At 65.4% G+C, this 53,522-nt stretch carries 59 protein-coding genes and 3 pseudogenes (1 of these 62 running past the window's edge); 35 read left to right on the top strand and 27 right to left on the bottom strand.

Features of this window, described 5'->3' with window-relative positions:
• Positions 1 to 307: 307 nt before the first annotated feature.
• Together BLT64_RS09745 and BLT64_RS09740 are read right to left on the bottom strand one after the other, a co-directional pair.
• Positions 308 to 685: a helix-turn-helix domain-containing protein gene (locus tag BLT64_RS09745; protein WP_011746612.1), complete on the bottom strand. Its 378-nt coding sequence runs from the start codon at positions 683 to 685 to the stop codon at positions 308 to 310.
• Positions 685 to 981, bottom strand: coding sequence for a type II toxin-antitoxin system HigB family toxin (locus BLT64_RS09740; RefSeq protein WP_011746611.1), 297 nt, complete (start codon positions 979 to 981; stop codon positions 685 to 687). The genes BLT64_RS09745 and BLT64_RS09740 overlap by 1 nt, the downstream gene beginning before the upstream one ends.
• A gap of 193 nt (positions 982 to 1,174) precedes the next feature.
• On the opposite strand from BLT64_RS09740, the gene BLT64_RS27125 reads away from it, so the two are divergent.
• The 10 genes from BLT64_RS27125 to BLT64_RS26315 all read left to right on the top strand — a co-directional run bounded on the left by BLT64_RS27125 (position 1,175) and on the right by BLT64_RS26315 (position 6,517).
• On the top strand, positions 1,175 to 2,842 hold the full coding sequence (locus tag BLT64_RS27125) for a DNA cytosine methyltransferase (protein WP_011746610.1): 1,668 nt from the start codon (positions 1,175 to 1,177) through the stop codon (positions 2,840 to 2,842).
• Between the two features lie 574 nt (positions 2,843 to 3,416).
• Complete coding sequence (locus tag BLT64_RS09715) at positions 3,417 to 4,211, top strand: DNA adenine methylase (protein WP_011746608.1); 795 nt, start codon at positions 3,417 to 3,419, stop codon at positions 4,209 to 4,211.
• Positions 4,178 to 4,612 carry a hypothetical protein gene (locus BLT64_RS26325; RefSeq protein ID WP_139171635.1) on the top strand — a complete coding sequence of 145 codons (435 nt, stop codon included), beginning with the start codon at positions 4,178 to 4,180 and terminating at the stop codon, positions 4,610 to 4,612. Before BLT64_RS09715 ends, BLT64_RS26325 begins: the two co-directional genes overlap by 34 nt.
• A gap of 273 nt (positions 4,613 to 4,885) precedes the next feature.
• Positions 4,886 to 5,143: a hypothetical protein gene (locus BLT64_RS26320; RefSeq protein WP_128492971.1), complete on the top strand. Its 258-nt coding sequence runs from the start codon at positions 4,886 to 4,888 to the stop codon at positions 5,141 to 5,143.
• Between the two features lie 10 nt (positions 5,144 to 5,153).
• Positions 5,154 to 5,282, top strand: a complete 129-nt coding sequence (locus BLT64_RS27610; RefSeq protein ID WP_260155345.1) for a hypothetical protein — start codon at positions 5,154 to 5,156, stop codon at positions 5,280 to 5,282.
• On the top strand, positions 5,275 to 5,625 hold the full coding sequence (locus BLT64_RS09705; RefSeq protein ID WP_011746605.1) for a hypothetical protein: 351 nt from the start codon (positions 5,275 to 5,277) through the stop codon (positions 5,623 to 5,625). Before BLT64_RS27610 ends, BLT64_RS09705 begins: the two co-directional genes overlap by 8 nt.
• The gene (locus BLT64_RS09700) at positions 5,622 to 5,972 is read left to right on the top strand and encodes a DUF4326 domain-containing protein (RefSeq protein WP_011746604.1); all 351 of its coding nucleotides are present in this window, start codon (positions 5,622 to 5,624) and stop codon (positions 5,970 to 5,972) included. Before BLT64_RS09705 ends, BLT64_RS09700 begins: the two co-directional genes overlap by 4 nt.
• Positions 5,965 to 6,171: a hypothetical protein gene (locus BLT64_RS09695; RefSeq protein WP_041529705.1), complete on the top strand. Its 207-nt coding sequence runs from the start codon at positions 5,965 to 5,967 to the stop codon at positions 6,169 to 6,171. The genes BLT64_RS09700 and BLT64_RS09695 overlap by 8 nt, the downstream gene beginning before the upstream one ends.
• 8 nt (positions 6,172 to 6,179) lie before the next feature.
• Complete coding sequence (locus BLT64_RS09690) at positions 6,180 to 6,383, top strand: hypothetical protein (RefSeq protein ID WP_128492970.1); 204 nt, start codon at positions 6,180 to 6,182, stop codon at positions 6,381 to 6,383.
• Positions 6,383 to 6,517: a DUF4031 domain-containing protein gene (locus BLT64_RS26315; protein WP_128492969.1), complete on the top strand. Its 135-nt coding sequence runs from the start codon at positions 6,383 to 6,385 to the stop codon at positions 6,515 to 6,517. The genes BLT64_RS09690 and BLT64_RS26315 overlap by 1 nt, the downstream gene beginning before the upstream one ends.
• Before the next feature lie 19 nt (positions 6,518 to 6,536).
• Here the strand turns inward: BLT64_RS26315 and BLT64_RS09685 are convergent, their stop codons facing one another.
• Both BLT64_RS09685 and BLT64_RS27325 read right to left on the bottom strand, forming a co-directional pair.
• Positions 6,537 to 7,094, bottom strand: a complete 558-nt coding sequence (locus tag BLT64_RS09685) for a hypothetical protein (RefSeq protein ID WP_011746602.1) — start codon at positions 7,092 to 7,094, stop codon at positions 6,537 to 6,539.
• Between the two features lie 1,085 nt (positions 7,095 to 8,179).
• Positions 8,180 to 8,492: pseudogene (locus BLT64_RS27325) on the bottom strand (transposase family protein); the annotation flags it as partial.
• 77 nt (positions 8,493 to 8,569) lie between these two features.
• Between BLT64_RS27325 and BLT64_RS09675 the strand changes: the two are divergent.
• Positions 8,570 to 8,803: pseudogene (locus tag BLT64_RS09675) on the top strand (IS3 family transposase); the annotation flags it as partial.
• Between the two features lie 23 nt (positions 8,804 to 8,826).
• On the opposite strand, the gene BLT64_RS09670 reads toward BLT64_RS09675, so the two are convergent.
• The 11 genes from BLT64_RS09670 to BLT64_RS09620 all read right to left on the bottom strand — a co-directional run bounded on the left by BLT64_RS09670 (position 8,827) and on the right by BLT64_RS09620 (position 21,214).
• Positions 8,827 to 9,669, bottom strand: a complete 843-nt coding sequence (locus BLT64_RS09670; protein WP_011746598.1) for a ribokinase — start codon at positions 9,667 to 9,669, stop codon at positions 8,827 to 8,829.
• A gap of 16 nt (positions 9,670 to 9,685) precedes the next feature.
• The gene (locus tag BLT64_RS09665; protein WP_011746597.1) at positions 9,686 to 10,549 is read right to left on the bottom strand and encodes a MurR/RpiR family transcriptional regulator; all 864 of its coding nucleotides are present in this window, start codon (positions 10,547 to 10,549) and stop codon (positions 9,686 to 9,688) included.
• Positions 10,546 to 11,508, bottom strand: a complete 963-nt coding sequence (locus BLT64_RS09660; RefSeq protein ID WP_011746596.1) for an ABC transporter permease — start codon at positions 11,506 to 11,508, stop codon at positions 10,546 to 10,548. Before BLT64_RS09660 ends, BLT64_RS09665 begins: the two co-directional genes overlap by 4 nt.
• Positions 11,505 to 12,989, bottom strand: coding sequence for a sugar ABC transporter ATP-binding protein (locus BLT64_RS09655; protein ID WP_269745276.1), 1,485 nt, complete (start codon positions 12,987 to 12,989; stop codon positions 11,505 to 11,507). The genes BLT64_RS09660 and BLT64_RS09655 overlap by 4 nt, the downstream gene beginning before the upstream one ends.
• Positions 12,990 to 13,161: 172 nt before the next feature.
• Positions 13,162 to 14,208 (bottom strand): sugar ABC transporter substrate-binding protein, encoded by a 1,047-nt coding sequence (locus BLT64_RS09650; RefSeq protein ID WP_011746594.1) that lies wholly within the window; start codon positions 14,206 to 14,208, stop codon positions 13,162 to 13,164.
• Between the two features lie 43 nt (positions 14,209 to 14,251).
• The gene (locus BLT64_RS09645) at positions 14,252 to 15,118 is read right to left on the bottom strand and encodes a sugar phosphate isomerase/epimerase family protein (RefSeq protein WP_232290514.1); all 867 of its coding nucleotides are present in this window, start codon (positions 15,116 to 15,118) and stop codon (positions 14,252 to 14,254) included.
• A gap of 238 nt (positions 15,119 to 15,356) precedes the next feature.
• On the bottom strand, positions 15,357 to 16,214 hold the full coding sequence (locus BLT64_RS09640; protein WP_011746592.1) for a fumarylacetoacetate hydrolase family protein: 858 nt from the start codon (positions 16,212 to 16,214) through the stop codon (positions 15,357 to 15,359).
• 58 nt (positions 16,215 to 16,272) lie between these two features.
• The gene (locus BLT64_RS09635; protein WP_011746591.1) at positions 16,273 to 17,424 is read right to left on the bottom strand and encodes a mandelate racemase/muconate lactonizing enzyme family protein; all 1,152 of its coding nucleotides are present in this window, start codon (positions 17,422 to 17,424) and stop codon (positions 16,273 to 16,275) included.
• A 37-nt stretch (positions 17,425 to 17,461) separates the two neighbouring features.
• Positions 17,462 to 18,940 carry an NAD-dependent succinate-semialdehyde dehydrogenase gene (locus BLT64_RS09630; RefSeq protein WP_011746590.1) on the bottom strand — a complete coding sequence of 493 codons (1,479 nt, stop codon included), beginning with the start codon at positions 18,938 to 18,940 and terminating at the stop codon, positions 17,462 to 17,464.
• On the bottom strand, positions 18,937 to 20,193 hold the full coding sequence (locus BLT64_RS09625; RefSeq protein ID WP_011746589.1) for an iron-containing alcohol dehydrogenase: 1,257 nt from the start codon (positions 20,191 to 20,193) through the stop codon (positions 18,937 to 18,939). Before BLT64_RS09625 ends, BLT64_RS09630 begins: the two co-directional genes overlap by 4 nt.
• Positions 20,194 to 20,218: 25 nt before the next feature.
• Positions 20,219 to 21,214, bottom strand: a complete 996-nt coding sequence (locus BLT64_RS09620; RefSeq protein ID WP_041529699.1) for an Ldh family oxidoreductase — start codon at positions 21,212 to 21,214, stop codon at positions 20,219 to 20,221.
• Between the two features lie 92 nt (positions 21,215 to 21,306).
• Here BLT64_RS09620 and BLT64_RS09615 point away from each other — a divergent pair, with 92 nt between their 5' ends.
• From BLT64_RS09615 to BLT64_RS09590, 6 genes are all read left to right on the top strand, one after another.
• On the top strand, positions 21,307 to 21,993 hold the full coding sequence (locus BLT64_RS09615) for a GntR family transcriptional regulator (RefSeq protein WP_011746587.1): 687 nt from the start codon (positions 21,307 to 21,309) through the stop codon (positions 21,991 to 21,993).
• 80 nt (positions 21,994 to 22,073) lie between these two features.
• On the top strand, positions 22,074 to 23,663 hold the full coding sequence (locus BLT64_RS09610; protein WP_011746586.1) for an ABC transporter substrate-binding protein: 1,590 nt from the start codon (positions 22,074 to 22,076) through the stop codon (positions 23,661 to 23,663).
• Between the two features lie 17 nt (positions 23,664 to 23,680).
• The gene (locus BLT64_RS09605; RefSeq protein ID WP_011746585.1) at positions 23,681 to 24,616 is read left to right on the top strand and encodes an ABC transporter permease; all 936 of its coding nucleotides are present in this window, start codon (positions 23,681 to 23,683) and stop codon (positions 24,614 to 24,616) included.
• Positions 24,616 to 25,488 carry an ABC transporter permease gene (locus BLT64_RS09600; protein WP_011746584.1) on the top strand — a complete coding sequence of 291 codons (873 nt, stop codon included), beginning with the start codon at positions 24,616 to 24,618 and terminating at the stop codon, positions 25,486 to 25,488. Before BLT64_RS09605 ends, BLT64_RS09600 begins: the two co-directional genes overlap by 1 nt.
• On the top strand, positions 25,488 to 26,486 hold the full coding sequence (locus tag BLT64_RS09595; RefSeq protein ID WP_011746583.1) for an ABC transporter ATP-binding protein: 999 nt from the start codon (positions 25,488 to 25,490) through the stop codon (positions 26,484 to 26,486). Before BLT64_RS09600 ends, BLT64_RS09595 begins: the two co-directional genes overlap by 1 nt.
• A complete protein-coding gene (locus BLT64_RS09590) occupies positions 26,483 to 27,496 on the top strand; it encodes an ABC transporter ATP-binding protein (protein ID WP_011746582.1) in 1,014 nt (337 codons plus the stop codon). Before BLT64_RS09595 ends, BLT64_RS09590 begins: the two co-directional genes overlap by 4 nt.
• On the opposite strand, the gene BLT64_RS09585 is transcribed toward BLT64_RS09590, so the two are convergent.
• Positions 27,493 to 27,837, bottom strand: coding sequence for an alpha/beta hydrolase (locus tag BLT64_RS09585; protein WP_011746581.1), 345 nt, complete (start codon positions 27,835 to 27,837; stop codon positions 27,493 to 27,495). The genes BLT64_RS09590 and BLT64_RS09585 overlap by 4 nt on opposite strands.
• Positions 27,838 to 27,983: 146 nt before the next feature.
• A complete protein-coding gene (locus BLT64_RS09580; protein WP_041529698.1) occupies positions 27,984 to 29,912 on the bottom strand; it encodes an FUSC family protein in 1,929 nt (642 codons plus the stop codon).
• Between the two features lie 110 nt (positions 29,913 to 30,022).
• Here BLT64_RS09580 and BLT64_RS09575 point away from each other — a divergent pair, with 110 nt between their 5' ends.
• Entirely contained in the window at positions 30,023 to 30,664 is a 642-nt protein-coding gene (locus BLT64_RS09575; RefSeq protein WP_164901600.1) for a TetR/AcrR family transcriptional regulator, read from the top strand.
• 10 nt (positions 30,665 to 30,674) lie between these two features.
• Here BLT64_RS09575 and BLT64_RS09570 read toward each other — a convergent pair whose 3' ends face one another.
• Positions 30,675 to 31,577 (bottom strand): LysR family transcriptional regulator, encoded by a 903-nt coding sequence (locus BLT64_RS09570; protein WP_011746578.1) that lies wholly within the window; start codon positions 31,575 to 31,577, stop codon positions 30,675 to 30,677.
• Positions 31,578 to 31,726: 149 nt separating this feature from the next.
• Here BLT64_RS09570 and BLT64_RS09565 point away from each other — a divergent pair, with 149 nt between their 5' ends.
• The 7 genes from BLT64_RS09565 to BLT64_RS09540 all read left to right on the top strand — a co-directional run bounded on the left by BLT64_RS09565 (position 31,727) and on the right by BLT64_RS09540 (position 38,014).
• The gene (locus BLT64_RS09565) at positions 31,727 to 32,746 is read left to right on the top strand and encodes a TIGR03571 family LLM class oxidoreductase (protein WP_049792344.1); all 1,020 of its coding nucleotides are present in this window, start codon (positions 31,727 to 31,729) and stop codon (positions 32,744 to 32,746) included.
• Complete coding sequence (locus tag BLT64_RS09560; RefSeq protein ID WP_011746576.1) at positions 32,743 to 33,540, top strand: sugar phosphate isomerase/epimerase family protein; 798 nt, start codon at positions 32,743 to 32,745, stop codon at positions 33,538 to 33,540. Before BLT64_RS09565 ends, BLT64_RS09560 begins: the two co-directional genes overlap by 4 nt.
• 14 nt (positions 33,541 to 33,554) lie before the next feature.
• Entirely contained in the window at positions 33,555 to 34,094 is a 540-nt protein-coding gene (locus tag BLT64_RS09555) for a sugar phosphate isomerase/epimerase family protein (RefSeq protein WP_011746575.1), read from the top strand.
• Complete coding sequence (locus tag BLT64_RS27120) at positions 34,094 to 34,363, top strand: hypothetical protein (RefSeq protein WP_011746574.1); 270 nt, start codon at positions 34,094 to 34,096, stop codon at positions 34,361 to 34,363. The genes BLT64_RS09555 and BLT64_RS27120 overlap by 1 nt, the downstream gene beginning before the upstream one ends.
• A 67-nt stretch (positions 34,364 to 34,430) precedes the next feature.
• Positions 34,431 to 35,351: an MsnO8 family LLM class oxidoreductase gene (locus BLT64_RS09550; RefSeq protein WP_011746573.1), complete on the top strand. Its 921-nt coding sequence runs from the start codon at positions 34,431 to 34,433 to the stop codon at positions 35,349 to 35,351.
• 217 nt (positions 35,352 to 35,568) lie between these two features.
• Complete coding sequence (locus BLT64_RS09545) at positions 35,569 to 36,111, top strand: flavin reductase family protein (protein WP_011746572.1); 543 nt, start codon at positions 35,569 to 35,571, stop codon at positions 36,109 to 36,111.
• Positions 36,112 to 36,160: 49 nt separating this feature from the next.
• Positions 36,161 to 38,014 (top strand): sigma-54-dependent Fis family transcriptional regulator, encoded by a 1,854-nt coding sequence (locus BLT64_RS09540; protein ID WP_011746571.1) that lies wholly within the window; start codon positions 36,161 to 36,163, stop codon positions 38,012 to 38,014.
• Positions 38,015 to 38,075: 61 nt separating this feature from the next.
• Here BLT64_RS09540 and BLT64_RS09535 read toward each other — a convergent pair whose 3' ends face one another.
• From BLT64_RS09535 to BLT64_RS27320, 5 genes are all read right to left on the bottom strand, one after another.
• Entirely contained in the window at positions 38,076 to 39,506 is a 1,431-nt protein-coding gene (locus BLT64_RS09535; protein ID WP_011746570.1) for an NAD-dependent succinate-semialdehyde dehydrogenase, read from the bottom strand.
• 119 nt (positions 39,507 to 39,625) lie between these two features.
• Entirely contained in the window at positions 39,626 to 40,846 is a 1,221-nt protein-coding gene (locus BLT64_RS09530) for a CaiB/BaiF CoA transferase family protein (protein WP_011746569.1), read from the bottom strand.
• Positions 40,836 to 41,699, bottom strand: coding sequence for an HTD2 family dehydratase (locus BLT64_RS09525; RefSeq protein WP_011746568.1), 864 nt, complete (start codon positions 41,697 to 41,699; stop codon positions 40,836 to 40,838). Before BLT64_RS09525 ends, BLT64_RS09530 begins: the two co-directional genes overlap by 11 nt.
• A gap of 58 nt (positions 41,700 to 41,757) precedes the next feature.
• On the bottom strand, positions 41,758 to 42,840 hold the full coding sequence (locus tag BLT64_RS09520) for an LLM class flavin-dependent oxidoreductase (RefSeq protein ID WP_011746567.1): 1,083 nt from the start codon (positions 42,838 to 42,840) through the stop codon (positions 41,758 to 41,760).
• A gap of 414 nt (positions 42,841 to 43,254) precedes the next feature.
• Positions 43,255 to 43,635 (bottom strand): flavin reductase family protein, encoded by a 381-nt coding sequence (locus BLT64_RS27320; RefSeq protein ID WP_011746566.1) that lies wholly within the window; start codon positions 43,633 to 43,635, stop codon positions 43,255 to 43,257.
• On the opposite strand from BLT64_RS27320, the pseudogene BLT64_RS27315 reads away from it, so the two are divergent.
• Positions 43,585 to 43,749, top strand: a pseudogene (locus BLT64_RS27315) (integrase core domain-containing protein); the annotation flags it as partial. The gene BLT64_RS27320 and the pseudogene BLT64_RS27315 sit on opposite strands and share 51 nt — an antisense overlap.
• A gap of 116 nt (positions 43,750 to 43,865) precedes the next feature.
• On the opposite strand, the gene BLT64_RS27310 reads toward BLT64_RS27315, so the two are convergent.
• Positions 43,866 to 44,168 (bottom strand): LysR family transcriptional regulator, encoded by a 303-nt coding sequence (locus BLT64_RS27310; RefSeq protein ID WP_049792280.1) that lies wholly within the window; start codon positions 44,166 to 44,168, stop codon positions 43,866 to 43,868.
• 194 nt (positions 44,169 to 44,362) lie between these two features.
• Between BLT64_RS27310 and BLT64_RS09500 the strand changes: the two genes are divergently transcribed.
• The 4 genes from BLT64_RS09500 to arsB are packed head-to-tail and all read left to right on the top strand — an operon-like array spanning position 44,363 to position 46,797.
• A complete protein-coding gene (locus BLT64_RS09500) occupies positions 44,363 to 44,725 on the top strand; it encodes an ArsR/SmtB family transcription factor (RefSeq protein ID WP_011746564.1) in 363 nt (120 codons plus the stop codon).
• Complete coding sequence (locus tag BLT64_RS09495; RefSeq protein ID WP_011746563.1) at positions 44,718 to 45,254, top strand: arsenate reductase ArsC; 537 nt, start codon at positions 44,718 to 44,720, stop codon at positions 45,252 to 45,254. The genes BLT64_RS09500 and BLT64_RS09495 overlap by 8 nt, the downstream gene beginning before the upstream one ends.
• A gap of 9 nt (positions 45,255 to 45,263) precedes the next feature.
• Complete coding sequence (gene arsC / locus BLT64_RS09490) at positions 45,264 to 45,692, top strand: arsenate reductase (glutaredoxin) (protein ID WP_011746562.1); 429 nt, start codon at positions 45,264 to 45,266, stop codon at positions 45,690 to 45,692.
• A 28-nt stretch (positions 45,693 to 45,720) separates the two neighbouring features.
• Positions 45,721 to 46,797, top strand: a complete 1,077-nt coding sequence (gene arsB, locus BLT64_RS09485; RefSeq protein ID WP_011746561.1) for an ACR3 family arsenite efflux transporter — start codon at positions 45,721 to 45,723, stop codon at positions 46,795 to 46,797.
• An 80-nt stretch (positions 46,798 to 46,877) separates the two neighbouring features.
• Here the strand turns inward: arsB and BLT64_RS09480 are convergent, their stop codons facing one another.
• On the bottom strand, positions 46,878 to 47,474 hold the full coding sequence (locus BLT64_RS09480; protein ID WP_011746560.1) for a methyltransferase family protein: 597 nt from the start codon (positions 47,472 to 47,474) through the stop codon (positions 46,878 to 46,880).
• A complete protein-coding gene (locus tag BLT64_RS09475) occupies positions 47,474 to 49,705 on the bottom strand; it encodes a heavy metal translocating P-type ATPase (protein ID WP_041529695.1) in 2,232 nt (743 codons plus the stop codon). Before BLT64_RS09475 ends, BLT64_RS09480 begins: the two co-directional genes overlap by 1 nt.
• Before the next feature lie 95 nt (positions 49,706 to 49,800).
• Here BLT64_RS09475 and BLT64_RS09470 point away from each other — a divergent pair, with 95 nt between their 5' ends.
• Both BLT64_RS09470 and BLT64_RS09465 read left to right on the top strand, forming a co-directional pair.
• On the top strand, positions 49,801 to 50,223 hold the full coding sequence (locus tag BLT64_RS09470) for a MerR family transcriptional regulator (RefSeq protein WP_011746558.1): 423 nt from the start codon (positions 49,801 to 49,803) through the stop codon (positions 50,221 to 50,223).
• A gap of 164 nt (positions 50,224 to 50,387) precedes the next feature.
• Positions 50,388 to 50,996 carry a hypothetical protein gene (locus BLT64_RS09465; RefSeq protein WP_011746557.1) on the top strand — a complete coding sequence of 203 codons (609 nt, stop codon included), beginning with the start codon at positions 50,388 to 50,390 and terminating at the stop codon, positions 50,994 to 50,996.
• 42 nt (positions 50,997 to 51,038) lie between these two features.
• On the opposite strand, the gene BLT64_RS09460 is transcribed toward BLT64_RS09465, so the two are convergent.
• The gene (locus tag BLT64_RS09460; RefSeq protein ID WP_198140505.1) at positions 51,039 to 51,944 is read right to left on the bottom strand and encodes a LysR family transcriptional regulator; all 906 of its coding nucleotides are present in this window, start codon (positions 51,942 to 51,944) and stop codon (positions 51,039 to 51,041) included.
• Positions 51,945 to 52,049: 105 nt separating this feature from the next.
• Here BLT64_RS09460 and BLT64_RS09455 point away from each other — a divergent pair, with 105 nt between their 5' ends.
• The 3 genes from BLT64_RS09455 to BLT64_RS09445 all read left to right on the top strand — a co-directional run.
• Positions 52,050 to 52,229, top strand: coding sequence for a tautomerase family protein (locus tag BLT64_RS09455; RefSeq protein WP_011746555.1), 180 nt, complete (start codon positions 52,050 to 52,052; stop codon positions 52,227 to 52,229).
• Positions 52,230 to 52,276: 47 nt separating this feature from the next.
• Positions 52,277 to 53,272, top strand: a complete 996-nt coding sequence (locus tag BLT64_RS09450) for an alpha/beta fold hydrolase (RefSeq protein WP_011746554.1) — start codon at positions 52,277 to 52,279, stop codon at positions 53,270 to 53,272.
• 183 nt (positions 53,273 to 53,455) lie between these two features.
• On the top strand, positions 53,456 to 53,522 hold the 5' portion of the coding sequence (locus BLT64_RS09445) for an SDR family NAD(P)-dependent oxidoreductase (protein ID WP_011746553.1). Its footprint extends 725 nt past the window's final position; only the first 67 of its 792 coding nucleotides appear in the window; its start codon is at positions 53,456 to 53,458; its stop codon lies beyond the right edge, outside the window.

Below are 53,522 nucleotides of genomic sequence, written 5' to 3'. Positions count from 1 at the left end.
GCATGCTGCCGCGCTGGTGGTGGACGGTGGCCCGCAAAGCCGCGCAACTGGTCGGGCGCTGATCGCGCGAATCGACGCCGGGTGCGGAACGTGACCGCTCCGGCGCTTCTGACCGAGCCAGTGGCGCGGTTGTCCGAGGATGGCAGCACGGTCCTGCTGTCGCGCGGCGGCTGGGCCGGCTCCTTCCCACTCTCCCGCTTGCCTTCGCAGATCGCGTTCTATCGTCGCCTGCGAGACCGGAAAGGCGGCAAGTATGCCGCCTTCTACCAGCCCACGCTTGCCGCGCTCGAGGCGCTGGCCGAGGACATCACGCGGCATTCAGGTGATAGGGCCGGACAAGGCAATCGGCCGGAAGGCCCCATTCGGTGCTGATCTTGTGGATCATGGCCACGGTGAGCGCGCGCTTGCGGTTCACGACCTCGGAGGCGCGCGGCGTCGATCCGAGCAGCCGGCCGAGATCGGCCTGGGTGCGCCCGGTCGCTTCCATGTGCGCCTTCAGCAGGTCGACGGGATCGGCTTCAGGAATGGGATGGTGCCGGTCCTCATAGGCTTCGATCAGGTCGGCCAGAACGTCGAAGCGGTCGGCTTCTGGGGTTCCGGGTTCGGGCTGGTTGTCGAAATACGGGGCGATCTCGGCCAGCGCCCATTGATAGTCTGCTTCGGTGCGGATCGGTCGAACGTCCATCAGATCGTCTCCGGGTTGATCTTGTCATATTCCTTGTGGGTGCCGACGAACTTGATCAGCCCTCGGCGGTAGGGATAGGCGAAATGCACGATCAGGCGGTATTTGTTGCCGCCGATATCGAAGATCACACGGTTGTCCCCCACGAAATCGACGGTCGTTCCGAACATGGCCTTCACATCGGCCGGCCCGGAAAAGTTTGCCCTCGAAACGGCGGCATACCAGTTCACCAAGGGCGTTTCGGCGCGGGGCTCCCGCTCCCAGAAGGCGCGAAGCGTTGCCTTGGCGATGATCTGCATGGTCACTCCATTATTCCCGTATTGGGAATATCGCACAAGGCCCGGCCCAAGGCAAGCTGATATTCCCATTTTGGGAATGATCTTGGCGCGAGGCGGTTCCGGCGCGCGGCGGTGATAGGTGGTCGAAAGGGCCGGCTTTCACCGCCTATGGGCGCCTAAAGGCCAGCGCATCCAGTCGTGCATACGGCTGGATATGGTGAACCTCAGCTTTCTCTCGGTCTGCAGCGGTATCGAAGCGGCTTCCCTCGCATGGGAGCCGCTCGGATGGAAAGCCATCGGCTATTCGGAGATCGAGCCCTTTCCCTGCCACGTCCTGCACCACCGCTTCGGTGCCGGCCGTCCCATCTTCATGCCCGCGCCGGACGAGGCGGGGCTTTCGGCAAAGGACCGCAAGGCCCGCGCCGCCGCAATCCGTGCCGTCGCCAAACTCCCCGAGGTCGGCCGCGTTCCGAACTTCGGGGACATGACGCAATTCGACAGGTGGCCGGATGCAGCTTTCGATGTTCTTGTCGGCGGAACCCCCTGCCAGGACTATTCCGTCGCGGGACTTCGCCTCGGCATGGCTGGGAGCCGAGGGCAACTCACCCTCACATATGTTGAAATTGCTGCACGATATCGCCCCCGCTGGTTCGTATGGGAGAATGTCCCCGGCGTTCTCAGCAGCAACGGCGGACGGGACTTTGCGCGATTTCTGGGTGAAATCAGCGGCCAGCAGATCGACGTCCCCGATGGGGGCTGGAAGAACGCCGGAATCGTCTCCGGCATCCCCGAAGCCTATGGCCTCGCCTACCGGGTGCTTGACGCTCAGTTCGTGCGAACACGCGGACACCCTCGGGCGGTGCCCCAGCGACGGCGACGTGTGTTCGTTGTCGGATATCTTGGAGACTGGCGACGTGCCGCAGCAGTATTATTTGACCGCGAAAGCCTGCTCGGGAATCCTCCGCCGCGCCGGCAATTGGGGCAAGGACTTGCCTCTAGCCTTACGGCAAGCACTGGAGGCTGTAGCGGCAAGGACGGAATCGACGGCCGGCTGATCGCTATGGCCCACGGCCAAGGCGGTGCCGAGATCGGCATCGATCATGGACCAACCCTGACATGCAACCACGAAGCCCCCATCGTCGCTCACTCCCTGCGCGCCGAGGGCTTCGACGCGTCCGAGGACGGCACCGGGCGCGGGACGCCTATCGTGCCGGTCCCGCAGCCCTTGTCCTTCCAGCCGGGTAACCTCGCCCGTGGCGCGGGGGCCGATCCAAGCGCGGAGGTTTTCCCCACTTTGAAGGCGGATCATGGTCGCGGGCTCTCGGATCAGTTCCCCCATGTTGCCCACCCCATTGCCTTTGATTGCCTCGCTGGCGGCGAGACGGGCCTGTCCATCGGAGACGTGCCTGGCGCGCTCCATGGCGGCGGCAAGAGCGGGGGCCGGGCCGCGATATGCTTCTCGGCCAAGGATTACGGCGCGGACGCGCAGGACGATGTGACGCCCACGCTCCGCGCCATGGGCCATGCCGATTCCCATGCGAATGCGGGCGGGCAGTTGGCGGTCGCCATTCAGGAGCGCGCCGTCTGCGAGAACCCGAACGCGGGGCCTGACGGCAAGGGCTTCCGAGAGGACGGTGCCTCCTACACGCTGGAGGCCCGCACCACGCCGCAGGCCGTCGCCCTGCCATGGGCCGTGCGGCGACTTGTCCCGGAAGAGTGCGAGCGCCTGCAGGGCATGCCCGACGAACACACCATGATCCCGTGGCGGGGCCGGAACGGCGCACCTGACGGGCCGCGCTATCGATCCCTTGGGAATTCGTTCGCAGTAAACGCTGTTGAATGGATTGGCGAACGGATCAGTATGGTGGAGATGCTGAAATGACGGCAATTGGAATTTGCTTGGTTTGTGGCTGTGACAGGCCGATTCATGCAAGATGCTTGTGCAACGCTCACTACAAGAGATTCCGCAGGCACGGCGACCCTCTCGGCGGAAATACATCGGTCGGCGATCCTATCAAATTCCTCAAGTTCGCTATTCTTTACTGCGGCAATAACTGCCTGCTTTGGCCATTTTCTAAAAATCCATTTGGCTACGGACAAATAGCAATCGAAAGATTCCCCAAGCTTGTGCATCGCATCGTCTGCGAAGAGGTTCATGGGCCCCCTGTTCGGCCTGATGATCACGCCGCGCATTCGTGCGGGAACGGCCATCTCGGCTGCGTCAATCCGATACATATTCGATGGGCGACCGCAAAGGAAAACGAGGCTGACAAAATAATCCACGGGAGCCGCTCGCGCGGCGAGAGGCATGGCGCTCACAAACTATCGGAAGCACATGTGCGCCAGATTCGTCGTTGGCGAGGAACGATGTCTTGCCGCGATATTGGCAAATTGCTGGGAGTGTCGCCGTCAACTGTGAACCGTATCCATAATGGCGGACGATGGGGATGGTTAGAATGACCGTGCATCGCCCCATCCTGCGCTGGCACGGCGGCAAATGGCGGCTCGCGCCATGGATCATCGAGCAGATGCCGCATCACCGAATCTATGTCGAACCGTTTGGAGGCGCGGCCTCCGTGCTTCTGCGTAAGCCTCGGTCTTATGCCGAAGTCTACAATGACTTGGATGATGAAGTCGTAAACCTGTTTCAGGTGCTGCGGTCGGATCGGTCGCACGACCTGATTGACCTGCTGCGACTGACGCCTTTCGCGGAGAGCGAGTTCCGCACTGCGTATGAACCTGCATATGATCCGGTCGAGCGCGCCCGACGCATCATTATCCGCTCTTTCATGGGATTCGGATCGAACGGTCACCAGCGCAGGACGGGCTTCCGGTCGAACAGCAACCGCTCGGGCACGACACCGGCGCGCGACTGGCGGAATTACCCCGACGCGCTGGCAATGATCGTTGATCGCCTGTCGGGCGTAGTGATCCAGAACCGCGATGCTCGTGAGGTCATGGCAGCACACGATTCCCCAGAGACCCTGCATTATGTCGATCCGCCCTATGTCATGGGAACGCGGGACTATGGTTCGGACTATGCGCATGAGATGTCGGACGCGGACCACATCGACCTGCTGGCGGCGCTGGGCGCGCTGCGCGGCCGGGTGATCCTCTCTGGTTACGCCAACTCCCTTTACGATGAAGCCTTGGCCGGCTGGCAGCGCTTGGAACGCCGCGCGCATGCCGATGGGGCTCGGGAAAGGACCGAGGTGCTGTGGATGAATTTCGAGCCAGATCGGCTGCTTTGACGGCCGAGGCGCTCAGCCCCGAACAGGCCGCAATTCTGCACCTTCTGGAACGGATCGAGCGGCTCGAGGCCAGGACGCCGCGTGAGGGAACGCCGCCCCGGGCGGCAGTAGTGAGAGAGGATAGGATGAACGGTTGCATTGTGCAGGTATGGTTTGAGCCGGAAACCGACACTCCGGGTCGGTGCGCGCCTTTCGTGATCATCGAGACCGAACTCCCCGACTTCGCCAGTTTCTGCGAACTCGTGGATGCGGATCGCCTGATCGGCGGCGGCATCCTGTGGACCCGCAATGGCTCGCCCGGAGAAAAGGTCATCTACCGGCGTCAACCTTGCGCCTTCCGGGGGTCGGCCGTGCTGCGCTGCCAGCTTCCCACCTGGCGTTTCATCGAGGGGGATTCGTAGATGAGTGCGACAGGTAACTTGGAGCCGCACGGCGGGCGTCCCATGTCACCCCCTGCCCGCCGCGAACGGCTGCGCTGCTGGCAGAAGATCGGCTGCGCTGGGCTGAATTTCAGGAAGGGGATTCCGAATGTGGGGAATAGCGTTTTCGCTCAGCCCTCGGGCTTGGCGGCTCGGGCGGCGCGATGCGGTGGCTGAGGATGGCCGTGTGGTCGGAGTCTGGTGGTGCTTCGGGCCGGTAGCGATCTGCCACGATTATGAGTGAGGGACGATCTGATGTCAGGATATGAGATGATCGTCTGCCGGGACGAGCGTCAGGCGGGACGTGTTCGGGAGCAGGTCCGGGGAAACCCGAATATTCGGGTGGTCAGCGCCCTGCACATGCGCGATGACCGCGGCTGCGCACCGCGGAGGATCACCGTCTGCGATGGCGTCGACCTCTGGCGAGACTGCGGCGGCGATGGTCCGCTGGGTGAACTGCTGCGGCGTCGGCAACTGACCTGGGGCGATCGTGCCGTGTTCATCGTGCTGTGAGGAGGCGGGGATGCGCTGGATTCGGTTCGCGGACGGCATGTGGGTATTCGGCGTCGGCTGGTGGGATGGTGTCATTGAAGTGTTCCTCGGGCCGGGCCTGCTCCGCGTCGGTCGGGATCTAGGAGGCGAGGATGGGTGAGTTGCTGCCGGTTGAATGCGGCGCTTGCGGCTGGACGGGACGGCGAAAGCCAGGCCGCGCAGTCTGGTGTCCGAAGTGCGGATCGTTGGCCGGGTTTCAGGTGGACCTGCAGGACCGGGACAGTGACGGCCTTCTGGTCAAAGCAGGAGATACCATCTCTTTCAGCTTCGGCATCCCGCCGCGCCGCGTCGAAGGCATTTTGTTCGAGCGAGACGGGCAGTTGATCATGCCCTGCGAGGGTGTAACTCCGAAAGAGGCCACGCTGGACATGCTGCGTCGCCATGTCGGCGGATTCTGGAAAGTTGACCGGCTGGCGCGCGACCAATATGCGGATGATGCATGATGCCCCAACGCATCCAGTTGAAGCGCACGAAAGGTTGGCGGCTGCCGGCCGACGCGGTGAAAGTCGACCGCTCGACCCGCTGGGGCAACCCGTGGCGGGTTGGTGAGCCGGACATTACTGATGCAGCCGAGGCGGTGCGCCGCTTCGCGCATGCCGTCGAGGGTTTCATGTCGAATGGCTCTTACTGCCGGCCGGTCGCGCACCCGGACAGCCACATCGGCCGGATCATCTCGGGCATCGGAGATCTTCGCGGCAAAGACCTGGCCTGCTGGTGCCCGCTCGATCAGCCCTGCCACGCGGATGTGCTTCTGCGCCTGGCGAACAGAGGAGATGAACGCGATGGATGAAATCTCGCGGCGGATATCGGCTAAACGCCGGCAAGTGCTGGAAGAACACAAAGAGGCAATAGAGGATGCATTAGCCGGTCTGCTGGCGGCCGGCGTTCCGGCGACTGATATCGTTCTTCAGGAGTTCATCGGGCTTTGTAAGACGCAGATACTGGTGCGCGGGGTTCCGCGATACGAGTTTCAGGTTCAGTTTCCGTGATGGTGGCCATGATTCTGGTAACGCCCTCTTTCGGGATCGAAATCGAGGACGGTCGGCTCCGCGTGGTGACGGATCACGGCCTGCTGCTGGTCAGCGGTGAGGTGGCAGCGTCGACCGCCGCCCGGCTCCGCGTCCTGGCAAACGAATGCGACCGGGTCCTGCCTCCGCCAGTTCCCCCGGCGCTGGGCGATCTGTTCGATGGGGACGCGTGATGGCGGTCTACGTCGATGACATGCAGGCACCGTTCGGCCGCATGAAGATGTGCCACATGGTGGCGGATTCGACCGAGGAACTGCTGGCCGATTATCACGTCATGCGGCGGCAGGCGCGGGAATGTGCAAGCTAAAAATCTGCAGAACAGGAAATCAACCGAGCAGTTCGTCGTCTCGTTCGTCTGCCTCTCGGACCTCTTGATGCCGCGGAAGGTCCTCTTGTTGAGGATCGTAACGAGGGCCATCAACATCACCATCAGCTTTCAAGCTATATCCCTGCCCACGCCGGCTTGTCAGCCTACCCGTTTGCGTCATGCGATAGACCCTTGCCGATAGCGCATTGAGTTCCTTCTCGCGATCACCGTCCCCGATCACGATCCCTCGGTCCGTCAATGCATCATAGAGTTGCACACGGTTCAGGGGGGCAGCGGTCTCTTGCAGCACGTCTATAACCGCCTGCTCGAATTCCTCTATCGGAGTCTTGTTCTTCGCGCTGACCGCCCGGTCAGGCACTGTAGCTGGCGTATGTGGCGCAACAGGCTCTACAGGTCCTGCTGTCATCGCCCGCGAATCAACCGGTGGGTGGTCACCTAAAAGCTGTTGCGCAGCACGTTCGATCTGTTTGTACTGCGTCAAAATCTTGTCGATCTCACCTAGACGCGCCACAAGATCTTGCCGCTCCGCCCGCAAACGTGCGATCATATCCATCATACATGTTCCCCTTTTGGCCGCAGGTCACCGCAAGCGCGTTTTTCGCCCGCCTTCGTCGTAAGTATGCGCTTGTGCGAGTCGCGTCAATCGTGCTACTTATTTCTCGTGGGGCGACCCACCAACAAAACTCGGAGACTGATCGTGAGAAGATACCGGGGTCCGTCGCGTTGCCATCTGCCCGGCACGGCGTGACCTTAAATGGGAAAAGCCAGACCTGACGGCCTGGCTTCCCAAATAGGCGGAAATCAGCGCGGGCCGCAGCCCGTGGAAATCCTCCGTGTGCAAACTGAGTATTCCATAAATCGCGGCCCGCATCAAGCGAAACCCTTAGACATAGGAGTCTGGGGCATGAGGGACGTGTTTGTGAACGCGTATCATCGCATCCGCTTCGGTCGCTTGGAGTTCGTCTGCGCTCACTGGCGCAGCCGGCCTGCCTGACCCTAGCGGAACCTGAGTGCCGCCGCGCTCGGCGATAGCGGCCCAGCGGCAGGAACCACATCAACCTAACTTGGCGGCGCTATGCGCCGCTTTTTTTTGCTCGGCTGGTCATCACTGTGATCGCTTCCCATATTCCTTCATCGCTGACCATCCTCGCTCGTCGGCACCGCCGAGTCTCTGGCAGGCCCCGAATGTTGACCAGGTGTTGACCGCAAAAAAACAGAGCCCCGGCGGTGACCGGGGCTTGCGCGTAAGATGCTGATAATATTGTGGAATTTGGTTGCGGGGGCGCGCAACCAACGATACTTGCGATTAATCGAGTGCCACGTCCCATAGCTTGCTGCATAATGTAACCCATTATTGCTTTTGTAGAAACCCGGTTTCCCAGGATGGCAAGCCTTGTGCTCGCCCCGATCAGCAGAACCCGTAGCAGTCTGCCGCATTCCGAGGACGGGCGGCAAGTGCCGCCTGCGCCCGTTTGGTGCCGACAAGCTCAGACCAGCCGGACCGAGATGCCGTCCTCGGCAATTAACGGCCCGCCGGTCACGAAGCTGGAGCGGTCCGACAAGAGGAATCGGGCGCCTTACGCGATCTCAGCCGACCTCTCCATCCGCTTCATTCGATGCAGGCAGGTAGTGAAATCCAGCAGCCGACAGCCCCTTGGCCGCATTCACGAACTGGCAGTTCGTGCCGAGCAGGTCGACGAAGGACAGCTTCCGCGACGCAAGGATGGTGCCGGAGGTCACGCTGAACTGGCGATGACAGGCCGCACATTTGAAACGCCGACGGGTCGTCAAGTCGTAGACATCAGCCATCCACAGGCCGACAGACCGGCGCGCCATCTGTCTCTCGCTACCGCTGTCGGCAGAACCGGCGATAGGCGGCCTCCTCGCCATCGGAGAAAATCACCTTGAGCGAAAGTGTTCGTGCCGCCGCATCGAGAAGAAAGTGCTGCGCCATGGAGACCTTCAGAGCAATTGTGTTATCATAATGTTCTCAAAGCCCACTGCGTCAACATTATGGTGCGTTTGCTACCTAAGACCGCAACCGTCAAGCGCTTCCACTACGAGCGCCCCGATCAGCTTCGCACGCACCTCACAGACTTCATAGCAGCTTACAACCTCGCCCGCAGGCTTAAAACGTTTAGTGGGCTCACGCCCTACGAATACATCTGCAAGATCTGGATTTCAGAGCCGGACAGATTCATCGTTAATCCGATCCACCAGATGCCGGGACTGAACACCTTATGTGTGTCGGGCGTGCTACATTAGCCCCATCGTGGTTGAGCGAGATTTCACTCAGCCCGTGAGACGTGTTTCGCCGCCGCCAGATTGGCCTGCCTGACGCTGTATCTCAGGTCACCGCCATGGGCAAGTTCAGCGACCAGTGTGCCGATGAAGCAGTCGCCAGCGCCGTGGGTACTGACCAGCTTTACCCTGCGTCCGGGTTCGGAATGTGCGCCCTCGGTGCCGGCCGTCACGACGACGATACGGAAGCGATCTGCCAAGGCGGATGCTGCGTGCCGGGCATCCTCAAGGCTTTCGACCACGATACCGCTCAGTGCCTCGGCCTCGCCCGCGTTGACGACCAGAATGTCGATCGTCGCGGCCAGATCGGCGGACAGGTCACGGGCCGGCGCCGCGTTCAGCACTACGCGCAACCCGCGCGCCCGCGCGGCGCGGGCCGCGGCGATGTTCAGCGCCTCGGGGATCTCGTTTTGCAGGACCAGATGGCTGGCCCCGTCCCATAGCGCATCGCGGTCCAGAACCGCCGGATCAATCGCCAGATTGGCGCCCGAGACGATCACCGCGCCGTAATCCCCGCCGGCATCCATGATCGCGACGCTCATCCCCGAGCCGGTGCCGGGCAATGTGGCGACATGGGCGGCGTCCACCCCCGAGGCCTCCAGATGGCCGCGCAAGAACAGGCCGAAATCGTCGTCCCCCACGGCCGAGACTATCCGGCACGCCACCCCGGCCCGCACGACCGCGACCGCCTGGTTGCCGCCCTTGCCGCCGAAGACCGGGTGCCAGGCCGTGCCGGTGACGGTTTCGCCCGCCGCCGGGCGATGGGGCGCCGAGACGACGATGTCATAGTGCAAGCTGCCGACGACGACAGCGCAGGAAGTGCGGGCCATGTTTCCCCTCGTGATGTTATCTGCGGCGCTTGTTGTCCACGGCATTGCGGGTCCGGGCCAGTTGCGCCTCGGCCCGTTCCAGGTCGCGCTGCGCGACGGCGACAAAGATCGCGTCCATGATGTTCAGTTGCGCGATCCGCGCGGCGGCATTTTCGCCCAGGAGGGGAGAGCCCTGCGCGGTCGAACACAGCGCGATGTCGGCCAGCTCGGACAGGGGCGCGGTGGCGTAATTGGTGATCGCGATCACCCGCGCCCCCTGCTGGCGGGCCAGCCGTGCGGCCTCGATCACGTTCGAGGTGGTGCCGGAATGGCTGAATGCGACCACGACGTCCTCTGGCCCTAGCAGGGCGGCGGACATCAGCATCATGTGCGGATCGTCCTGGACCCCGGCGCGAAGACCGATGCGCAGGAACTTGTGCGCCACATCCCGCGCGATCTGGGCCGAGCCGCCGACGCCGTAGAAATCGCGCTGCCGCGCGCCATGGAGCAGGGTGGCCGCGCGATCGAAAGCCGAGACGTCGATGATGGACATGGTTTCTTCCAGCGCCTGTATCGAGGTCTGGAACACCTTGCGGATGATGTCGGCCGAACTGTCTTCGGGCGATATCTCGCTGTGCAGGGACGCGACATCGGTCTGGCGATAGACGACCAGAGCTTCGCGGAAGTCCCGAAAACCGTTGAAGCCCAGCTTCTTCGCGATCTTGACCACCATGGCATCGGAAACGCCGGCATCTTCGGATACCTGCCGCAGGGCGGTGGTCAGGTCCAGGTCGTTGCGGCCGGTAATGGTATCGACGACCCGCGCCTCCAGCGGAGTCAGAAACGGAAGCTTCATCCGGATCTGGGCGCCCACCGTGCGCGGATCGTAATGTCCCATCATGCCTTGCCCCGCGTTGCCCGGTCGATCAACATTGCCACGAGAATGATGATACCCGTCGCAAGGAGTTGATAGAAGGCCTGCACATTCATCAGCGTCAAGCCGTTTCGCAAGCCCCCCAGGATCACCGCGCCCATCAGCGTGCCGATGACCGAGCCCTTGCCGCCCATCAGGGAGGCCCCGCCGATGGCGGCCGCGGCAATGGCGTCCAGTTCCCACAGGTTGCCCATGGTCGGGTCGGCTGCGCCCAGCCGTCCGGTCAGGATCAGCCCGGCCACGGCGGCCAGCCCGCCCGAAAGCACATAGACGGTGATCCGTGTGCGTGCCACCGGCACCCCGGCGATACGCGCTGCCTCCTGATTGCCGCCGACGGCCAGGATATATTCTCCAAGCGGGCTGCGGTTCAGCACCACCCACAACACCGCCGCGATCACTGCGACGATGATGACCGGCACGGGCACGCCGAGGACCAGGCTGTTGATCGCCTGCCGAAACTCGGTCGGGATGCCGAATATCGGGTTGCCGCCGGTGAAGATCAGCGCCAGCGCCCGATAGAGCGACAGGGCGCCAAGCGTCACGATGAAGGGTTGCAGCCCCGCGATGGCCACCAGCGTACCGTTGAACAGCCCGCAGGCCATGCCGGTCGCGATCGCGGCGACGACGGCCAGCGGGATCGGCACGCCGGCGATCATCAGGGTCGCGCCAACGATCACCGATACCGCAGCCGTTGGTCCGACCGACAGATCGATCCCGCCCGAGATGATCACGAAAGTCATCCCCAGGGCGATGCAGGCGTTGATCGCGGATTGCTGGAGAATGTTGATCAGGTTCGGCCCGGTCAGAAAGACCGGGTTCAGCGCCGCGAATACGGCGAAGATCAGCACGAGGCCGAAAAGGGTGCCGGCGTCGCGGAGGTTGATCGGCAACCGGCGGCTCGGAGATGCGGTCAGGGTCTTGTTCATGACAGTGCCTCGATGGGCTGGGCCGGGATCTTGTCCGGGCGTCTGGATTTGGGGATAGCGTTGGCGGCGATGGCATCCTCGGCGATCTCGGCCCCTGCCAGCGTCGCGGCGATGCGGCCCTCGCGCATGACCATGACGCGGTCCGAGAGGCGGATGATCTCGGGCAGTTCCGAACTGACGACGACGATCGACTTGCCCGATTTGGCGAGCGCTTCGATCAGGGCATAGATTTCGGCCTTGGCGCCGATGTCGATGCCGCGGGTGGGTTCGTCGAACAGCAGGATGTCCACATCCGCCGCCAGCCAGCGGCCGATGATGGCCTTTTGCTGGTTGCCGCCGGAGAAGGTGCCGATGGCGCGGGTCACGTCGGGCGGGCGCATCCCCATTTTCTTCATCAGCGGCGTCGCCTCGGCCCGCAACGCCTTGCGGCGCACGAGGCCGTGACGGGTAAAGCGCCCCATGCAGGGCAGCGCGATGTTCGAGGCGACCGAGCGGTCGCGCACGATGCCGTCCTTCTTCCGCTCCTCGGGCACCAGCCCTATGCCGCTGCGGATGGCGTGGCGCGGGCTGCGCAGATCGACCGGGTTGCCGTTCAGCACCACGCGCCCCTGCCGCACCCGATCAATGCCCGCGATCAGGCGCAGGAGTTCGGTTCGGCCCGACCCCACCAGCCCGGCAATGCCCAGAACCTCGCCGCGGTGCAGTTCGAAGCTGGCTTCGCGGATCAGCCTGCCGTCGTCCAGCCCCTCGACCCGCATCACCACTTCGGGACGCGCGTGGCTGACATGGCCTTCCTGCATGATGTCGCGCCCGACCATGCGCGAGATCACCTGATCCTCGCTGACCTCGCTCAGATCCACCGTATCGATATAGCGCCCGTCGCGAAGGATCGTGGCGCGCTGACAGACGCGGAAGACCTCGTCCATCTTGTGCGAGACATAGATGATCGACACTCCCCTCGCCGCAAGCCGGGCGATCAGAGCCGCCAGGCTTTCGAACTCCGACGGCGTCAGGCTGGAGGTCGGTTCGTCCATGGTGATGATCCTGGCATCGTCAAAGAGCGCGCGGGCGATCTCGACGATCTGCTGCTGCGCGACCTTCAGCGTATGGATGGGGGCACGCGGGTCGATGCTGGGATCCAGATCGGCCAGCACCTGCCGGGCGCGTTGTTCCTGACTGCCCCGGTCCACGAGCAGGCCGCCAGCCTGTGTCAGCGGCCGGCCCAGAAACATGTTCTGAGCGACGCTGAGCGCTGGGATATGCTGCAATTCCTGATGGATCATGGCAATCCCGGCCGCGCGGGCATCCGCGGGCTGAGCAAGCGAGACCGGCTCGCCGTCAATGATGATCTGTCCTTCGCTGGCCGACAGCACCGCCGACAGGATATTGAGAAGCGTCGATTTCCCGGCGCCGTTCTCGCCAAGAAGCCCATGCACCTCACCCGGCCTGATGTCGAAGCTGACATTGTCGAGTGCGCGGATGCCGGGAAAGGTCTTGCTGATGCCGACAAGTGACAGGCCGGCTTGCCGAAGTGGTCATGTCGCTACCTTTCAGGGCCGAATGTGACCGGAGCGGGCGACGCCTGTGTCCGACGTTGCTCCGAAGCGTTGGAGAAGATCGGGGGCGGACGGATGCCCGCCCCGCGGTCCTCGATCATTCCGCCAGCAACTTCTCGCGCAGCGCGGTGCTGTCCTCGACCGAATAGTCGGCGACGTTGTCGGCGGTGATCAGCGCCTGCGGAGTCGCGACCACGCGCGGAATGCCCTGTCCGGCCAGAAGGCGCAGCACGACTTCCATGGCGACCTCGCCGGTGAGGACAGGGAAGCTGTCCACCGTGCCGGTCAGGTCGCCTGCCCGGATCGAGGCATAGGCGTCCGGTATCCCATCGGTGCCGAAGACCGACACCTGTTCTTGCAGATTGGCGGCCTTCACCGCCTCCACGACACCCAGGGCCATGCCGTCGTTATTGGCATAGAACCCGATCAGGTCGGGATGCTGCTGCAGGATCGTCGATGCGGCGTCATAGGCCTGCTCGCGGCTCCAGTTTGCGGGAACGCTGGCGACGACCTGGAAGTTTCCGGCCTCGGTGATGGTTGTGGTGAAACCGTCGGTGCGCTGTCCGGCGGCAAACACGCCCGGCTGGCCCTCGATCGCCGCTACCTTGCCGCCACCGGGGCGATTGTCGATGAACCACTGCGCCACCCGCACGCCGTTGTCGCGCTGGACATTGCCGACATACTGGGTCGCGGAGGGAATCACGGCGTCATTGACGTTGACGACCGCGATACCCCTGCTGGCGGCGGTTTCCATCGCCGGCTGCAGGTTGTTGTCGGTCTGCGGAGAGACCAGCAGCCCCTGATAACCTTGCAGGATCATGTTCTCGGCAATCGACAGCTGCCCAAGCTGGTCACCCTCGGACGGGGCAGCCTGATAGGCCAGACCCACGCCCTGCGCGTCGGTCATGTTCTTGTAGCCTTCGCCCAGCGAGCGCCAGTATTCGTTGGTCAGCGCCTTCGACACGCCGCCGATCTGCGTGCCCTCTGTGGGTTTCGGCAGGTCGCCGAAGCGCTCGGTCAGTTCGCTCCAGTCCATGCGGTCCGGCTCCTCGTCCGAGTTCAGCGGCGCGAGGTCCTGGGCCATCACGATTCCGCCGAAGGCGGTCAGGGCACTGGCCAGCAGGAACGATTTGATGGTGGTCATATCGGGTCTCCTCCCTTTACGAATTTCCGTTATGGCGTGAAGATCAGGCTCCGCTCATGATGCGTGCGACGGCACGCTGGCTGAGCGGAGAGTTCTGCCCGGCAATGGCGTCATGCAGCAGGTTGTCGGCGTTCAGGCGTGGAACCATGTTCATGAAACGCTCGACAGTCTCGATATTGGTGCGGCATTCCTCGACCGGATCGATGCCCGAGGCGTCGGGGAAAGTGTCGAAATAGATTACGCCGTCATATCCGTCGCGGGTGATCTGCCACAGCAATTCCAGCGTGGCTTGCGGATGGACGCTGCCGACCATCAACCCGTCGTCGCGCTTGGCATAGCCGTCGTTCAGATGCACGCCCAGCAGCCGCGATTTCCGCGCGATCAGCGTGGCGGCGTAGGCGGGCATTTCGTCGGCATAAAGCACATGGGCGAAGTCCAGCGTCACGCCGATATTGCCACATCCGGTTTCCGCGATCGCCAGCAGGGTCGTGGCGACGTCGGGCAACAGCGCATAGGACCGCGGTTCGTTAGGCTTGTACTCGATGGAGATCATGCAGTCGGGTGCGTGTTCGGCCACCTCGCGGATACCGCCGATCTCGTCCTCCCACATGCGCGGATAGTCGCCCTGAAAACTGTAGTCGAAACCGTCTTGGCCTAGCCACAGCGTCATCAGGGGGGCGCCCATCTCCAGCGCCGCGTCGATCCCGCGCTTGGTCAGGTCGATGGCTTCCTGCCGCACCGCGCGGTCGGGGTTGGTAAAGGCGCCCAGCTTTAAGGCCGGGTTGGTGTAGTAGCGCATGGCCAGGCCGTTCACCTGGAGCCCCAGATCGTTGACCTCTGCCTGCACGACCTTGGGTTCTTCAAGCACATGGTCCGGATAGTTGAGATCGACGTGGCTCAAACCCGGCACGCTTGCGGCGCGGCGGACCATCATTTCCAGGGTGGGCTTGCCCTTATGGTCCGGCCAGGCTCGGTCGGCCTGCGCGGCGAAAGAGTTCAGGCGCGTCGCGAATCGGGTTATACTCTATCCTCCATTAATTCACGAATAAATGTAAAGTTGCGAAGTTGTCAATGAGGGAAGAGGCCACGCGCGCGCCGGCACCGGGATGGCCGGAACCGAAGGCGATCCGCGCCTGTTCGCGAGACGATTACTTGCCGGGCATCACCTGCCGCACCACCCGGCATCGCTGCATCCCCAGCCCGGACCCGCCCAGGCTGACCTGGTTGCCTTCGCGCAGATAGCGCGGCGGCTTCTGCGCGATGCCGATTCCGGCGGGGGTTCCGGTCTGGATCACGTCTCCGGGTTCCAGCGCCATATAGTCCGAGACATGCGCGATCAGTTCCGCGACCGACCACAGCATGTCCGAGGTCGATCCCTGCTGGATCCGCCTGCCGTCGATCCGCAGCCACAGATCAATGCCTTGCGGGTCGGGGATTTCGTCGGCCGTCACCAACCACGGACCCAGTCGCGCGAAGCCATCATGCCCCCGGCCCTTGACGCTTTCGCCGCCATGGTGGCGCTGGTGGTCACGTTCCGACAGGTCGTTGGCAAGGCAGTAGCCCGCGACATTATCCAGCGCCCGCCGCGGCGAAACATGCCGGGCATATGTTCCGATGACGGCGGCCAGCTCGACCTCCCAATCGGTGGCGGTCGAGCCGCGCGGCAGGGCGATGTCGTCATCCGGCCCCGCCAGCGCCGAGCTGGGCTTGATCGTGATCGAGGGCGCCTCGGGGCGCGGCACGCCCAGTTCGATCATCGTGCTGGCATAGTTCAGCCCGACGCAGATGATCTTGCCGGGGCGGGCCGTGCAGGCGCCGAAGCGGGTGCCTTCGGGCAGCAGCGGCAGGCCTCGGGCGTCAAGGCCCGCCAGCCGGGCCAGCCCCTGCGGCGAAAGGGTGCCGGCATCGAAATCGGGGATGACCGGCGACAGGTCGCGCATTTTGCCCGATATGTCGAACAGTCCCGGCCGTTCCCGGCCGGGCCGGCCATGTCGGAAAAGTCTCATCGCTCATCCCCGTTATCCGCTTGTTCCCTGAACCGTCGTCCCGAATGAGGAAACCGGCTCAATACTGCCCGCCGGCCGGAGGGCGCTGGTCCCGTCCGACGGTGATCTCTGTCGCGCGGCTGGCCAGTTCGTCCTCGTCCACGACAATGCCAAGGCCGGGGGCGTCGCCGAGGGCGAAATGGCCATCGACGGGTTCGGCGGGGTTGCGGAAAACCGGGCGCCCGCGATCCCACCTGTCGGCCAGCTCCACGGGCTTGGTCATGTGCATCAGCGTGGACAGCACATGGATATTGGCGAAATGCCCCACGCCCGGCTGGGTCTGATGCGGCACGAATTCGACCCCGTGGGCATGGGCCAGGGCCGCGCATTGCATCATCCCGGTGATGCCGCCCATCTTCACGATGTCAGGCTGCACCATGCGCACGCCGGACAGGATCAGGTCCTTCAGCGCCTGCAGGGTATAGGTCTGTTCGCCGGCGGATACGGTGATGTCCAGCCGCTGCGCGACCTCGCCCATGGCGCCGACATGGTAATGCTGCACCGGCTCTTCGAACCAGCTGTAACCCAGATCCTCCAGCGCCCGGCCGACGCGGATCGCGCCGCCGACCGAATAGCCGTTATTGGCGTCGAACCCGATCACCGCGTCGGGGCCAAGAAGTTCGCGCACGGCCCTGGCCTTGGCGATGTCGCCGGGGATATCGACATCGCAGCGGGTGCGGTCGCCGTCCCAGCGGATCTTGACGGCCGCCGGCTGTTCCGCCTCGACCCGGCGCGCGACCTCGCGCACCACCTCGTCCACGCTGCGCGCGGCATTGCCGCCGATCGAGCTGTAGCAGGGCAGCCGCGTCCGCCACGCCCCGCCCAGAAGCTTGTAGATCGGCTGGCCCAAGAGCTTGCCCTTCAGATCCCACAAGGCGATGTCACAGGCGGCCAGCGCGGCGGTGGCGATGCCTTCCGGCCCCAGCTTGACCAGCCGGTGCATCATCCGGTCCAGCAGGACCGCGTGATCCAGCACCTCCTGGCCTTCCAGGAACGGCGCGATGTCGCGCGCGACGACCCCCAGGGACGCGATGCCCCCCAGCATCGGCGAGGCCTCGCCCCAGCCGACGGTGCCATCCTCGGCGGTGATGCGCACGAAGGCGCTGGTCGGCATCCAGCCGGTGCCGTCGCCCATGGCCACGCTCAGTGCCTCGACTTTCGCGATTTTCATGTCGCGTTCCTTCCCTTGATGCTGTGCCTTGCCTCGATCACCAGTTGGCGGCGATATACTGGACTTCGCAGAATTCGAGGATGCCGTGATGGGCGCCTTCCCGGCCAAGCCCGCTTTGCTTGGTGCCGCCGAACGGCGCCGCCGGGTCCGAGACCACGCCGCGATTGAGCCCCACCATGCCGCTGTCCAGCCGTTCCGACACGCGCAGCCCCCGCGCCAGGTCCGAGGTGAAAACATAGGAGATCAGCCCGTATTCGGTCGAATTGGCGCGGGCGATGGCCTCGTCCTCGGTCTCGAAGGTGGCCAGGGCCGCGACGGGGCCGAAGATTTCCTCGCCGGTGATCTCGGCCTGGGGCGGCACATCGGTCAGGACGGTCGGCGGGAAATAGAAGCCCGGCCGGTCCAGGGGGCGACCGCCGGTCAGGGTCTTCGCACCGTGGCTTTCGGCCTCGCTCACCAGGCCCGCGATGCGATCAAGCGCCTCACGATTTATCAGCGGCCCGCAAAGGGTTTCCCCGGCATAGCCCGCCCCCAGCGTCATGGCCTCCATCCGCGCGGCAAGCCGTTCGGCGAAGGCCGGTGCGATGCCCTTCTGCACCAGGAAACGGTTGGCGGCGGTGCAGGCCTCGCCTCCGTTGCGCATCTTGGCGACCATCGCGCCCTCGATCGCCAGGTCCAGATCTGCGTCGTCGAAGACGATGAAGGGCGCGTTGCCGCCCAGTTCCATCGAGCAGGAGATGACCGTATCGGCCGCCTCGTGCAAGAGCCTGCGCCCCACCTCGGTCGAGCCGGTGAAGCTGAGCTTGCGGACGCGCGGATCGTGCAGCATCGCGCTGACCGTCGCGCCCGAACGGCTGGTGGTCAGCACGTTGACCACGCCCGGCGGCACACCGGCCTCGGCATAGATCTCGGCCAGCGCATAGGCGGTCAGCGGGGTTTCCGTCGCGGGCTTCAGCACGCAGGTGCAGCCCGCCGCCAGCGCGGGCGCGATCTTGCGGGTGGCCATGGCGGCGGGGAAGTTCCAGGGCGTAACCATCACCGCGACCCCGATCGGGCGGTGGGTGACGATGATGCGGTTCGCACCCGAGGGCGCGGTGTAGATCTCGCCGTTCAGCCGGACCGCCTCTTCGGCGAACCAGCGGAAGAATTCGGCGGCATAGAGCACTTCGCCCTGGGCGTCGGGCAGCGCCTTGCCGTTTTCCAGGCTTATCAGCCGGGCCAGCATGTCCTTGCGCTGGATCATCAGATCGTAGCAGCGGCGCAGGATTTCGGATTTCACGCGCGGCGGGGTGGCGGCCCAGCCAGGCAGGGCGGCCTCGGCGGCGGCGACGGCATCCATGGCATCGTCGATGCTGGCATTCTCGATCCGCGTGATCGTGTTCCCGGTCGAGGGGTCGATGACCGCGATCGGATCGCCGCCGCGCCCCTTGCGCCAGCCACCGTCGATCCACAGATCGCCGCGCAGCGCCTGCGGGTCGAAGCCGAGTTCTTGCGAGATGGTGTCGTGATAGCTCATTGGAGTGCAGCCTTTCGGGGCGATGTGGCGGTCAGCAGGTCAAGATCGCCCGAATGCGCGGCCCGGACGATCCGGTCCATGCCTTCGGCGTCAAGCATGCGCGGGTTGTTCTTGATGAGGCGTTCGGCGCTGAGCGCCAGCCGCGCGATTTCGTCCAGCCGGTCCTCGGGGACGCCAAGCTGGGCGATGGTGGCGGGAATGCCCACCTGCGCAAAAAGCGCGGCAATGGCGGCGATGGCGGCCTCGGCCTGGCGGGAGGTGTCGCCACTCGCGGCCAGGCCCATCGCGGCGCCGATCCGGGCGAAATCGGTCTCGCAACTGGGGCGGTTCCACGCCATGACATAGGGCATCAAGGTCGCGACCCCCAGCCCATGCGCGGTATGCGTCATCGCGCCGACCGGATACTGGATCGCATGGGCCGCCGCGGTTCCGGCCACGCCGAAGGCCAGCCCGGCCAGGGTCGAGCCAAGCATCATCGCGCTGCGCGCCTCCAGGTCATCGCCATGGCTGACGCAGCGGGCCAGATTGGCCGCGATCAGGCGGATCGCCTCAAGCGCCAGGCTGTCGCTGATCGCATTCTTGCCGATGAAAACATGATCCAGCGACAGGCCGGAATCGGCGGGACGGCGCAGGGTCGTGAACGCCTCGATCGCATGGGTCATGGCGTCCGCGCCCGAGGCCGCGGTCAGGCCCGGCGGACAGCTCAGCGTCAGCTCCGGGTCGCAGATCGCGATCTCGGGGATCAGATGCGGGCTGGCAATGCCGATCTTCATGGCCCGCTGCGGGTCGTCCAGCACGGCAACCGGCGTCACCTCGGATCCCGTTCCCGAGGTGGTGGGCAGCAGGATCAGCGGCATGATCGGACCGGGAACCTTGTATTCGCCATAATAATCCTGCGGCGCGCCGCCATGGCTCAGCAAGAGGCCGATGATCTTGGCGGCATCCAGGCAGCTGCCACCGCCGATGCCGATAATCATCCGGGCACCGGCCGCCCGCCCGGCCTTGGCCCCGGCCTCGATGCAGGACAGCGGCAATTCCGCGGCCACGCCGTCGAAGACCTGCGTGGCGATGCCCTGCGCCTCCAGGGCCTGCCGCATCTGAAGAAAATCCTTGTCCCGCGCCATGCGGGTATCGGTGACGATCAATGCGCGGGTTCCAAATACACCGGCATGGCGCGCCAGCGCGCCGCGCTGACCCGCGCCGAAGACCAGATGCCGCGGCGCGCGCATGACGCCCAAATTCGTGAAATCCATTCCTGTCCTCCCAATTGTTCCGCCGCTAGCGCGCCAGATCGCCTATTTCCCGCCAGAGCTGTTCGGGCAGATCGACACCTTCGCGCAGGCGCTGGTCGCGCGCCGCCCTGCCCCGCTCGCCGGGGATCGTCACCTGCGTGAAACCCTGCGCCGGCACCTCGTCCCGCAGCGCCTGAAGATAGGGGCGCAGGTCATAGCCCGGCCCGTCGATCAGGATGAACAGGTCGCCCTTGTTGCAGGTGGTCGTGTCATCCAGCGTGCCTGTCACGTCGCGCCCGATGGCGGCGCGCGAAAGGCTTGTCACCAACAGCTCGAACGCCAGCCCCAGCGCGTAACCCTTGGCCTTGCCGAAGGGCGCGATGGCGCCCGACTTGGCGGCGTCGGGATCGGTTGTCGGGCGGCCCTCGGCATCCAGCGCCCAATCTTCGGGGATGGCCATGCCGCGATTGGCGTGGTCGTGGATCTCACCCATCGAGACGAGGCTGGTCGCCGCATCCATCATGAATATATCGGCCTGGCCCTTCCGGCCGGTCGGCAAGCCGATGGCGATGGGATTGGTGCCGATCATCGCGCGCCGGCCGCCCCAGGGGTGAACCAGCGCCTCGCTTGTGGTCAGCGCGATCATGGTCAGACCCTTCGATGCCGCGCGCTCGGCGTAATAGCCCAGCATCCCCAGGTGGTTCGAGTTGCGGATCGCCGCCACCGCCACCCCGGTTTCCGAAATCCGGCTTTCCAGCGCGGCAATCGCGGCATTGGCCACGACCGGACCCAGGCCATGACAGCCATCCACCTGCAACAGCGCGCTGCCGTGCCAGGCATGCCGGCCCGTCTGCGCGGGATCGGCGACGCCATTGCGGATGCGACGGATGATTCGCGGCAGGCGCAGCATCCCGTGCGAGGCGACGCCGCGCAGGTCCGCCTCCAGCAGCAGATCAACCTGTTGGGCGGCGTGGTCCCGCGTGGTCAGCTTCGAAAGCGCCGCCATCGCCGTGCGTTCCAGCTGTTTTACGTCTATTTTCATGCCATGTTTCCGATCCGATCGGATATTTGATTGCGAGGCCATGGGTAAATTGCTATTACCGAATCGTCAAGGCACACCGAACGGACAGAACGATGACAAGTCGCACCAAGGATCAGCCCCGGCCGAAAGGGCGCTCTATCCAGCGCCCCGGCAGGCTGGGGGACGAAGTGTACGAGGCGCTTTATGCGCAGCTGATGGCGCTGGAAATTCCGCCCGGCGCGCGCATTTCGGTGGACAATCTCGTTCGAGAGCTTGGCGTGTCGCAGACCCCGATCCGCGAGGCGCTGTCGCGGCTGGAAGCGCAGGGTCTGGTGGTCAAGACCCACCTGATCGGCTACAGCGCCGCGTCCCAGATAGACGAGCAGCGGCTGGAGCAGCTTTATGATCTGCGCCTGCTGCTGGAGCCTTATGCGGCCGGGCGCGCCGCGGTGCATATGGATGACGACGACATCGCCCGGCTGGTCGCGCTGGATGCCCGCATGGATGAAATTCACCCGGACGGCAAGGAAAGCTATGGCGAATTCGCCGCGGCGGACGGGCAGTTTCACGACCTGATCGCGCAGGGCAGCGGCAACGAGCTGGTGCGCGACGCCCTGTCCCGGCTCTACACGCATGTGCATCTGTTCCGGCTGTTCTACCTTGCCAGCGTGACCGCCGAGGCGAATGACGAACATGCGGCCATCGTCGCGGCCATCGTCGCCCGAGACAGCGCCGCCGCCGAGGAGGCGATGCGGCGGCATGTCCTGGAATCGAGGAAGCGCTTCACCGGCAGACGTTAATCAGAACCCACCGGCCCGCGATCGCAGGAGAGATCCGGCCGGATGGCATCAGCCCCGAAGGGGCAACAAGGGAGGAATACATGCTGATCAATCGTCGCAGAATCCTGCACATGTCCGTCGCGGCGGCAGCGGCAAGCCTTGCCGGTCCGGGACTGCTGCGCGCGCAGGGATCGGACCGCCCGATCCGCATCGCGCTTGCCGCCACATCGCCGCGCGCGATCGACCCGATCTTCAGCACGCTCGGGGCCGACAACTGGGTCAACCTCCAAGTCTATGAGCATCTCGTCTCGCCGCCGAATGGCAGATTCGCGACCCAGGACGACGAATATCGCCCGATGCTTGCCGAAAGCTGGACCAAGTCCGACGATGCCCGGACATGGACCTTCAAGCTGCGCAGGGATGTCGCGTTCCACGGCGGCCATGGCACGCTGACCCCCGAGGACGTGGTGTTCACCTTCGAACGCGCCATGCGTGAAGGCATCGCCACGGCATCCTATGCCAATGTGCGGGGCGTCGCCGCCTCGGGCCCCGACGAGGTGACGTTCACGCTGAACGGGCCGGATCCGTTTTTCCTGGGGGGCGTGATCTCGATCCCCAGTTCGCTGATCGTGTGCAAGAGCGCGGTCGAGGAGAAGGGCGAGAATTTCGGCAAGGAACCCGTCGGCACCGGCCCCTATGCGGTCGAACGCATGTCAAGCAGCGGCGTCAATACCCTGCGCTTCGACGGCTATTGGGGCGAGCCTCCGAAGACCGCGCGGATCGACTTCCTCTATACCTCGGATACGACCTCGCGGACGCTTTCGCTGATGTCGGGCGACGTGGACATGATCGAGGCGGTGCGCGCGCCCGGATGGGTGCAGCAGATCCGGCAGCAGAACGACGCGCTGATCGTCGATCAGACGCAGCCGGGATCCTTCAACACCCTTTTCTTCAACCTGACCAAGGCACCCTTCGACAATCCGCTGGTGCGCAAGGCGGTCGCCACCGCGATCGACAGCGCGGTGGTCGCCCAGGCGCTGGCCCCGTTCGGCGCACAGACATGGACGCTCTCGCCGCCCGACTATCCCTCTGGCTGGGCCGCGGAAGATCTGCCCGAGGATCTGCGCTATGATTACGATCCCGATCGCGCGCGCGAATTGCTGGCCGAGGCCGGGCACGGAAACGGGCTGAACTTCACCGCCAGCATCAGCCAACGCGAGGATTACCGCTCGATCATGCTGATCCTGCAAGAGCTGATGCGCCCGGCCGGGATCAACATGAACCTGAACATCATGGATCACGCGGCCTTCCACGGCGCCAATCGGCAGGATGCCAACTCGCTGGTGCTGTATTCGCAAAGCCTTCCCCCGGTGCCGCTGGAATACATGTCGCGCTACCTGTCCTCTGCGGCGGTGGTGAAATCCGATGGGACCGGCGGCGACAACTTCAGCCATTACGGCATCGCCATGCCCGGCGTGGACGACCGGATCGAGGCGATGCGCCAGGCCACCACGGTCGAGGAATATTCCTCGATCGGACGCGAGATCGAGAAGAAGGTGCAAGAGGATCTGCCCCTTATGGGGGTCGGCAACCTTGGCTATGCCATCGTCCGCAATCCCGCAGTCGATATCGGCTACCAGGTCGAAAGCGGCTATGCGCGCTGGCGCCTGGATCTGGCGCAGCGCGCCTGAGCGCGACCGGAGGTTACATGACACGCTATATCCTGACACGGCTGCTTGATGCCGTGCCGACCATGCTGCTGGTGCTGACGCTGGTCTTCCTGGCCATGCGCGTCCTGCCCGGCGATCCGGCGCTGGCCGCGCTTGGCGACGGCGCCCAGCCCGAGGCCATCGCGCAGTTTCGCGAACGCTTTGGCCTGAACGATCCATTGTGGCTGCAATATCTGCATTTCATGCGTGACATGCTGACCTTCGATTTCGGCGCATCGCTGATGTCGGGCGAACGGGTGGCGCAGCTGCTGGTCTCGAATCTCGGCTATACGGTCGAGCTGACCATCGCGGCGGTTCTTCTGGGCATCATGGGCGGCATTCCCCTGGGCGTCATGGCGGCGCTGAATCGCAACCGCGCGCCCGATGCGGGGTTTCGGGTGTTTTCCCTGCTGGGCTATGCGATCCCGGATTTCTATCTGGGCGCGGTGCTGCTGATCGTCTTCTCGCTGTCGCTGGGTTGGTTTCCCATCAGCGGGGCCGGCGACGGTTTCGCCGACCGGATGCATCACCTGGTCCTTCCCGCGCTGACGCTGGCACTCTTGAAGGTCGCCTTTCTCGGCCGCCTGACCCGCACCGCGCTGCTCGAAGTGCTGGGCCGCGACTTCGTGCGCACCGCCCGCGCGAAGGGCGCGCGGGAAAACCGGGTGATCTATCGCCACGCGCTGCGCAATGCCCTGCTGCCGCTTTCGACCGGGCTGGGCCTGTCGATCCTGTCAACGCTGTCGGGTTCGGTCGCGGTCGAGCTGGTGTTCAATCGCCCCGGCCTGGGCAAGCTGCTGATCACCGCCATCACCGAGCGCGACTATCCCATCGTCCAGGCGGGCGTCGTGGTCTTCGCCGCCGCCGTCGTCGTCGTGAACCTGTTGATGGAACTGGTTTACGTCATCATCGACCCCAGGATCCGGGTGCAATAATGGCCAATTCCGAAGCAATCCCGCTGCCCGAAGCCCCCCGGCTGCGCCGTCTGGCGGGCGAGGTGGTGGCCGGACGGCCCGCCGTCATCATTTCCCTGGCAACGGTGCTTGTCTTTGCCGTCATCGCCATCCTGGCGCCCTGGATCGCGCCCAGGGATCCGATGGCCCAAAGCTTCATCGCCATCAATGCGATGCCCTCGTCCGACTATCTGCTGGGTACCGACCAGTTCGGGCGCGACCTGCTGTCGCGATTGATCTACGGGTCGCGCAACTCGCTGATCTTCGGCCTCTTGTCGCCGGTTTTCGCGGCCATCGCGGGCACGTTCCTGGGCGTCACCGCAGGCTATTTCGGCGGCTGGATCGACCGGGTCGTCACCCGCATCATCGACATGCTGCTGGCCTTTCCCGAACTGTTGCTGGCCATCCTGGTCGCGGCGGCGCTTGGCGGCGGGTTCTGGAACGTGGTCGCCGTCCTGACCATCGCCTTCACCCCCGGCTTCGCGCGGGTCGCCCGCGCATCGACGCTGGCCGTCAAGCAGGAGCCCTATATCGAGGCCGCGATCGCCTCGGGCGTCTCCACGCCGGTCATCATCTTTCGCCATGTCGTGCCCAATATCTCGGCGCCGATCGTGGTGCTGATGACATTGTGGAGCGCCTCGGCCATCCGGCTTGAAGCCACGCTCAGCTTTCTTGGCATCGGCACGCAACCGCCCGCGCCGTCATGGGGCAACATCATCCGCGAGGGCCTTGGCAACATGTTCGCCACGCCCTGGCCGATCCTGACCGGGGGGCTTGCGATCACCATCGTCGTGCTGGCGATCTCGACCATCGGTGACGCCGTGCGCGATGCACTGGATCCGGAGATCAAATAATGGCTGAACCACTGCTTGAAATATCCGACCTGACGCTGGAATTCGGTCCGATCAGTAATCCGGTGCGTGTGCTCAATCACGTCAGCCTGTCAGTCGCGGCGGGCGAGGCGGTCGGGCTGGTCGGCGAAAGTGGATCGGGCAAGTCGATGACCTCGCTGGCGACCATGCGGCTTCTGCCGGCATCGGCCCGCCTGACCAGTGGCCGGATCCGGCTGGAAGGGCATGGCGACCTGCTGGCGCTGCCATCGGACCGGATGCCGGAGATCCGCGGTCGCGACATCGCCATGATCTTCCAGGAACCGATGAGTTCGCTGAACCCGGTGATGACGGTCGAGGCGCAGATCGCCGAGGCGATCATGCTGCACCAGCAAATGTCCCGAGAAGACAGGCGGGCGCGCGTGATCGAGCTGCTGCGCCTGGTGGGCATCCCCGATCCCCAGGCGCGGATGAAGGCCTATCCGCACCAGATGTCCGGGGGGATGCGCCAGCGCGTCATGATCGCCATCGCCGTCGCCTGCAATCCGCGCCTGTTGATCGCGGATGAACCGACGACCGCGCTGGACGTGACCATCCAGGCGCAGGTCCTGGACCTGCTGCGCGAAGTGCGGCAGCGGCTGGGCACGGCGGTGCTGATGATCTCGCACGATCTTGGCGTGATCTCGGAGCTGTGCGACCGGATCGTGGTCATGTATGCCGGCCATGTGGTCGAGACGGCGACGGTTGACGACCTGTTCGACAATCCGCAGCACCCCTATACCCGCGGCCTTCTGCGCGCGGTGCCGTCGCTGGAAACCAGCGCGCGGCGGCTTTATCAGATACCCGGCTCGGTCCCGCCGCCCGGCACCATCAAGGCGGGTTGCCCCTTCGCACCGCGTTGCGAGCTGAAACGCGACATCTGCACCCGGGAAATGCCCGCACTGACGCCGCGCGGCCGCGATCAGCGGGCGGCCTGCTGGGTCACGGCAGACACCCCAATGACAGCGGAGGCAATCGCATGACGGCCGATATTCTCAGGGTTGAAGGACTGGGCAAGACCTTCGAAGGTGGCGGCGGCCTGCTGGGGGGCAAGCGCGCCGCGGTGCGGGCGGTGGACGGCATCGACCTGACGATGAAGGCTGGCGAAACCCTGGCCGTGGTGGGCGAATCCGGCTGCGGAAAATCGACCCTCGGCCGCCTGCTCTTGCGCCTGATCGAACCAAGCGAGGGAAGGGTCTGGCTGGACGGTACCGAAATCACCGCCCTGTCGCGCCGGCAGATGCGCCAGTTCCGCCGCAATGCGCAGATGGTGTTCCAGGACCCCTATGGCTCGCTGTCGCCGCGCCGGACGATCGCGCAGATCATCGCCGAGCCCATGGATGTCTTCGGCACCGTCACGGGCAAGCGCGACCGCCGCGAGAAGGTCGCAGAGCTCTTGCGCCAGGTCGGCTTGCCGACATCCGTGATGGATCGCAATCCGCGGCAATTCTCGGGCGGGCAGCGCCAGCGGATCTGCATCGCCCGCGCCATCTCGGTCTCGCCGCGCTTCATCGTGGCGGATGAGCCGGTCTCGGCGCTGGATGTGTCGATCCAGGCGCAGATCATCAACCTGATGCAGGATCTGCAGGCCGAAAAGGGCTTTGCCTCGCTGTTCATCGCCCATGACCTGGCCGTGGTACGCCACATCGCCGACCGCGTGGCGGTGATGTATCTGGGGCGCATCGTCGAAATCGGCCCGAAAGAACAGATCTACGAGGCCCCGCAGCACCCATATACGCAGGCGCTGCTGTCCGCCGCACCCGAAATCGGCCGGGTCAAGCGCCGCAAGCGGCTGATCCTGGGCGGAGATGTGCCCAGCCCGACGAATATCCCTCCGGGGTGCAGCTTTCACACGCGATGTCCCATCGCGCAGGAACGCTGCCGACGGGAAAGGCCCGCACTTGCCGCCGTCGCCGGCGAACAGCGCGCGGCGTGTCACTTTGCCAGGCCGTTTCCGATAACGATAAAGGCCACCGAAACGCTTTCGTCCTAGCGCGTGCCACCGCCGCGCGCGGGCCCGGCTTTCAGGAACTCCTCCAGGGCGGCATTGAATTGCAGGGCCGATTCCGGGCTGACGATATGCCGCCCCGGCAGGGACAGGTGGCGACCATGCTGCACGCCATCCGCGATCGCGGCCAGCTCGGCGGGCGGGCAGACCGGGTCGTCATCGCCGGAAACCGCCAGCAGCGGATGGGCGATCCGGTGAAGCTGGTCCCGCAGATCCGCCTCGGCAAGCGCCGCGCAACAGCCGGCATGGCCATCGACGGAGGTTGCCGCGAAGCTGGCCAGGGTCGTCTCGACGCCGGCCGGATCGTCCGTGCGAAGACGACGCAACCGACGGTAACCTAGCCCCGCTTACCGTTCTTTTCTACTTAGTCAGGCCTTGGCGGGCGGCGCGGTCCGGGGAATGGTTCAGATGACGCCCATTTTGTGCGCAATCGCGGTTGTGCCCACCGCCTTCGGCCTAGCCCAAACGCCCTTCACGTCGCGGTGCTGCTTGTGAAGACCTTCGGGTGATCGACCAGTTCGCGCGCCATCAGATGCGCAAGCCGAACGGCAGAGGTCGCGGTCTCGGCCGGAACCGCCTGGTTTGCCTTCAGGATTTCGCGGCCACAGGCGGCAGGGTCTGAGATCGGGTTTGCCAGTCTCCGAAGGCAATCCTTCGTGATCGCGCCACCATCGGCTGCGGGCGTTTCCTGATGCGCGATCTGTCCCAGCCGCATCGCGATATGACCCAGGGACAGCGCGGCGACCGCGTTCCCGACCACCTCGGTATCCGCCCGCGCGCGCATCACCATTTCCAGGACCAGATGGCGCAGCCGCGACAGGTGGCGCTCGGCCCAGGGGGTTCCGGCGCGCAGGCTGACAGACACGATCTCGCGCCGGATCGAGGCCTCGATGTGGCGGCGGCGGCGATCGACATCCATCGGCAGCACCCAGCGATAGAAGAAGTCGCTGATCGCCACGCCCAGGATCAGCATGGCCGCGCTGGCCACGACGACTTGCGACGAGGATGGCAGCATGTCCACCGGACGCGCCAGGACGGCGAAGAACATGTTGAAGGTCAGGCCGGCGAAAATCGTCGCCCGGCTGGCCTGAAGCAAGGAGGCGGCGCAGAACAAGGGAAGCGCCAGCAACAGCGAAAACCACGGGACCTCTGCAAACGGCACGACGTCCAGCCGCCAGGCGACGGCCGCCAGCGCCGCGACCGCGCCGCCGATCAACCCCTGGCGAACCAGCGGCAGGGGCTGGTCCAGCGTTGCGAACAGCACGGTGAAAATGGACGCGCCAAGGACCAGGAACCGCCCGGCCTCCCAGCCGGTCACGGTCCAGACGAGGGCGGATGCCGCGATCGCCAGAAAGCCGCGCGCCATCGCGCGCCGCAGCCCGGTCAGATCCGGCTGCGGATGCAGGCGCGCGGCGCAGACGGTGCGGCCGGGATGGGCCAGCGCTTGGTGGCTTTGGGCGATCTCGCGCAATTCGGCCGCGAAGCTGCCGAGGATGGCCTTGAGTTCCGCATGGTCGGCTGCAATCCGTTCGGCCATGCCGAGGGCGGGAAGCGGGTCGAGCTTGCCGGTCTCCTGCAGGGCATCCGCCGCGCGCTCCAGCTCCGCGCGCAGCGCCGCCAGGTCGGCCTGCCGCGTGATGGATCGGCTTTCCGATGCCTTGCGGATCATCCGGGCCACGACGATCAGATCCAGCAGCGACGCGAATATCGTGTTCAGCGGCCGCAGGCCGCGCCGGGCCCTGAGCGATCCGGCGGCGGCATCCTCGGCACCCGCCGAGATCGCGGCCAGGGTCGAGAGAAAGGCCGACTCTCGTGCCACGAGATCGGTCTGATGCTGTTGCAGCGCCATCCCGACCAGGCGCAGACCATCGGCCAGCACGGTCGCCGAGCGCGCCGACAAGGTTTGGGCGCGCGCGCGGGGTTGCAACATGAAGCCCACGGCCAGCGCTGCCCCGATCCCGATCAGCGTATCGGCGATGCGGGCGCCGGCGAAGCTGACGGGGGCGATCTCGGTCCCCGTGGTCAGGGTCACGACGACGCTGGCCGTCAGCCCGGCAAGGGCCGCCCCATAGGCGCGCTGATGCCGCATCGCATTGGTCAGGCCGCAGCAGAGGGCCAGCCAAAGCGCAAGCCATGCAAGCTGGAGAGACGGGTTCCCCGCAAGCGTGATGGCCACCCCGGCGGCCGCGCCCAGAAGCGTTCCGGCGAACTGGGCGACGCTGCGCTCCAGCAGCAATCCGCGGGGCGGCTGGCCGATCATCCATGTCGCCATCGCGGCCCACCACGGATTCTGCAGGCCAAGCCCGGTCGCCACCACCATGGCGATCATGGCGGCCAGGGTCAGTCGAAGGGCGGTTGCCCGGATATGCGGATCACGCAGGGCGCCGTTCAGCTTTGTCATCGGGCCGTTCCGAAAGGCTGTCCATCTGGCCATGACGACCGGAAGGGAGTTGCCGGGAGATGCAGGCTCTCCTATTTTCAGAACCGACGGGTAAGGTAAATAGGAACGGCATGGCTGCGAAACAGGAAAGCCCGGCCGGTCGGGGCCGGGGAAAGCCCCGAGACGCCGGGTTGCGCGAACGGATCCTGAAAGCCGCCGAGGCCGAGTTCCTTGACGAGGGGCTGGAGGGTGCGCGCATGGAACGCATCGCCATGCGCGCGGGCACGTCCAAGATGGCGCTCTATCAGCATTTCGCCTCGAAGATGGTGCTGTTCCACCAGGTTCGGAACAATCTGCTGATCGACCACCTGCCGCATGTGGACCAATTCCCTCTGGATGCCGAGCCCCGGCAGGTGCTGGCCCAGATCGCCAAACGCTATCTGAAGGCGATCACCGCAGCCGCCACGATCCAGCAGCTGCATCTGCTCTGCCAGCCGCGCGCCAGGGATGTCCGCGCCGCGACGGCCTTTTTCGACACCGGGCCACAGGCCGCCGTGCGGCAGGTCGACGCTCTGCTGCAACGATACTGCGATCAGGGCGTGTTCGCCATTCCCGCGCCGCGCATGGCGGCGGAACAGTTTCTGGCCATGGTCCGGGGAAACGAACATATGAGGGCCCTGCTCGACCTGCCGCCCGGCAGGGACGAGCAGGCGCTCGACATCTATCTGGCATCCTGTGTCGATCTTTTCATGCGGGCATTCCGCGCCGAATAATGTCGCAGGGTCAGCGCTGCAGCGCCCCGGCCGCGCCCAGACGCGACACCATGAAATCGACGAATGCCTTGATCTTCGGCGCGGTGTGACGGCTGGAGGGCCACAGGATGCAGAAGTCGCGCCGATCCTGCCCATGCCGGTCCAGCACCACCGTCAGCCGGCCGGCCGCGACGGCATCCGCGACGATGAAGTCGGGCAGCAGGGCGATGCCCAGCCCCGCCTGCACCATCTCCAGCAGGGAATCGATGCTGTTGGTGACCGAGGATTGGGGCGGGTCGATGCTGGGCGCGCCGCCGCGCCCGTTCAATGGCCAGGGCGCCAGCTTGCCGGTGGTCGGATAGCGATAGCGCAGGCAGGCGTGATCCATCAGCTCTGCCGGCCGATCCGGGGTGCCGCGGTGCGCAAGATAGGCGGGCGCGGCCACAAGCCGGTGATGATAGCCGTCCAGCCTGCGCATGGTCAGCCGGGAATCGTTCAGCTCGCCGATGCGCATGACCGCATCGAAACCCTCCTCGACCAGGTTGACCAGCCTGTCGCTGAAATCTAGCTCCAGCTCGATTTCGGGGAATGTCCGCTGGAAGGCGATCAGATGGGGCATCAGGTGGATGCCGATCTGCGGCAGCCCGACGCGCAGTTTCCCCTGCGGCTTGCCGGCGGCCTGCGTCAGCTCTCTTTTCGCGTCGTCGAATTCGGCAAAGATGCGGTAGCACCGATCAAGGAACCGGCATCCTTCGGCCGTCAGCGTGATGGCGCGGGTCGAGCGGTGGAACAGCCGCACGCCAAGCTCTTCCTCCAGCCTCGCCACAGTCTTGCCGACGGCCGAGGACGAGATGCCCAGCCTGCGTCCGGCTTCGGTGAAGCTGCGCGTTTCCGCCGAATGCACGAATGCGGCGAGTGTTCCGAAAGAGTTCATGTCCGATCCGATAATGGCATAAAATTCCGATATGTTCGGAACAGCGGACCATTTTTCTATAACAGGCCGCGCGTTATATCCAGTCCGCAATGACAACCGGAAAAGGGATGCGCGACCGCTGCGCCGCATATCCCGAAAGTGGAATCGACATGACAACAACTGCCACACTGGGCGCCCTGGCACCCGAACTTGCCACGCATCGCGGCTATTCGCGCGTTTTCCAGCCCGGACGCCTGACATTCGGCTTCATCGCGCCGCTTGAAAGCTATCCCGACAGCGTGGGCCCGACATTGGTCGGTCACGCTACTATGGCGCAAAAGGTGGACGAAGCCGGATTTTCCGCGATCTGGCTGCGCGACGTGCCGTTCCATGACCCCAATTTCGGTGATGTCGGCCAGGTTCTCGATCCGCTGGTCTATGCGGGCTATCTGGCGGCCGTCACCCGGAAGATCGCGATCGGCACCGCAGGCATCGTGCTGCCGTTGCGCGATCCGCTGATCGTCGCCAAGCAGGCTGCCACGATCGACCAGTTGCTGGGCGGACGTTTCCTGCTGGGACTGGCCACCGGCGACCGTGCGGTCGAATATCCGGCCTTCGGCATCGACTATGACAATCGCGCCGATCGCTTTCGCGACGCGCTTGCCATGATCCGGGCCACGACCGAGCAGGCCTGGCCGGTCCATGCCTCGCATTTCTACGGCATGCTGGACGGTGGGCTTGATCTGGTGCCGAAACCGGCGGCGCCGCGCCTGCCGACCATCATCATCGGCCATGCCGGTCAGTCGCTGGACTGGACCGCCCAGAATACCGACGGCATCCTGTCCTATATCGCCAGCCCCGCGCGCATTCCCGACATCATCCGGCAATGGCGCGCCGCCAGCCCGGCGAATGTGTTCAAGCCCTATGGCTATGGAACGCTGTTCGATCTGGACCGCGACCCGGACATGCCGATACAGCCGGGCCGCGTCCTTCGCGGCGGCCGAAACGCCCTGCGCGAGCTGTGGCTTCGCCAGCAGGACATTGGCGTCTCGCATGTCGGCCTGCATTTCAAGCCGCAACGGCGGCCGGCATCGGAAGTCATCGACGAGCTTGGCACCCATCTGCTGCCGCTGTTCCCCAGCCACGAGCCCGAAGTCAACAAAGCCACCGCCGCCGGGGGCCGCGCATGAACCTGCCGCTTCACCACATGGACTTCATCTTCCAGACCAAGCTGGGGACCTATCCGCTGGCCGCCCAATGCGAGATGCTGGCCGAACTCGGCTATCAGGGCCTCACCGTTTCGGCCTGGAGCAAGGAGCTGGACGCGCTGGCCTCGGTGAAGCCGCGATGGGGGCTGGATGTGGGCGCGATCTACCTGATCTATGGCAGGGGGCTTGAAGATTTCGTCACCCGCATTTTCGAAACCGCCGAAGGCTGCACGCGGATCGAACTGGCGCTGGATTCCGGCGATGGCGTCACGGATGCCGACCTGCGGATGATCGAGCGTCTGTTGCCGATCTGCGAACGCCGGGGCATCGACATCGCGCTGTATCCGCACGGCCGCTACGGGATGCAGACGACCACCGAGGCCGTTGCCCTGTGCCAGCGCTTCGATCACCCGGCCCTGGGCATCGTGTTCAATGGCTATCACTGGTATGCGATGCAGGAAGGATCGCTGGATGCGCGTCTCGACGCGCTGTGGCCGTGGCTGCGGCAGGTCAATCTTGCCGGATGCCGCATGTCGCCCCTGGGCTGGGGCGGGCTGGCCACCATCGAGCCGCTCGACGAGGGCGAGATGGACAATTTCGTGCTGCTCGGCGCGCTCGAGCGGCGCGGGTTCAAGGGACGCTGCGGCGTGCTGGGCTGGGAAAGCATGGGCGGCGATGTCTATGGCAATCTGCAACGCTCGATGACCGCCTTCCGCTCGATGGAGGCGCGGCTGGCCGCGCATCCGGGCTGGGCCGTCATGACGCAACTGACCTGACAGGAGGTCGCCCCATGTCCCATCCCGTCCACGCGCTCGATTCGTTCTTCTATACCTCGATGGGGGTCTATGCCTTCGAATCGCAATGCGAAATGCTGGCCGAACTCGGCTATGACGGCATCACGGTCTCGGCCTGGGGCGGTCAGCCCATGACCGATCTTTCGCTGTTGCCCACGGTCAAGGAACGCCACGGCCTGGATGTCGCCGCCCTTTATGCCGTGCTGCACGAGGGGCGCAACGACGCCATCATCCGCCGGATCATCGAATCCGTCGAGGGGGTGGAGCTGATCGAACTGGCCGTGCAGACCTCGCTGAACGGCGAGGCCGCCATCCTGCGCAACATCGAAGCGCTGCTGCCGATCGCCGAGCGTCGCGGCCTGCGGATCGCGCTCTATCCCCATCTGCGGCATGTCACCCAGACCACCAGCGAGGTCGTCCGTCTGTGCGAGTATTTCGACCACCCCCTGCTGGGTGCGTCCTTCAACGGCTATCACTGGTATGCCAGCAGGAGGGCAGGCTGGAGGAACGCCTCGCCGCGATCAAGCCCTGGCTGATGCAGGTGGTGCTGTCGGGCAGCGCGCTTTCGCCACTGGGCTGGGGCGGGGTCGCGACGATGGAGCCTGTCGATCGCGGCGAGCTTGAGAATTTCGCTGTGGTCGCTGCGCTGGATCGCATCGGCTATACCGGCAGCCTCGGCATTCTCGGCTGGGACTATTGCGGCGACGTCTATTCCAAGCTGGACCGTTGCCTTGCGGCGATGCGCGCCCTCGACCGGCGCCTTCAGGCCAATCCGGGCTGGGCCGAGATCGTGCCGCGACCGTAACCGGATCCTTCAGCTTTTCCGTCGGCGGCCATGTCCGGGTGCCGTCAGCCCCATCAATGAGGCGCATATGATTCCCCTTTCCGTTCTGGATCTCATGATGATCGGCGAAGACAAGACCTTCGCCGACACCCTGGCCGATGCCGCCATGCTTGCCCGGCATGTCGAGCAGCATGGCTATCGCCGCTACTGGATTGCTGAACACCACGATCTTCCCGGCATCGCATCGTCGGCGACGACCCTGCTTGTCCAGCATCTTGCAGGCGTGACATCCCGCCTGCGTCTCGGGTCGGGCGGGATCATGTTGCCGAACCACTCGCCGTTGGTGGTGGCCGAACAGTTCGCAACGCTCGAGACTATGTTTCCCGGACGGATCGACCTGGGCATCGGCCGCGCGGCTGGTGCCGCCGGGCTAAGCGTAAGGGCGCTGCGCGGCCTGGCCCCCGAACGGGATTTCGAGAGCGACATCGCGGAATTGGCCGATTATCTGCAGGACAACGGCCGCCAGCCCGTGCGCGGCATTCCGGGCAGGCATCACGTGCCGGTCTGGCTTCAGGGTCCCAGCATGTTCAGCGCCGAACTGGCCGCCCGCCTTGGCCTGCCCTATGCCTTCGCGTCGCATTTCGCGCCGCATCTGCTGATGAATGCGATTGCCTATTACCGCGAGAATTTCAGACCCTCCGAGGGGCTCGGCCAAGCCCCATGTGATCGCGGGCGTCAATGCCTTCGCCGCCGATACCGAGGAAGAAGCCGCCTTCCTCGCCAGTTCGCATTTCCACTGGGTCAACATGCTGCACAAGGGCCGCCCCTGCCCGCTGCCGCACCCGCAGGAAGGCTATCTGGCGACGCTGTCCGACCGGGAAAAACAGGGCTTGCAGCAGGCGATGGCCTGTTCCGTTGTCGGCAACAAGACGCAGGTCGGACGATGGCTGTCCAGCTTTATCAGCGCGACGGGCGCGGACGAGCTGATCATCGACGCCCTTATCCATGATCCGGCAGCGCGCTGCCGTTCCTATCAGCTTGTGGCGGAGGCCCTGTCGTGATCGCCGGGTGCTGGCCATGAAGCGGGGCGTCGGGGGCGACTGTCTCATTTCAGACTCGATGAGACACATCGCGGTGTCAGAATAAACGTGGCGCCATGGCGATTCGATGAATAGGCTTGACCAGAGGCCGCGATCCGCCCATCGGCCGCAGCCTGGAAGATATCAATGCCGAGCTTCTCGTTCCCCTGTCTTGACGGCGATCCAGAGTTTCGCGAGAGCCTTCGCACCGCGCTGCGCGGGACGGCGGTGAACGTATCCATCCTGACGGCAAGGGACCGGGCGGGGATGAACCATGGCATCGCCGTTACCACGGCGGTGCCGTTCTCGACCTATCGGCCGGCGATGATCGTGGCCGTCAAGCATAGCGCCTCGGCCTATCCGGCGATCCTGGACAGCAACTATTTCTGCCTGAACCAGATCGCCGCCGACGAGATCGACCTGCTGGATCGCTTCAGCAGAAGCGATCGCCGGACATCGCGCTTCGCGACGGGCTGCTGGTCGGTGGGACCATTCTGCCTGCCCTATCTGGGCAGCGCGCTGACAAGCTATTTCTGCGATGTCCAGGGCGCGCATGACCACGAGGACCAGACAGTCTTTATCGGCAGAATTGTCGGCGTTAGACTGGGAAATGACGGCACCGGCGGACGCGATCCCCTGATGTGGATAAATGGACGCGCTGCGAGGCTTGCGGGTCGAGAATATGTATAGGTCCGGCAGCAGCTAGGACCGGCACGTCAACTGTCTTGGGAGGGGCACGATGTGGGAGACAGAGCTACGCGGATTCGCTGATCCGTTGTCCAGCGAAATCTCGAACATACTCCGCTCGCGCGGTGAGGCGGACGGTCGTTTGCCGGATGTGGTCGAACAGTCGTGGAAACGCTGCCTGACGGATTACAACCTGCTGCCCGACGCGGTGCCGAAGGCCGCCGTCCTCAGCCATTCCGAGATCCAGATGCTGATGGAGCAGCGCGAGGAGTTCATGCGCATCGCCGAACCCGAGGTCGAGCGGCTGTTCCGGCGGCTGGTGGACAGCGAATATCTCGTGTCGCTGGCCTCGCCGCAGGGGGCGATGGTGCTGTTTCGCTGCGACTATCAGTATCTGAGCGAGCTTGCCGAATCCGGGGTCATCCCCGGCTCAATCTGGGCCGAGGATCAGCAGGGCACCAACGGCGTGGGCACCTGTCTGCGGGTGGGCAAGCCCGTAACCATCGCCGGCACCGAGCATTACGGTTCGGCCATCCAGCGGCTGACATGCCTGACCGCGCCGGTTCTGGGCCGCAACGGAGCCATCGACAGCGTAATCAACGTGACCACGGCGCGTCACGCGGATGCGCGCATGAACCGCATGGTACAGAACATCGTCGAACGATCGGCGCGGCGGATCGAGAACGGCTATTTCGCCCGCATGAACCGCCGCAACCTGATGCTGCGGATCGTGGACGGGGGCGTCGGCGTGGCCGACATCGCGGAAGAGGGACGGCTGGCGCTGGACGAGAACGGCAAGGTGACGTCCGCCTCCTCGGTTACGTCGCGCATCCTGGGCCAGGATGCCGGAAAGCTGGCGGGGCGGTCCGTCGAGGAGCTGTTCGAGATGGATCAGTCGATTTTCGACGTTCGCCCCGGTGCGCCGATCACGCTGCACTATCACGGCCGCTCGTTGCAGGCGGCTCTTTGCCTGCCGGAATCGCGTCAGCCGACCCGCAACAGCCTGGTTCCCGCGCGCCCGGCCACGCCGGCGCTGGGCATGGTCGATCTGGCCGAGGAAGCCTTGCGGATCAATCCGATCCTTTCGCAGTCGTTGGACCGCGCGCAGCGGCTGCTGTCCGCCGGGCTGCCTCTTGCCATCACGGGCGAGCCGGGATCTGGAAAGACCGCCTTCGCGAAGGCCGTCGCGCGCTGCTGTTTCGGCGAGGACGGCCAGATCGTCTTCATCGACTGCGCATCGTTGCAGAGCCGCGACGACCTGGCGGCGCTGCTGCAGCATCGAATCTCGGCACAACGGACCTGCCTGCTGGTGGACAGGATCGACGAGATGGACGGCGAGCACCAGACCGCGCTGCTGGCGGTGCTGGAAAACGACCGGCAGGCCGGGGCGAACGGAATCGGCGTCATCGTGATCTCGGCCCAGGACCTGGAACACCTGGCGCGCGAGAACCTCATGCGGGTTGATCTTGTGCATCGGCTGAAGGGCGGGCAGATCGGATTGCCGCCGCTGCGCAGCGCGCCGGATCTGGAGGACACGATCCTGGATCTGTTCCGCATCGAACGCGACGCCCTTGGCAGGCCGGAGGTCGAACTGGACGAGGATTCACGCCTGGTCCTGCTGCATTATCACTGGCCCGGCAACCTGCGCGAGCTTCGCAACACCCTGAGACATGCGGTCGCCCTGGCCGACGGCAAGCAGATCGGGCTGGAGCATCTGCCCGACAATATCGTCGAGGAGATCGCGCGCAAGGACCTGACGGCACGATCGCAATCGGAGGCGTCTAAGATCGAGGCGGCCCTTCGCTATAATGGCGGCAACGTGTCGCTGACGGCGCGCTATCTCGGCGTGTCGCGGGCCACGCTCTATCGCAAGATCCAGATCCAGAAGGCCCGCGGAGAGGCCTGACGACCGCCCATGGGAAGGGCCGCCTTGACCGGGCGGCCGTCCCGCTTTGCGGTGTCCCGTGTCAGACCATGGCCGAGACGAGCATGGGCGAGGTGTAGGCCTCGAGTCCCTCGATCCCGCCTTCCGATCCGAAGCCGCTGTCGAGGATCCCGCCGAAGGGTGTTTCGGGCAGGCCCAGGGCGAAGTGGTTGATGCCCAGCATCCCGGCCCGGATCGTCCGCGTGATCCTGGCGGCCGTATGGACATTCGAGGTGAAGGCGAAAGAAGCCAGCCCGACCGGCATCCGGTTCGCCTCGGCCAGCGCCTCGTCGATCGAGCCCATGCGGGCGACCAGCGCCAGCGGTCCGAACGGCTCGTCATTCATGGCCATCAGCCCGGCATGGGCATCGGCCACGACGGTGGGCGCGTGAAAATTGCCGGTATTGCCGATGGCATCACCCCCGGCCACGACACGCGCCCCCCGGGCCCGCGCATCCGCCACCATGGCCGAGATCACATTGCGCTGGTTGCGCGTGCATAGCGGGCCCATGGCCGTGCTTTCGTCCAGCCCGTTGCCGACCTTCACCCGCGCGGCGGCTTGCGCCAGACCATCGACGAAATCGTCATAGACCGCATCCTCGACCAAGAAGCGGGTCGGCGAGACACAGACCTGCCCGGCATTGCGGAACTTCCACTGCGCGGCAAGCGGGATCAGCTTCGACATGTCCGCATCCGCCGCGACAATGACCGGCGCGTGGCCGCCCAGCTCCATCGTGACCTTCTTCAGATGCTCGCCGGCCAGGGCGGCCACGATGCGCCCCACCCGCGTCGAGCCGGTCAGGCTGACCTTGCGGATCTCGGGCGACTTGATCAGCGCATCCGAGATCAGCGACGAGCTGCCCCAGATCACGCTGATCGCCCGTGGCGGCAGGCCGGCTTCCAGAAGGCACATGGCGATGTGCCAGGTGGTGACGGGCGTGGCCTCGGACGGCTTCGCCACGACCGAACAGCCCGCGGCCAGCGCAGGCGCGATCTTCTGCATCACGCCCCAGGCGGGAAAGTTCCAGGGCGACAGGGCGGCCACCGGACCCACCGGCTTGCGCAGAACCCGCAGATCGGCGTTGGGGACACGGCCGGCGATGATGCGGCCATAGGCGCGGCGACCCTCTTCCGCGAACCAGTCCAGCAGATCGGCAGAGCTTGCCCATTCGATCCGCGCCTGGGCCAGCGGCTTGCCCTGTTCCAGGGTCAGGCAGCGGGCCGCCTCTTCGGTTCTTGCGCGCATCAGGTCCGCGGCGCGGCGCAAGACCTTCGATCGGTCATAGGGCGACACCGCCGACCAGTCGGCAAAGCTCTGAAGTGCGGCTTCGGTTGCCTCGGCCACCTCGGCAAGGCCCGCCTTCGGCAGGCTTGCCAGCACCTCGTCGGTGGCGGGATCGGTGATTTCCAGCACCCCCTCGCTGCCCGTTGCGCGACTTTCGCCGCCGATGATCAACCCCGCTTGTGTATGCATGCCAGCCTCTCGGTTATGAGTAATCTTGCCACGCGAATCCTGTCCCGCCCGGCGGTCAGAGTCGCCCTTGAGAAATTTCGGACTGGGTCCGCGATCCGGTCCCGAGGGCCTCGGACGGGTCACGTCCGGTCAGGTGCGGATGAATGCGCAACGGCCACCCCCCGGTCCAGAAGCGCCGCGGCCTCGGCGCCCGTATAGCCAAGCTCGTCAAGGACGGCGCGGGTATCCCATCCGCGCGGGGCCGCCGGGCCGCGCGGCGGCAGGGGGGCGTCGTCGGCGCGGATGGAGCTGCGCAGAACCGTCGTCCGGCCTTCTGTCGGGTGGTCTTCCTGCGTCATCAGCTGCACGGCGGTCAGATGCGGATCGCGGCTCAGGCTCTCGATGGAATGGACCGGCATGGCGGCAAGGTCCGCCGTGCGAAAGATCTTCAGCCATTCGTCGGTGGTCCTGTCGGTCAGCGGCGCGCCTCGGATCTCGAACCATTCCGCGACATGGACCGCGCGTGCCGCGACGCTGGCAAATCTTGGATCGGTCGCCAGATGGCCGCGCCCTGTCGCCGCCAGGAATGCCCTGACCTGCGGGTCGGTATTGATGGTGACGGCGATGAACCCGTCCTTCGTTCGCATCGGCCGGTTATGCGGGCTGAGCAGCCGCTGGTCGCCATAGGGGCCGGCAGGCGGATCGAAGCTCTGCGCCGCCAGGTGTTCCTGCAACACCATCGTCGCCATCGTCTCGAACATCGGGACTTCCAGCGTCACGCCCTTGCCGGTGCGGTGCCGGTTCAGCAGGGCGGCCAGAATGGCGCCGGCCGCGATCTCTCCGACGACGTGATCGCAGATCAGCAGCGGGACATATCCGGGCGTCCCGTCCCGTTCCAGCGCAAGACCGGGCAGACCGACCGCGCCCTGAACCACGCTGTCATAGGTGGGAAAGCCGCCATAAGGGCCGTCGGACCCATATCCCGTCAACAGGCAGTAGATCTTTCCCGGATGCCCGGCGCGAACCGTTTCGGGGTCCAGCCCCAGCCGGGCCAGCGCCTTGGGCCGCATGTTGGCGACGATGACATCGGCCCAGGCGACAAGCCGCTCCATCACCCCGGATGCGCCCGGCGCCTTGAGGTCAAGGCAGATGTTGCGCTTGCCCCGGTTCAGGTGAAGATAGGCCCCGGCATGCTGGCCGGTCGGGGACAGCCCGCCAAGGCCGCGCATCAGGTCGCCTCCGGGGCTTTCGACCTTGATGATCTGGGCGCCGTACTGGCCCAGGCGCCATGTCGCGGCCGGGCCGACCACCACGGCCGTCAGGTCCAGGACGCGCGTGCCGTGCAGGGGTTCATAGCTCATCGAAAGTCACCACCAGTTCCGCCGCGACCCGCCCGTCGCAGTCGATCAAAGAGAGGCTTGCCCCCGTATCGCTCAATTCGGATGGGCGGATGGTCAGGGGCCGGTTCACATAAAGCGGCGCCAGATGGCGTGCCGACAGCGTGCTGACCGATTTGCCCAGGTCATTGCGCAGATATTCGGTGGCCAGCAGGGTGGCCAGCCCGCCATTGACCACCAGGTCGGGATGGCCCTCGACCCGCGTGGCGTAGTCCCGGTCGAAATGGATGCGATGCGTGTTGAAGCCCAGGGCGGAATACTGAAACAGCAGCACTTCATCCGGGGTGACGACCTTGGACGCGCCGGCGGCCGGGACATCGGGTGCGGCCCGTCCCGGCCGTGTCGCGGTCGCGGTGCCGGGCGATGACGGCGGGCCCGCTAGGTAATAGGTCTGGGATTCCGTGATCGAGGCCGCGCCGTCAGGGGCATCCGCGTCACCCGACAGGACATGTTCGACCCTGACGATCGACAGGGGCCCGTTCCGTCCGGTCTTTTCCACGATGCTTGCGATCGCGCTTTGCCGCCGCAGCGGCGCGCCCACGACAAGGTTGCCCCGAAAGGCCATGCTGCGTTCGCCAAGCAGCAGGCGCGGGCGGTCCGTCCGGGGCATCGGAATGCCCAGCCCCGGAAACCCGTCCGGGCGCAGGGCGTGGCGGGGGGATTGCCCGGCAAGCATGGCGAAATGCCAGCCGCGCGGGACCGGATCGCCCTGCCGCAGCTGCTGCGGGTCTATGTCCAGCATCGCCGCGACACGCCGTGCCTGGGAAAGCGTGAAGATGTCAGCCATGTCCACCGCTGATGGGGTCGCATTCGACATGCGCGGTCCTTTCCCGCAAATGGCACCGGCAGCCGTCCGGGCTGCCGGTCCGTTCGTCCTACCGGATCAGGTGGCGGATCTCGGCGAGGCGCTGCATCGACAGCTGCTCGCGCTCGAGGTTGGGACCGCTGCCGTCGGTCATCGCCATCAGCAGGGTGCCGAACGGCCCCGACTTCTCGCGCAGCTCGTTCAGCTTCTCGGCCACGGTCTCTTTCGAGCCCCAGATCACCGAGGAGCGGATGATCTGCTCGACCGTGATGTCCTCGTCCTTCATGTCCGGCCTGGGCTTGGCGACGGTGGTGTAATCCGCGGCAACCAGCACCTTCCACATGTAGTCGTAGTAATACTGGCTGGACCCCTGCGGATCCATCATCCAGTCCTCGGCCTGGGCGTCGCTTTCGCCGATGATGATGTTGCGCGCGACGGTCCAGTCCTCTCCGGTCGGCTCGCGGCCGACGGCCTCGCAGCCCGCGACATACTGTTTCCAGTGGCCATAGACGGTCTCGTGCGGGGTGAAGTTCGCGGTGATCGGAACCCAGCCCTTGCGGGCGGCCAGCGCGACCGTCGGGCTGTCCGGCGACATCGAGGAAATGTGGATCGGCGGATGCGGCAGCTGGTAGGGCTTGCTCATCGAGCCGATGCCCAGTTCGGGATAGATCGCGTTCTTGATCTGGACGTTCCAGTATTTGCCCTGGATGTCATAGGGCGGGTCCGATTTCCAGATTTCCAGAACGATCCGCAGATGTTCGGCGACCATCTCGTTGCGGACGGCATGGTCTTCGTGATCGAACACCTCGAGATCCGACGCCAGGCCGCCCGGCCCGATGCCGAACACGAAACGGCCTTGCGCCATGTGGTCGAACATCGCCACCTCATTGGCCACGATGACCGGGTGATGCTGCGGCAGGCCGATGACGCCGGTGGCGAACTTGATGTTCTTCGTCTGGTTGATCAGGCTGGCGAAGAAGATCAGCGGCGAGGCGATCTGCTCCGTCGTGCATGAATAATGTTCGCCCATATAGGCGATGTCGAAGCCCAACTGGTCCGCCAGGATGATCTTGTCCTGGTTTTCCTTGATGATGTCGCCGACCGGGCGATGCGGCGGATGCAGCGGCATCGCGAAGGTGCCAAGCTTGACCATAACAGTTTCTCTCCTTGTTGGTGCCGTCAGGGTTTTTAGTGTCTGACGGTCGGATTCCCGAGATCATTGGGATGGCGCCTGTGATTTTTCATCTCGTCCTGGCGATCGAGAGCTGACCCTCCGGCGCAAAGCGTGGATTATCCAATTCACCATGGCTGTCCCAACAGAAGGCGCAGCTCCTCCGATCCGCGCTTCCATGGAGAAGGTCTCGGAACCGGGCTGGTTTGGCCAGCGTTCAAAGCGAGGCGACAGGTGGGTATGAGTCTGTCTCAGACGCGACAGTCTACCATCGTCCGCGATTGGGACGACGGCGAAGCGCAACCCCGAAAGCTGCGCACATCCGGGAGAGGATGGCGCAGGGGGGATCGCGGGTAAAAACGGGCTGTTCCGCAACAGGATGCGGTCGTGCCGCCATCAACCGAATGCGGGAATGGGCGGCCCTAAGGCGATACCGGCCAGCCGGGCGAACTTGCCGCCGCAGAACAACAGCGGCTCGGCCTCGGGCTGCCGTTCCAGATGAGTCACCTCGCCGATGAACAGCGTATGGTTGCCGGCATCTATTTCCTGCACGACATCGGTCAGAAAGATGACCGCGGCGCCGGGCACGACCGGCAATCCGCTCCGGCGTTCGAAGATGCCGGCCAGATCGGGTTGTGGCGACCCGCCGAGTGCATGGCGCCAAGCTCCATGTTGCTGACCAGCACGTTGACCGCGTAGCGGCGCGAGGCGCGGATCTTCTCGCGCAGGGTCATCATCGAGGCATGGCGGCGCTACCACAACACCGAGCGGCGGCATTCATCGCTCGGATATATACCGCCGGCACCGGAGGCCATCATCTGGCCTGCGCCGCAACGCGGATCGGCGCCATCATCTGCCCAGACGATGGCCCAGAACCAGGTCATGCATTGAAACCGGACCACCTTATAGGATCAGGCCACGCCCGATCAGCGCGCGTTCCAGATCGGCATTGTTCAGCGCGGACAAGGCCAGGCTGACATCCGGGTAGAATGAGCGGAAGGACTTGATCAGCGTCGGCAGCAGGCCGAGCCGACAAAGGCGATGCGCAACCGCCCGGCACCGCCATTGTCGACCAGTCGCGTCTCGCGGAAGGCGACATCCAGCCGGTTGAGGATCTGGCGCGCATGGTCCTGCAGTACGATCCCGGCCTGCGTCAGGCGGATCAGGCTGCGGCTGCGATCGAAAAGCTGGACGCCCAGATCCTCTTCGAGCGCGGCGATCTGCCGCGACAGCGGCGGCGGCGCGATTTCCAGCCGCGTGGCCGCACGACCGAAATGCAACTCCCCCGTCACAGCCAGAAAATAGCGCAAGCGTTTCCATCGCCTTCCCGCCCCCGATGTTGCGGCATATTCTGGCAAGCGGGACCGGACCAGACAAGCTATAAGCACGGCCCAGCCGGACCATTCGCGCGATCCGCCATGCCTGTGGTCGCAGGGGCCGAGCCTTGTTGCCATGGCAGAAATCCTCGGTTAAAGATCTCAACATCTATTGAGAGGTTGACTTGATGGAAGAGAAACGGGCGCTTGCCGCCTTCGCGGCGCTGTCGCAGGAAACCCGGCTGCGGATCGTGCGGCTGCTGGTGACGGCGGGGTCGGAGGGCCTGCCTGCCGGTGCCATCGGCGAGGCGATGGACGGGGCCACATCCTCGCGGATGTCCTTTCATCTGGGCCATCTCGAACATGCCGGGCTGGTCACGTCGCGGCGCGAGGGGCGGCAGATCATCTACAGCGTTACCTATCAGGCATTGTCCGACCTGATCGCCTTCCTGATGCGCGATTGCTGCCAGGGGCGAGCCGAGATCTGCGCCCCGGTCGTCGCCGCGCTGTCCTGCTCCTGCGAGCCCGACAAGGATCCCGCCCATGCCTGACCGATCCCGCCGCCTGTTCAACGTGCTGTTCCTGTGCACCGGCAATTCGGCACGCTCGATCATCGCCGAAAGCGTGCTGCGCCAGGATGGTGGGGGGCGGTTCCGGGCCTTCTCGGCCGGCAGCCGGCCCAGGGGCGAGGTCCATCCGACTGCGCGCGGGGTGCTGGAGAATTTCCACTATCCGACCGAGGGGCTGCGCTCGAAAAGCTGGGACGAGTTCGCCGGGGCGGATGCGCCGGTGATGGATTTCGTCTTCACGGTCTGCGACCAGGCCGCCGGAGAAACCTGTCCGCTCTGGCCCCGCCAGCCGATCTCGGCACATTGGGGCGTGCCTGATCCGGCCGCGGCCACCGGCACGGGGCTGGAACGGGAAATGGCCTTCATCGATACGTTGCGCATCATGAGGAACCGGATCTCGGTCTTCACGGCGCTGCCGATGGCGACCCTGAACCGCGCAAGCCTGACGGCCAGACTGCACCAGATCGGGCAATCGCAGGGCGCGACCTCGGCCCGGACGGATATGGCCTGAGGGCGGATCATGGACATCATCCTCTATCACAACCCCGATTGCGGCACCTCTCGCAATACGCTTGGCCTGATCCGCAACGCTGGCCTGGAGCCGCATGTGATCGAATATCTGAAATGCCCGCCAAGCCGGGAACTGCTGGTGCGGCTGATCGCGCGCATGGGGCTGACCGCCCGCGATCTGCTGCGCCAGAAGGGCACGCCTTACGCCGATCTCGGCCTCGACGATCCGGCGCTGAGCGAGGATCAGCTTCTGGAGGCGATGATGGCCCATCCGATCCTCATCAACCGGCCCATCGTCGTCAGCCCCAGGGGCGTGCGGCTCTGCCGGCCATCCGAGGCGGTGCTGGATCTGCTGCCGCCGCAGCGGGGCGCCTTCGCCAAAGAGGACGGTGAGGCCGTGGTGGGCGACGACGGCCAGCCCGTGACGCCTGCATCGTAACCGCCTTACCTTGACCGGAGACAGATCTATGACTTCCCCGACGCCGCCCTCGCGGCTGTCCTTTCTTGACCGCTGGCTGACGCTGTGGATTTTCGCAGCCATGGCGCTTGGCATCGGGCTCGGGACGGTGTTTCCCGGCCTGCCGGGCGCGCTGGATGCGCTGTCGGTCGGCACGACCAACATTCCCATCGCCATCGGCCTGATCCTGATGATGTATCCGCCGCTGGCCAGGGTGCGTTACGAGGAACTGCCCCGCGTCTTCACCGACCGCCGGGTGCTGGTCCTGTCGCTGGTCCAGAACTGGATCATCGGCCCGGTGCTGATGTTCGCGCTGGCGGTGATCTTCCTGCGCGATCATCCCGAATACATGACCGGCCTGATCCTGATCGGGCTGGCGCGCTGCATCGCCATGGTGCTGGTCTGGAACCAGCTGGCCCGAGGCAACGGCCAGTATGTCGCGGCGCTGGTCGCCTTCAACTCGGTGTTCCAGATCCTGTTCTTCTCGACCTATGCGTGGTTCTTCCTGACCGTCCTGCCGCCGCTGTTCGGGCTGGAAGGCAGCGTGATCGACGTGAGCTTCCGGACCATCACCGAGGCGGTTCTGGTCTATCTGGGCATCCCCTTCGCGGCCGGTTTCCTGACCCGGCGCATCCTCGTCGCCCGCAAGGGCGAGGGCTGGTATGAGACCGCCTTCCTGCCGCGCATCGGGCCGATCACGCTGGCGGCGCTGCTGTTCACCATTGTCGCCACGTTCAGCCTGAAGGGCGGCGATGTGGTTCGCCTGCCGGTGGACGCGTTCAGGATCGCGGTGCCGCTGGCGCTCTACTTCGTCATCCAGTTTCTCGTCAGCTTCGCCATGGGACGGCTGATCGAGGCCGACTATCCGCGCACCACCGCCATCGCCTTCACCGCGGCGGGCAACAATTTCGAGCTGGCGATCGCGGTCGCCATCGCCGCCTTCGGTCTGGCCTCGCCCGTAGCCTTCGCGGCGGTGATCGGGCCGCTGGTCGAGGTGCCGGCGCTGATCCTGCTGGTTCATGTCGCGCTGCGGCTGGGACAGCGATGGTTTCCCCATGATGTAACGGTTCAGGAGGTGGAAGCGTGACCTTCTGCGACCGGGTGGCGGACGCGAGGAAGCGGCCGACAAGGATCGGGTGACGGCCGTCATCTTCTATGGCCGGGCGATCAGGATCGGCTCTTGCCGCCACGTCCGATCCAGCGCGGGACCTGCCGGGCCCATCGCTCATATGCCGCGCCGTGGCGGTCGCGCAACAGGCGCTCTTCGCTGCGGATCTGGGCGGATGCGGCGGCTGCGAAGAGGCCGAACCCGGCCAGCGTGAACACCGAGAAGCTTGCCAGCAGGGTGCCCGCCAGCAATATCCCCTGCCCCAGAAATGTCGGGTTGCGGCTGATCCTGAACAGGCCCGTCGTGACCAGCGGCCCTTCGCTGCCCGCCCGCACCCCGATCCGCCACGACGCGCCCATCGCCATCTGTGCGCCGAAAGCCACCGCCATGCCGATGCTGGCCATCGCGATGCCCGCGACATTCACGCCGATCGGCAAGGCGACCGGTGCCGGCATCGCGATGGCCGCGACCGGCCCCAGCACCGCCAGCACGAAGCCAAGCCGGAAGCCCAGGGCCGCAAGCCGGTCGCGGCCCCGCGCGTGGCCGAACAGCCAGACGGGCTGCCCCGAGGCGCGCTGCGCCTCGGACGACGCCCCGAAGAACAGGGCCAGGTAGGCGATCAGGATCAGCCATGCGGTTGCTGCGGGCCAGGTCATCAGGCCTGCTCCGGCCGGAAGCGCAGCAGCCGCAGGGCGTTCAGCGTCACCAGCACCGTGGCGCCGGTATCGGCCAGAATGGCGATCCACAGCCCGGTGATGCCCAGGACCGATGTCACCAGGAACACCGCCTTCAACCCAAGCGCGATGGTGACGTTCTGGCGGATATTCCCCATCGTCGCGCGGGCCAGCCGGATCAGCGCGGGCACATCGGTCACCCGGTCGCGCAGGATCGCCGCATCGGCGGTTTCCAGCGCCACATCGGTACCCGATCCCATCGCGACGCCGATCCCCGCCTGCTTCAGCGCCGGCGCGTCGTTGATGCCGTCGCCGATCATCATCACGCTACCCGGCAGGCCGGTTTCGCGGATCGCCGCCAGCTTGTCCTCGGGCATCATCTCGGCCCGATAATCCATCCCGAGACCGCCCGCGATGGCGGCGGCGGTGCGGGGATTGTCGCCCGTCAGCATGATCGCGCCGACATTCAGGTCCCTCAGCTGCCGCATCGCTTCGGCTGCATCGCCGCGCGGCTCGTCCCGCATCGCGATCAGGCCAAGCGGCTGCCCGTCGCGGAACACGGCGACGACGGTCTTGCCCTCGCCTTCCAGCCGCGTCGCCTCGCGGAGGGCGTCGGCCTCGATACCGTCCCTTTGCGCCGCGTGGCGGGGCAAGGATACCCATGCGGGGGCGCCGCCCACGACCGCCTCGGCACCCTGGCCGACCAGCACCCGCGCCGCGCGGGCGGGCAAGGGCGTCACGCCCTCTTGGGCAAGCCGCGACAGGATCGCCTGCGCCAGCGGATGGCTGGACCCCGCCTCGACCCCTCCCGCGACCTCCAGCAATGCGGCTTCGCCGATGCCGGGGGCCGGGATCAGATCGGTGACGACGGGCTTGCCATGGGTCAGCGTGCCGGTCTTGTCGAAAGCCACATGGCTGACCCTGGCGGCGGCCTCGATCACCGCGCCGCCCTTCATCAGCATTCCGCGCCTTGCCCCGGCAGACAGCGAGGACGCGATCGAGGCCGGGACCGAGATCACCAGCGCGCAGGGGCAGCCGATCAGCAGAAGCGCCAGCCCGCGATAGATCCAGGTGCCCCATTCCGCGCCGAAAGCCAGCGGCGGCACGACGACGACCAGCGCCGCCAGACCCACGATGGCGGGCATGTACCAGCGGCTGAAGCGGTCGATGAAGCGTTCGGTGGGGGCGCGCGCCTCTTCCGCCTCCTCGACCAGGCGGATGATGCGGGCGATGGTGTTGTCCGATGCCTCGCGCGTCACGCGCACACGCAATGCGGCCTCGGCGTTGATCGAGCCTGCGAAGACCGGTTCGCCCGGCCCCCTGGTGCGCGGAACGCTTTCGCCGGTCACCGGGCTTTCGTCGATGCCGCTGGTGCCGTCCAGGATCTCGCCATCGGCAGGAACGCGGTCGCCGGGGCGGACCAGAACCACCTGACCGATCTGCAAGCTGTCGGCGGGGGTTTCGCGGGCCTGGCCGTCGATCTCGACGATCGCCGTCCTGGGCACGAGGTTCGCCAATGCCCGGATGCCGTCGCGCGCCTTGCCGGCGGCGACACCTTCCAGCACCTCGCCCACCGCGAACAGGAACACGACCAGCGCCGCCTCCTCGGCCGCGCCGATGAACAGCGCGCCGGTCGCGGCGATGGTCATCAGGCTTTCGATGGTGAAGGGCTGGCCCAGCCGCAGCGCCTCGAACGCGCGTTTCGCGACCGGCGCGACGCCGATCAGGCAGGCCAGCAGGAAGGCCCGGTAACCCCATTCCGCCGGGGCCAGCAGCTCGAACGCCCAGGCCAGCGAAAGCAGCGCGCCGGTCAGGATGACCAGCCGCCCCTTCGCCGTTCGATACCATGGCGTGCTGCCCCCGGCAGGCGTTCCATGCCCGGCGCCAGAGGGCGATGCGGCCTTGCGGTCGTGCCCGCAGGTGCCGCCGCAGCCGTCGTCATGGGGCCGGCGCGGCGCAAGGGCCGCCTGCCGCGGCTGTTCCCGTTCCCTGGGGGCAATGCCGTATCCCAGCCGGCGGACGATCTTCTCGATCTCTTCCGCGGCCGTCGCGCCATCGGCCAGCGCCAGCGACAGCCGCTCGCCCATCAGGGCGACCTTCACATCGCTGACGCCGGGCAGCCGCTCGACCGCCCGCGTCACCTTGACCGTGCATGCGGCACAATCCATCCCGCTTACCGTCCATTCGCGCCGCTCCGTGGTGCTGTCGGTCATCCTGGTCTCCCATGCCGGAACGGCAGGAAGCGGCCTTTCCATCATCGAATCCCAGATGTAGGATCTCTAGCAACTAGAGGTTCAAGAGGTTTTTTATGCTCGGCATCGGAAAACTCAGCGCGGCAACCGGCGTCAAGGTCCCGACCATCCGCTATTACGAGCAGATCGGATTGCTGCAGGCCCCGGCCCGCAGCGTGGGAAACCAGCGCGTCTATGACGGCAGGGCATTGGACAGGCTGAGATTCATCCGGCACGCCCGCGAGCTGGGTTTCCCGCTGGAGGCGATCAGGGAGCTGCTGAGCCTGTCGGATCAGCCGGGCATGCCCTGCGCGGCGGCCGACATCATCGCCAAGCGCCAGCTCGTTTCGGTGCAGGGCAGGATCGCCAGGTTGCGCCTGCTGCAGGACGAACTTGAACGAATGGTTTCGCAATGCGCGCATGGAACGGTGTCGGACTGCAAGGTCATCGAGGTGCTGGGCGATCATGGCCTGTGCCTGCATGGCGACCATGGGGCGTGATCGACCGAATCGCGCATCCCCGCGCCGATCGACTGGCCAAAGGGTGAACATCCGTGCCATACACGCGGCAGTTGCCCGCGCGATGACGGCCGCGCGTGACCTGCCCCGACCCGGCCTCACCTCCGGGACCGGGCTCTGGACCCAGCGACAGGAGAACCGCGACGATGCAATTCACGCTGCAGGGCGTCTTCTTGACAGAAACGACCTATCAGGGCAGGCCCGCTTTCCAGGTCACGATGCCGGCCTCGGCGACGCAGGATCCCGCCAGGGAAGCGCTGAGCGATCGCGACTTCATGGCATGGGTTCCAATGGATTTCGGCGACGGCACCATCGAGGTCGATGTCGCAAGCGTCCTTGCCCCCGACGCCCCGGATTATGCGCGTGGCTTCATCGGGCTGGCCTTTCGCATCGGCGCCGACAACAGCTTCGAAAGCATCTACCTGCGGCCGGCAAATGCCCGCGTGGACGACCAGGTGCGGCGCAATCACACCGTCCAGTATGTCGCCTATCCCGAATATCCCTTCCCCCGGCTGCGCAGGGAAGAGCCCGAGAAATACGAGACCCATGTGGATATCGGTCTTGCCGAATGGATCCGCATGCGCATCGAGCTGCAGGGAACGACCGCGCGGCTTTTCATCAATGACGCGCCCCACCCCACCCTGGTCGTGTCCGACATGAAGCTGGGCGGCGCGCAACGCGGCGGGGTCGGCCTGTGGATTGAGGCCGGCACGATCGGCTATTTCTCGAACCTGCGGATCACGCCGGTGCGCTGACCGGCCCCATAGCCGCGCGACGCCCCGCCGGGCGCCGCGCCGTCACAGCGCGCCCGCCTGCCCCTTGGCCGCCAGCAGATCGACGACATGCCGCACGCGCGCCAGCAGGTGCCGCGTCCGGGGCCACAGGGCAAAGATCCCCACCGGCACGGTGCCGAATTCGGGCAGCACCTCGACCAATCGGCCATCCGACAGCGCGTCCGCGACCAGCGAGAGCGGCATCTGGGCAATTCCCAACCCCGCGATGGCGGCCTCCACGACCGCCGATCCGTCGCCGATCTCGTGCGCCGGTGCCACCCTAAGGCGCTGCGGCGCGCAGCCGGGGCGCGCGATGCGAAAGCCGATGGGCATCTCGCGGCTGATCCCGGTGACGCAGCAGTGACGCAGCAGGTCTTCGGGCTGCGCCGGAACCCCGCACCGGGCAAGATATGCGGGCGCAGCGACCAGCGGCGCGCGCTGTTCGGCCAGCTTGCGAGAGATCAGGTCTGCGGTGTCGGCCGTTTCGCCGAAGCGGATGACAAGATCGACCTGCTCTGCCACCGGGTCGATGATCCGGTCGGTCAAGGACAGCGACAATCTCAGCCCCGGCTGCGCCAGCGCCACCTCGGTCAGGATCGGCAGCAAGACCCGGCGCCCCCAGGCGGCCGGCGCGTCGATCCGAAGCCGGCCCGCGATCTCTCGGTGATTGCTGGACAGCGACGCCTCGGCGGCTTCGATCTCCTCCAATGCGCGGCGGGCGGCGGCCAGATAAGCCTCGCCATCCTGCGTCAGCACGAGGCGCCGCGTGCTGCGATGGATCAGCTTGACGCCAAGGCGGGCCTCAAGCCGGCTGACGCTTTTGCCGACGGCGGATTTCGTCATTCCCAACGATTCCGCCGCACCGGTGAAGCTGAGATGATGGGCCGTTTCGACAAAGGCATGCACGCCAGAGAGATGGCTTGCCGGCATCATTGTGTCCTTTTTGGAAACCAAGCGTGTATTTCAGGCGAATTTACGCCTCCAGATGACACAGTTATCCAAGGCCGACAAGTCAACCCGATACAGGAGAATACCATGCCCGTCGTGCGTGTAAGCTGGTTCGAAGGAAAGGCCGCCGAGGAAAAGCAGAAGGTCGCCCAGGACATCACCGACAGCATCGTTCGCAACACCGGCACCGATGCAAGCTATATCTACGTCATCTTCGAGGACGTGAAGACATCGGACTGGGCCGGCGGCGGCAAGCTTTACGGCTGAGCCTCTGGCGTTTCGCCTCTGCCCTTCTTCCTTCCAGGAGCCGTATCATGACACCAATCCTTCGCGGCCTGTCCGTCCTGGCGCTTGCGCTTGCCCCGATCGGCGTCGGCGCAGAGCCGGCCACAAGCGTCCTGAAACGGGACTTCGCATTCCCCGAGCCGGTCGAGGGCATGCCCGCGCGGCTGTCCGAATTCCCGGACCTGCAGATCAACGCCTTCACGACCAACGACGGCGTCAGCATCAGCTATTGGGAGGCGGGCAGCGGCGAGCCTGTGCTGTTCGTTCCGGCCTGGGGCTCGAACGGGGCCGAGCTGATCGACGTGATATGGCTGCTGTCGCGGACGCATCATGTCTATGTCATGGACCCGCGCAACCAGGGGCTTTCAGAGCGGACGGCGAAAGGCCAGCGCATCGCGCGCCACGCAATGGACCTGAACCAGCTTCTCGATCACCTGGAGCTGGATCGAACGGTGCTTGCGGGCTGGTCGATGGGTGCCGCGGTGATCTGGGCCTATGTCGATCTGTTCGGAACCGACCACATCACCAGGGCCGTCTTCGTGGATCAGCCCGTCTCGATCTACACGCATGCCGACTGGACCGAGGAAGAGCGCCTGAACGCCGGGGGCATGACGACATCGCCCGAACGGATGATCGCGGCCTTCGCGGGCGCGCCGACCAATCAGCAGGTCGTCGATATGAAGGTCACGCATCGCGCCCGGATGCTGGACACGCCCCATATCCGCAACGCGACCAGCTTCGCCCAGGCGGTGATCCCCTCCGATCCCGACCATGCCGCGCTGGTCCTGTTCGATCATGCGACGAACGACTGGCGCGATGTCATAAGCCACAAGCTGGACATGCCCGTGGCGGTGTTCTCGGGCGAGGAAAGCAACAATCTGCCAAGCCAGGCCTGGATCGCCCGGACGGTGCCGGACGGGCGGCTCTACAGCTATACGGCAGAGCAGCAGGGCGATCACATGCTGATGCTGAAGAACCCGGTCGGGTTCGTGTCCGATCTGAGGGCGTTCCTTGCCGGCGAATAGGAAAACCGCAGCCGGGCGGTCAGGGATTGCGCCGCGCCTGTTTCCTTTGCGACAGCCACGCCTGGTCGCAGTGCGACCCATGGTGCAGTTGCCAGATGCCTGCGCGCGTGTTGGGCTGATCGGGTGGGGAATCGCCGGCCCGGCCGCGCCGACCCGTTCGCAGCCCCTGAGGAGGATGAAATCATGACACAATCGCAGTTTTCGCTGGAAGGGAAGATCGCCCTTGTCACGGGCGGAGGGCGCGGGATCG

This window comes from Paracoccus denitrificans (assembly GCF_900100045.1).
Classification (GTDB): Bacteria; Pseudomonadota; Alphaproteobacteria; order Rhodobacterales; family Rhodobacteraceae; genus Paracoccus; species Paracoccus denitrificans.
This window is presented reverse-complemented; position numbering and strand designations above follow the sequence as displayed.

Excerpts from the sequence above, each read along its gene's own strand:
- BLT64_RS09650 (WP_011746594.1), bottom strand. The coding sequence starts at position 14,208 with ATGACCACCATCAAATCGTTCCTGCTGGCCAGTGCCCTGACCGCCTTC.
- BLT64_RS09500 (WP_011746564.1), top strand. The coding sequence starts at position 44,363 with ATGGAAGAGAAACGGGCGCTTGCCGCCTTCGCGGCGCTGTCGCAGGAA.
- BLT64_RS09600 (WP_011746584.1), top strand. The coding sequence starts at position 24,616 with ATGGCCAATTCCGAAGCAATCCCGCTGCCCGAAGCCCCCCGGCTGCGC.
- BLT64_RS09695 (WP_041529705.1), top strand. The coding sequence starts at position 5,965 with ATGGATGAAATCTCGCGGCGGATATCGGCTAAACGCCGGCAAGTGCTG.
- BLT64_RS09480 (WP_011746560.1), bottom strand. The coding sequence starts at position 47,474 with ATGACCTGGCCCGCAGCAACCGCATGGCTGATCCTGATCGCCTACCTG.
- BLT64_RS09625 (WP_011746589.1), bottom strand. The coding sequence starts at position 20,193 with ATGGATTTCACGAATTTGGGCGTCATGCGCGCGCCGCGGCATCTGGTC.
- BLT64_RS09570 (WP_011746578.1), bottom strand. The coding sequence starts at position 31,577 with ATGAACTCTTTCGGAACACTCGCCGCATTCGTGCATTCGGCGGAAACG.
- BLT64_RS09475 (WP_041529695.1), bottom strand. The coding sequence starts at position 49,705 with ATGACCGACAGCACCACGGAGCGGCGCGAATGGACGGTAAGCGGGATG.
- BLT64_RS09455 (WP_011746555.1), top strand. The coding sequence starts at position 52,050 with ATGCCCGTCGTGCGTGTAAGCTGGTTCGAAGGAAAGGCCGCCGAGGAA.
- BLT64_RS09575 (WP_164901600.1), top strand. The coding sequence starts at position 30,023 with ATGGCTGCGAAACAGGAAAGCCCGGCCGGTCGGGGCCGGGGAAAGCCC.
- BLT64_RS09450 (WP_011746554.1), top strand. The coding sequence starts at position 52,277 with ATGACACCAATCCTTCGCGGCCTGTCCGTCCTGGCGCTTGCGCTTGCC.
- BLT64_RS26320 (WP_128492971.1), top strand. The coding sequence starts at position 4,886 with ATGTCAGGATATGAGATGATCGTCTGCCGGGACGAGCGTCAGGCGGGA.
- BLT64_RS09520 (WP_011746567.1), bottom strand. The coding sequence starts at position 42,840 with ATGGTCAAGCTTGGCACCTTCGCGATGCCGCTGCATCCGCCGCATCGC.
- BLT64_RS09685 (WP_011746602.1), bottom strand. The coding sequence starts at position 7,094 with ATGATGGATATGATCGCACGTTTGCGGGCGGAGCGGCAAGATCTTGTG.
- BLT64_RS09560 (WP_011746576.1), top strand. The coding sequence starts at position 32,743 with ATGAACCTGCCGCTTCACCACATGGACTTCATCTTCCAGACCAAGCTG.
- BLT64_RS09470 (WP_011746558.1), top strand. The coding sequence starts at position 49,801 with ATGCTCGGCATCGGAAAACTCAGCGCGGCAACCGGCGTCAAGGTCCCG.
- arsC (WP_011746562.1), top strand. The coding sequence starts at position 45,264 with ATGGACATCATCCTCTATCACAACCCCGATTGCGGCACCTCTCGCAAT.
- BLT64_RS09690 (WP_128492970.1), top strand. The coding sequence starts at position 6,180 with ATGATTCTGGTAACGCCCTCTTTCGGGATCGAAATCGAGGACGGTCGG.
- BLT64_RS09540 (WP_011746571.1), top strand. The coding sequence starts at position 36,161 with ATGTGGGAGACAGAGCTACGCGGATTCGCTGATCCGTTGTCCAGCGAA.
- BLT64_RS09495 (WP_011746563.1), top strand. The coding sequence starts at position 44,718 with ATGCCTGACCGATCCCGCCGCCTGTTCAACGTGCTGTTCCTGTGCACC.
- BLT64_RS09700 (WP_011746604.1), top strand. The coding sequence starts at position 5,622 with ATGATGCCCCAACGCATCCAGTTGAAGCGCACGAAAGGTTGGCGGCTG.
- BLT64_RS09640 (WP_011746592.1), bottom strand. The coding sequence starts at position 16,214 with ATGAGACTTTTCCGACATGGCCGGCCCGGCCGGGAACGGCCGGGACTG.
- BLT64_RS09545 (WP_011746572.1), top strand. The coding sequence starts at position 35,569 with ATGCCGAGCTTCTCGTTCCCCTGTCTTGACGGCGATCCAGAGTTTCGC.
- BLT64_RS09590 (WP_011746582.1), top strand. The coding sequence starts at position 26,483 with ATGACGGCCGATATTCTCAGGGTTGAAGGACTGGGCAAGACCTTCGAA.
- BLT64_RS27610 (WP_260155345.1), top strand. The coding sequence starts at position 5,154 with ATGCGCTGGATTCGGTTCGCGGACGGCATGTGGGTATTCGGCGTCGGC.
- BLT64_RS09595 (WP_011746583.1), top strand. The coding sequence starts at position 25,488 with ATGGCTGAACCACTGCTTGAAATATCCGACCTGACGCTGGAATTCGGT.
- BLT64_RS09555 (WP_011746575.1), top strand. The coding sequence starts at position 33,555 with ATGTCCCATCCCGTCCACGCGCTCGATTCGTTCTTCTATACCTCGATG.
- BLT64_RS26315 (WP_128492969.1), top strand. The coding sequence starts at position 6,383 with ATGGCGGTCTACGTCGATGACATGCAGGCACCGTTCGGCCGCATGAAG.
- BLT64_RS09705 (WP_011746605.1), top strand. The coding sequence starts at position 5,275 with ATGGGTGAGTTGCTGCCGGTTGAATGCGGCGCTTGCGGCTGGACGGGA.
- BLT64_RS09615 (WP_011746587.1), top strand. The coding sequence starts at position 21,307 with ATGACAAGTCGCACCAAGGATCAGCCCCGGCCGAAAGGGCGCTCTATC.
- BLT64_RS09605 (WP_011746585.1), top strand. The coding sequence starts at position 23,681 with ATGACACGCTATATCCTGACACGGCTGCTTGATGCCGTGCCGACCATG.
- BLT64_RS09740 (WP_011746611.1), bottom strand. The coding sequence starts at position 981 with ATGCAGATCATCGCCAAGGCAACGCTTCGCGCCTTCTGGGAGCGGGAG.
- BLT64_RS27125 (WP_011746610.1), top strand. The coding sequence starts at position 1,175 with ATGGTGAACCTCAGCTTTCTCTCGGTCTGCAGCGGTATCGAAGCGGCT.
- BLT64_RS09525 (WP_011746568.1), bottom strand. The coding sequence starts at position 41,699 with ATGTCGAATGCGACCCCATCAGCGGTGGACATGGCTGACATCTTCACG.
- BLT64_RS09670 (WP_011746598.1), bottom strand. The coding sequence starts at position 9,669 with ATGGCCCGCACTTCCTGCGCTGTCGTCGTCGGCAGCTTGCACTATGAC.
- BLT64_RS09665 (WP_011746597.1), bottom strand. The coding sequence starts at position 10,549 with ATGATGGGACATTACGATCCGCGCACGGTGGGCGCCCAGATCCGGATG.
- BLT64_RS09620 (WP_041529699.1), bottom strand. The coding sequence starts at position 21,214 with ATGAAAATAGACGTAAAACAGCTGGAACGCACGGCGATGGCGGCGCTT.
- BLT64_RS27120 (WP_011746574.1), top strand. The coding sequence starts at position 34,094 with ATGCAGGTGGTGCTGTCGGGCAGCGCGCTTTCGCCACTGGGCTGGGGC.
- arsB (WP_011746561.1), top strand. The coding sequence starts at position 45,721 with ATGACTTCCCCGACGCCGCCCTCGCGGCTGTCCTTTCTTGACCGCTGG.
- BLT64_RS09550 (WP_011746573.1), top strand. The coding sequence starts at position 34,431 with ATGATTCCCCTTTCCGTTCTGGATCTCATGATGATCGGCGAAGACAAG.
- BLT64_RS27320 (WP_011746566.1), bottom strand. The coding sequence starts at position 43,635 with ATGCCGCCGCTCGGTGTTGTGGTAGCGCCGCCATGCCTCGATGATGAC.
- BLT64_RS09535 (WP_011746570.1), bottom strand. The coding sequence starts at position 39,506 with ATGCATACACAAGCGGGGTTGATCATCGGCGGCGAAAGTCGCGCAACG.
- BLT64_RS09460 (WP_198140505.1), bottom strand. The coding sequence starts at position 51,944 with ATGCCGGCAAGCCATCTCTCTGGCGTGCATGCCTTTGTCGAAACGGCC.
- BLT64_RS09610 (WP_011746586.1), top strand. The coding sequence starts at position 22,074 with ATGCTGATCAATCGTCGCAGAATCCTGCACATGTCCGTCGCGGCGGCA.
- BLT64_RS09565 (WP_049792344.1), top strand. The coding sequence starts at position 31,727 with ATGACAACAACTGCCACACTGGGCGCCCTGGCACCCGAACTTGCCACG.
- BLT64_RS09715 (WP_011746608.1), top strand. The coding sequence starts at position 3,417 with ATGACCGTGCATCGCCCCATCCTGCGCTGGCACGGCGGCAAATGGCGG.
- BLT64_RS09635 (WP_011746591.1), bottom strand. The coding sequence starts at position 17,424 with ATGAAAATCGCGAAAGTCGAGGCACTGAGCGTGGCCATGGGCGACGGC.
- BLT64_RS09630 (WP_011746590.1), bottom strand. The coding sequence starts at position 18,940 with ATGAGCTATCACGACACCATCTCGCAAGAACTCGGCTTCGACCCGCAG.
- BLT64_RS09580 (WP_041529698.1), bottom strand. The coding sequence starts at position 29,912 with ATGACAAAGCTGAACGGCGCCCTGCGTGATCCGCATATCCGGGCAACC.
- BLT64_RS09465 (WP_011746557.1), top strand. The coding sequence starts at position 50,388 with ATGCAATTCACGCTGCAGGGCGTCTTCTTGACAGAAACGACCTATCAG.
- BLT64_RS09530 (WP_011746569.1), bottom strand. The coding sequence starts at position 40,846 with ATGAGCTATGAACCCCTGCACGGCACGCGCGTCCTGGACCTGACGGCC.
- BLT64_RS09660 (WP_011746596.1), bottom strand. The coding sequence starts at position 11,508 with ATGAACAAGACCCTGACCGCATCTCCGAGCCGCCGGTTGCCGATCAAC.
- BLT64_RS09745 (WP_011746612.1), bottom strand. The coding sequence starts at position 685 with ATGGACGTTCGACCGATCCGCACCGAAGCAGACTATCAATGGGCGCTG.